Below are 48,063 nucleotides of genomic sequence, written 5' to 3'. Positions count from 1 at the left end.
AACACGATCGTCACGACCAGCGCCGCGCCCGTCAGTTTCAGCGTCGGCCACAGCTGGCCGAGCACGAGCGGCGCGACGTCGGTGTTCAGGATGTACGAGCGGCCGAACTCGCCGTGCAGCACGCGCCACAGGTAATGCACGTATTGCAGCGCGAGCGGTTCGTCGAGCCCCCATTCCTGGCGGATCGCGGCTTCGATCTCCGGCGTGCTCAACTGCTCGCCGATCAGGATGCTGACGATGTCGCCCGGCGCGAGATGCACGGCGGCGAACGACAGCGTGACCGCGGCCCACAGCACGAGCGCGCCGGTGGCGAGCCGCGTCGCGATCGGCGAACGCAGCCAGCGGCGCCATGCGGCCGGCGGCGCAGCGGCAGGCCGCGCGTCCGGGACGGAGACGAAAGCGGACGACGGACGGTTCATGGTCGATTCTCCTGTCGGGGCGGCGCGATGGGCGATGCGAGGCAGGCCGGCAAGCGTCGGCTTACTTCTTCACCCACACGTCGTACGGGTTCTCGGGCATCTGCGCGAACGAGCGGAAGCGCAAGCCCTGGACCGCCTTCGCGGCGGCGATCTGGTCTTCCGGCTCGTACAGCGGCAGCGCGTACGCCTGCTCGTTGATCGCGAAGTGCTGCAGCTCGCCGTACAGCTTCCTGCGCTCGGCGACGTTCTGCGTGCGCGCGGCCGCCTGCAGCCAGCGCGTCAGCTCGGGCGCCGCCGCACGGCTGTAGTTCAGCGCGCCGCCGCGATCGACGGGCAGGTAGTGGCCTTCGATGTCGATGCCGTCCGGCGGCGTGTTCGAGTTCGCGATCGAGCCGAACTTGCCGCTCTTGCGTGCCTCGACGTACGTGCCGTCGTCGACGTACTGGATCTTCAGGTCCACGCCGAGTCGTTGCCGCGCTTGCGCCTGCAGCGCCTGCAGCAGCACGTCGCGCTGGTCGCGCACGGTCGCCTGCGCCTGGACGACCGCGATCGTCAGCCGCTCACCGTTCTTCGTGCGGAAGCCGCCGCTGTCGCGCGCGCTCCAGCCGGCTTCGTCGAGCAGCTGGTTCGCGAGCTTCGGGTTGTTGCCGTAGGTCTTTTCGATCGACGCGTCGTAGAACGGATCGATCGGCGACGTGATGCCCCATGCGCGCGTGCGCTCGCCGCGGTAGATCGATTGCACGATGCCGGTCGTGTCGAGCCCTTCGAGCAGCGCGCGGCGCACCTTCACGTCCTGCGTCGGGCCGTAGCCGACGTTCAGGAACAGCGAGTACGGCGTGCCGGTGTTGAGCGCGCGGCGGTAGGTGAAATCGGCGTTCTTGCGGATCAGCGCGGCGTCGTTGCCCGACACGCCCTCGATCACGTCGACCTGGCCGGACAGCAGCGCGCCGGTACGGACCGACGATTCGGGCAGGAACCGGTAGACGACCCGGTCGAGATACGCGGGGCCCTGGTGGCCGGCGGTCGGCGGCGCCCAGCGATAGTCGGGATTCTTCGCGAACTCGATTTCCTGGCCCTTCACGTAGCGGCGCAGGATGAACGGGCCGGTGCCCGCGATGTCGGGGCCGCCCGATTTCAGGCCGGGGCGGTCGAATGCGTTCGGCGACAGCAGCGGCAGCCGGCCGGCGAACGTCAGGAACGGCGCATACGGCGCGTCGAGCGTGATGACGACCGTGTGCTCGTCCGGCGTCTTGACGTCGGCGACGTGCGAGATCAGCCGCGCGAGCTGGCTGCCGGCCGCATACGACAATTCGCGCGCATTCAGGAAATTGCGGGCGACGGCCTTCGCGTCGAACGGCGCGCCGTCGGTGAATTTCACGCCGTCGCGCAGCGTGAACGTATAGGTCTTGCCGTCGGCGGAGACCTTGTAGCCGGTCGCGAGCCACGGCACGTAGCTGCCGTCGGGCTTCTGCGCGAGCAGGCTTTCGTACGCGTTGCGCAGCAGCAGCTCGACCTTGTCCTGGCCGTTCAGTTGCGGGTTCAGCGTACGGGGCTCGGTTTCGACGCCCCAGGTCAGCGTGCCGCCCGCGACGGGCGCGCCCTGGGCGAACGCCGCATGCGGCAGCGCGAGCGCGAGCAGCAGCGCAACCGAGACGGTGCGGCGCGACGCGCGCAGCGCGGAATCCGGAAATGCGAATGTCATGCGAGAAAGCCTTTTACGAGGTGAATAGCGGTGGATGTGGTTCGCGTCGTTTATGTGGGCCGGCGCGGTACGTCACGTCACGCGTTTGCGTGGATGCGTTCGTGGTCCCGGGCGGTGTCGTCCGCGGCTGCGCCCGGGTAGAGATCCGGGATCAGGATTTTTCTCAACCAGACGAGCGGCGTGCCGAGCGCGTTCGTCGAGCGGTCGAACGGCTGGTAGCCGCTGCGCTCGTAATACGACTGCAACCACGGATGATTGGTCGCGGTCGCGAGATACGTCGCGGGGGCCTTGACCTGCGATGCCAGAAACTGCGTCTCGACGTGCGCGATCAGTGCGTGCCCGAATCCTTGTCGCTTGAACGCGGGGGCGACCGCGAACCAGTGCAGGAACGGATAGGGCGTGCGATGGCGTTCGCCGGGCACCCACGGAAACCGCACGGTTAACGTGGCCGCGAGGGCGGTACGGCCGTCGGGTGTCGCGTGTTCGAGCACGAACGTCGTTTCGCGCGCAACGGTCTGCGCGACGCGTTCGATCGGCGAGCGCGTGATCGTGAAGTGCACGCCCTGCGCGGCGAGCGGCGCGTAGGCGTCCTGCAGCAACGCGTAGACGGCCGGCACATCGTCCGCGCCGGCGATGCGGATCGTATCGGTCATGGCGCGGTGCCTTCGAAGTCCGGTTGATGCGTGGTCGTGCGCGCGTGCGGGGCTCGCGCGTTCGACCCGCCGAGCGTGCCGCGCGCCGCCGCGGTGTCGTGATCGTCGTCGGCAGGTACGCCGGCGAGCAACCGCAGCGACGCAATCCGCGGCGCGGCATCGGCGACCGGCGTGTCGACGACGAATTCGGCAATCCCGTGACGACGATGCAATGCGTCGAGCTCGCGCAGCACGTCGTCGCGCGTGCCGTGCACGATCCGTGTTTCGCGCGGTTCGATCCGGTGCGGGCCGCCGCCGGCCTGGCGGATGTATGCATGCGCCTGTTCGAGGCTGCCGACGTTGACGGCGGGCGTGTCGCCTACCTGCACGCGAAAACCCTGATGTCCGCTCGCGAGCTGCGCCGCCGCGTCGCGGGTGTCGGCGACGATCGCGGAGACGGCCAGCAGCGGCGTGCGGCCACCCGACGCTTCGCGATAGGTGTCGAACGTGCGTTCCAGATCCGTCGCGGAGGCATTCAGGTGCGACGCGTAGACGAACGCCCAGCCGAGCCGCGCGGCGAGCGTGGCGCTTTCCGCGCTCGCGCCGAGCAGGAACGGTTGCGCGGGCACCGGCGGGCGTGGCGTCGCATGCAGCGTGGCGCCGCCATCCTGGCCGGCTGCATCGGCTGTCGCATCGTCACCCTTGAGATGGCGATTCAGCTCGTCGGCCAGGTCGGCGAAAGACGCGCGCCGCGCCGGATCGTAGCCGGCCTGCAGCGCACGGGTCGACAGCGGCAGGCCGCCCGGCGCCTTACCGATGCCGAGGTCGACGCGGCCGGGTGCGAGCGACGCGAGCAGGTTGAAATTTTCCGCGATCTTGTACGGACTGTAGTGCTGCAGCATCACGCCGCCCGATCCGACCCGAATGCGCCGCGTATGCGCGAGCACGTGGGCGATCACGATTTCCGGCGACGGGCATGCGAGCGCGGCGGTGTTGTGATGTTCGGCGAGCCAGTAGCGGTGATAGCCGGCCGCATCGGCGAAGCGTGCGAGCGATACGCTGCGCGCCAGTGCGTCGGCGGCGGTTTCTCCGGGTGCGACGGGGCTCTTGTCGAGCACGCTCAAGCGGAACGGCAGCGCGGACAAAGCGGACAAATCGAAGTGGGAACGGAGGGCGTCGAACGTCATGATGATGCGATCGGCGCGGGTCGAAACGGCCTGATCAACGGATTTTGCATGCCGAATTATTTTGCGTCGACGTTCGCACGGTCAAACAATCAAGAAGAATATCGAAAGCCGAAAATATTCGTTCCGGCCGCCCGGGGGGCTTGCGCTATGGTCGTTGGCTGCGCGCCTCGCGGCGCGTGCGTGGAGCCTGCCCGACGATCCGGCGCGCGTACGCTCGCCGTCGCGCTGTTCGCGGGCACGCTCCGATTCTCCGATCGAACGGAATCAAGAGGAATGCGAATGAACCAGCAACGCGAACGACGTAAGGCCCTCACGGCGACCGGAGCCGCGTCATGAGTGGCGCACGCAGACGGCTGAAGACGCTCGTCGGCGCGGCGAGCGTGCTCTACGCGCCCGGCGATGCGGATGTCGCACAGGGCGTGCGGCGCGCGGCGTCGCTCGCGCGCAAGGCGGAAGCCGAGAAGATCACCGGCCTCTTTACCGCCGACCTGTTGCAGGCCGATGCGGCGGGCCTCGCCGGGACCACCGGCAGCCAGGAGCCGATCGTCGCGCTGGCGGCGCTGAGCCAGGCGACATCGGCCATCGGGCTCGTCGCGACGGTGTCGACCACGTATCACCATCCATACAACCTCGCACGGCTGATCGGCACGCTCGATCACGTGAGCGGCGGCCGCGCCGCGTGGAATGCGGTCACGTCGTCGGTCGGCGAGGAGAATTTCGGCGATGCCGCGTTGCCCGACCCGGAGCAGCGTTATGCGCGCGCGGCCGAATTCGTCGAAGTCGTCAACGCGCTGTTCGACGCGAACGATCCGCGCGCGACGCGGCGCGGGCCGGGCGGCGGCATCTCGGTCGATCCGTTGAAGCTCGGCGCGATCGACTATCGCGGCGCGCATTTCCAGGTGCAGGGGCCGCTGAACGTGCCGCCGTCGCCGCAACGGCGGCCGGTGCTGTTCCAGGCGGGGCAGTCGGCAAGCGGCGTGGCGCTCGGCGCGCGCTATGCGGAAGTCGTCTACACGTCGCAGCCGACGCTCGACGATGCGCGCCTGTTCGTCGCCGAGCTGCACCGGCAGGCGGCCGCATTCGGTCGCGGCGACCGGCCGCCGCTCGTGATGAACTCGTTTCATTCGGTGATCGGCGAATCCGATGCCGACGTCGCGCGGCGCTTGCGCGACAAGCATGAACGCATCGATTACGAACAAGGCAGGCTGAAGCTCGCCGACATGCTGGGCGGCGGCGTCGACCTGAGCGGCCTGCCGCTCGACCAGCCGTTGCCGTCATCGCTGCTGCCGGCGATCGACAGCGTGCACCGCCGGCGCGGACGCGTGGCGATCTTCGTCGGCTACGCGCGCCAGCGGCTGACGCTGCGCGAGCTGATCATCCGCGCGCAGGAGACCGGCCACTGGTTCGTCGCCGGCACGCCGGAGCAGCTCGCCGACGCGATCGAGACGCGTTATCGCGCGGGGCTCGTCGACGTGCTGTCGCTGCACGGGCTCGGCCAGCCGGACCAGGAGGACCTGCTGCTCAACGGCTTGCTGCCCGAATTGCGGCGGCGCGATTTGCTCGATACCGACTATGTGGGCGGCGATTTCCGCGCGAATCTGGAACTGCCGGCGTTGCGGCGCGAGGCCGTGGCGGCGTGAGCGGATGACCCGCGTACCGGGCGAGGACGTTGGCCGGTGCGCGGTGCGGCGCATATCGCGCGATCAGATATCCATCGCAAAAATAACCATTTGGTACACGCTTCGGCGCGCATTACAGTCACGCCTCCTGCCGGCTGCCACGCCGGTCGTTCCGACGTTATTTCAGAAATGCGCCACATGAATCGTTTGATGCGTTCCAGGGTCCGCCGCGTCGCGGCCGCGCTGTTCGTGCTCGGCCTCGCGCCGGTTTCCCATGCGGCCCAGCCGACGTTGCGCGTCGGCATCGACGCCGAGTCGTACCCGCCGTTCTTTTCGAAAGATGCCGGCGGCAAGTGGAAGGGCTGGGAAATCGACGTGCTCGATGCCGCATGCGGCAAGCTGAACGTACGGTGCGAACTCACCGACATTGCGTGGGACGGCCTGATTCCGGCGTTGCAGAACCGCAAGATCGACGTGATCTGGTCGTCGATGACGATCACCGGCGAGCGGCAGAAAGCCATCGATTTCAGCCGTGCGTATTACGAATCGCCGACGGTGTTCGTCGGCGCGAAAAGCGACCGGCGCCGCGTCGACTGCGCGGTGCCCACGACCTTCAAGGGCAGCGTGATCGGCGTCGAGGCCGGCACGAACTTCTCGGCGTTCCTCGATGCCCGCTTCAAGCAGGACGCGCAGATCAAGGCGTTCGACAAGTTCGACAATGCGCTCGCGGATCTGGTGTCCGGCCGCGTCGACTACGTGCAGGAAGGCAAGGGGCTGTTCACGGCGTTCCTCGCGTCGCGCGACGGCAAGGACTTCGAGGTCAAGGCCACGTGCGCGGACAATCCGGTGCTGGGCCTCGGCATCGGCGCGGGCGTGCGCCACGGCGATGCGCTGCGCGGCAAGCTGTCGACCGCGATCGCGCAATTGCAGCAGGACGGCACGTGGGATGCGATCACCGCCCGCTATCCGAACCTGAAGGGCACGATCGAGAAGGGTCGTTGAGCGCATGGCCGCGGACGATTCGCTGCTCGCGTTGCTCGCCTTCGGCGACGGCGGTTATGGCCGCGTGTTCGCGGGTGCGTTCGCGCTGACGTTCGGCGTCGCGGCCGCGTCGTTCTGCACCGGCGTGCTGCTCGGCATCGCCGGCGCGCTCGGCAAGCTGTCGCGATACGCGGCGTTCGTGTGGCTGGCGCGGCTCTACACGATGCTCGTGCGCGCGCTGCCGGAGTTGTTGTGCCTGCTGCTCGCGTTCTACGCGGTCGCACCGGCCATCGAGAACGCGCTGCACGGCAGCGGCATCGTTTCCGGCGACTTCGCGTTCGACCCGTTCGTCGTCGCCGCGCTATCGCTCGGTTTCATCCAGGGCGCGTATCTCACCGACATCTTCCGCGCGGCGCTCGCCAACGTGCCGGTCGGCCAGATCGAAGCCGCGCACGCGTACGGGATGACGCCCTGGCAGACGTTCACGCGCATCCGGCTCCCGGCCGCGGCGCGGCTCGCGCTGCCGGGCGTCGGCAACGTGTGGCTGAACGCGACCAAGGACGCGTCGTTCATCAGCGTGCTCGGATCGTTCACGGATCTGCTGAAGGCGAGCCAGCTCGCGGCCGGTGCGACGCGGCACTACGTATTCTTCTATCTGGTCACGGCCGCGCTGTTCCTGCTGCTGAGCATCACGTCGACCGGCATTTTCGCGGCGCTGGAGCGGCATGCGAATCGCGGCACGAGGCGCGCGACGACATGATCTTCTCGCTGCCGTTCCTGCTCGACACGGTGATGCCGAAGCTGCTCGCCGCGGTGCCGACCACGCTCGCGCTGACGCTCCTATCGGGTGCGGCCAGCGTGCTGCTGGGCGTGCCGCTCGCGCTCGCCGCCGGTGCGCGCCATACGCCGCTGCGCTGGTCCGCGCGCGGCTGGCTGATGCTGATCCGCGGCACGCCGCTGCTCGTTCAGCTTTATCTGCTGTACTACGGATTCGGGCAGATCGTGCCGCGCGAATGGATGCGCGACAGCTGGGCGTCGCCGCTGCTGCGCGACGCGTTCTGGTACGCGATCGTCGCGCTGAGCGTGAACGAGAGCGCGTACGTCGCGACGATCCTGCGCGGCGCGATCGCCGGCGTGCCGGCCGGCGAGATCGAGGCCGGCCACGCCTACGGGATGACGCGCACGCAGGTGCTGCGCCGCATCGTCGGCCCGCGTGCGTGGCGGCTTGCGCTGCCCGCGCTCACCGGCGAGGCCATCCTGCTGCTGAAATCGACCGTCCTCGCGTCGACCGTGACCGTATTCGACGTGATGGGCACGGCCAATACGCTGCGCTTCGAGACGTTGCGCGTGTACGAACCGCTGGCCGGTGCGGCGATCGTCTATGTCGTGCTGGTCGCGCTGCTGACCATTCCCGCCGCCCGTCTCGAGCAGCGCATCAATCGCTACCTGACGCGCCAGCCCGACGAACGCGTGCCTGCCCGGCGCCGCCGCGCGTCGTCGGGCGCGTGGGCGGCACCCAACTGATTCCTGCCTTGGTACCGATTTCGACGATGTCCGATCCTCGCCCCTTGCTGTTTTCCCTGTATGAACAAGCCAGCGTCGGCTGCGGCGGCGCGCCGAGCCTGTGGACCCATCCGGCCGACGAACGGCTGCGCGCGAATACCCTTGCGTTCTGGTCGAACCTCGCGCGCACGGCCGAGCAGGCCGAGCTCGACATGCTGTTCTTCGCGGACGTGCTCGGCCTGTACGACGTCTATGGCGGATCGGCCGACGCGGCGGTGCAGTGGGCGGTCGAGGCGCCCGCGAACGACCCGATGATGCTGATCCCGGCGCTCGTTGCGCAGACCGAACGGCTCGCGTTCGGCGTGACGGCGAGCACGACCTACGAGCACCCGTTCGCGCTTGCGCGTCGCTTCAGCACGCTCGATCACCTGAGCAACGGCCGGATCGGCTGGAACATCGTGACGTCCTACCTGACGAGCGCGGCGCGCAACTTCGGGCTCGACCAGATGATCGGCCATGACGAACGCTACGCACGCGCCGAGGAATTTCTCGACGTCGTGTACAAGCTGTGGGAGGGAAGCTGGGCGGACGACGCGGTCGTCGCCGACAAGCACGCGCCGCGCTATGCGCGAGGCGAGCGCGTGCGGCCGATCGCGCACGAAGGCGCGCACTATCGCGTGCAGGGGCCGCACGTGTGCGCGCCGTCGCCGCAGCGCTCGCCCGTGCTGATCCAGGCCGGCTGGTCGGGGCGTGGGCGCGCGTTCGCGGCGAAGCACGCGGAGGTGGTGTTCGTCGCGAAATCGAATCCGCACGAGATTCGCACGGGCCTCGACGAGATTCGGCGGCTCGCGGCCGAACGCGGCCGCGCGGCGGACGACGTGAAGTCGCTGACGGTGCTGCGGATCGTCACGGCGCGCTCGTCGAGCGACGCGAAGGAGAAGTATCACTCGCTGCAGCAGCACTATCACCAGCACGCGCAACTCGTCAGCTATGCGGGCGACACCGGCATCGACATCGACCGCTATGCGGACGACGAACCGCTGACGACGCAGACGGAAGGGCTGACGTCCTACGTGGTGCGGCCGGACGGCAGCGGCAAGCCGCTCACCGCCGGCGACGTGCGGCGCAAGTTCGCGAGCGTCACGCGCGGCACCGACCTGATCCTCGTCGGCGCGCCGGACGAAGTCGCGGATCAGCTCGCCGAGCATGCGCGGCAGTCGACGACGAGCGGCTACATGCTCAATCCGCTGATCAGCCCGGGCACGCTCGACGATTTCGCCGAACTGATCGTGCCTGAGCTGAAGAAGCGCGGCCTGTACCGGACGTCGCCGGCGGGCGGCACCTTCCGTTCACGGCTGGGCGGCGGCGACCGCCTGCCGGACACGGCCTATGGCGCATCGTTCCGGTTTCCCGTGCCGGAAGCGGTCTGACCAGCCGATCAATGCCGAACGACTTTCATCGGAGTGGCGTGACATGATCGATGACGTACTGTTCCTGCCGCAACTGCATCGTGCCGACCGGGATCGTCCGGCATGAATAGCGCGACGAACGAAACCATGGAGGCGACGCGGCGCGAAGCTCGACCCCATCGATCGGCATCGCCGCCCGTCCTGAGCGTCACGGGCATCGCGAAACGCTTCGACGCGACCGTCGCGCTGGCGGCGCTCGACCTGTCGATCGGCGCCGGCGAAGTCGTCGCGCTGATGGGCGCGAACGGCGCGGGCAAGTCGACTTTCGTCAAGATCCTGAGCGGCGCGCTGCAAGCGGACGGCGGCACGCTGACGCTGCGCGGCGAACCATATCGGCCGGCGTCGCCGCACGCGGCCAAGCGGCTCGGCGTCGCGACCGTGCACCAGTCGGTGGCTGACGCCGTCGTGCCGACGCTGTCGATCGCCGACAACCTGCTGCTCGACCGGCTGTGCGACCCGGCGTCGCCGTGGCGCGCGCCGCCGGCCGCGCGGCGTGCCGCGGCGCGTTCGCTTGCCGCACGGGTCGGGCTCGACGCCGATCTGGCGGCGCCGCTCGCATCGCTGTCGCTGGCCGACCAGCAGCGCGTGACTCTGGCCCGTGCGCTGGCCGGCCAGCCGTCGTTGCTGATCCTCGACGAGCCGACCGCCAGCCTGTCGGCGGCGGAGGCCGAGCGGCTGTTCGAGCTGGTGGACGCGTTGCGCCGCGATGGCGTCGCCATCCTGCTGGTGTCGCATCGGCTCGGCGACTTGCGTCGTATCGCGGATCGCGCGGCGATCGTCCGCGATGGCCGGATCGTCGCGGATCTGGCCGCGCCGATCGATTTCGACGCCGCGGTGGAAACGATGATCGGCCGGCCGTTGCCGCGTACGCGTGCCGTGGCGCCGGAGCGGGTCGCACCGGCCGAATCCGGGCCCGGATCAGGCTTCAGCGTGCGGCAGATCCGGCTGACGCCGACCAGCACGCCGTTCGACCTCGATGTCCGGCGCGGCGAGATCGTCGCGATCGCGGGCCCGGTCGGCGGCGGCAAGTCGCGCTTCGCGCGGACGATCTTCGGCGCGGTGCGGGCGGCCGGCGGCGAGATGACGCTCGACGGACGGCCATGGCGGCCACGAACGCCCGCCGATGCGATTCGCGCCGGCGTATTCCTGGCCGGCGAGGATCGCTGGCGCACGTCGCTGTTTCCCGACAGCGTCCCGTTCGCGTCGATCGCCGGCACCATCGGCTTTCCATTTCTGGCGCGCTGGTTCGTGAGCGGTGCGGTGCGCCGAACGCGCGAACGCACGGCGGCCGCCGCGGCGATCGCGCGGTTCGGGATTCGCTGCGAGGGGCCGGACGATCGCGTCGCGCACCTGTCCGGCGGCAACCAGCAGAAGGTCGTGCTCGCGCGCTGGCACGCCGAGCCGGCGCGGCTGTTGCTGCTCGACGAACCGTTCCAGGGCATCGATGCGGGCGCGCGCGCCGATATCGTCGATACGCTGCGGCGTCATGCGCATGAGCGCACGACGATCGTATTCGTCAGCGATCTCGAGGAAGCTGCCGAGATCGCCGATCGTATCGTGCGGTTCGATCGCGCGACGCTCGATGGCCTGTCTCCGACTTCCTCCATCGTGGGTGCCTGCTCATGAAACCCGTGACTTCTTCTTCCGCTGTGCGTCAAGCCGCATCCGTCGAACGGTCGTCGCGCCGCGGGCCGGCACGCATCCGCGATGCGCTCGAGCGGACGGGCATCCTGCTCGTGCTGGCCGTTCTCGTGGTCGTGTTCGCGCTCAGGGAGCCTGCGTTCCTGAACCTCGACAATCTGTTCAGCATCCTCCAGGCGGTGTCGATCGTCGCGTTGCTCGGCATCGGCGTGACGGTCACGCTCGCGGCCGGCGGCTTCGACCTGTCGGTCGGCAGCGTGGCCGCGACCGCGCAGATGGCCGCGAGCTACGTGCTGGTCGTCTGGCACGGAAGCGCGTGGGCGGCCGTGTTCGCCTGTGTCGTGCTCGGCGTGGCCGCCGGCTTGTTCAACGGCTTGCTGATCACGCGGCTGCGGGTGCCCGACCAGCTCGCGACGCTCGGCACGCTGTTCCTGCTGGCCGGCCTGCAGTTGATCCCGACCGGTGGCCGCTCGCTCGCGACCGGCTCCGTGCTGCCCGACGGCACGGACGCGACGGGCGTGTTCCCCGACGCGTTCCTCGCGCTCGGCCGGCTGCGCGTGTTCGACGTCGTACCGTTGCCGGTGCTGCTGCTCGCGGCGGTGACGGTGCTGGCCTGCGTCACGATGGAAGCGACGCGCTGGGGCCGCGTGATCTATGCGATCGGCGGCAACGAAACGGCTGCGCGATTGGCCGGTGCGCCGGCCGCGCGCTACCGTATCGCCGCGTATGTCGTGTCGGGCGCGATCGCGTCGCTGGGCGGCGTGCTGATCGCCGCGCGGGTCGGCCGCGGCGACGTCAGCGCGGGCCATTCGCTGCTGCTCGACGCGGTGGCCGCCGCGCTGATCGGTTACGCGGTGTGGGGCGCGAAGCGGCCCAACGTGTTCGGCACGGTCGTCGGCGCGGTGTTCGTCGGCGTGCTGCTCAACGGGCTGACGATGCTGAACGCTCCCTACTATATGCAGGACTTCATCAAGGGCGTGCTGCTCGTGTTGGCCCTCGCGTTTACGTTCGGCATCGGTCGTCGGGCGGATGCCCGGGCGTGACGGGTGAGGTCGCAAGCCTTGGTACAGGCACGGACTGGTTCGAATAACCCGAAGGCCTGACTGTTTGTTATCCAAAGTAATATCGATTGCCGAATCGGTCGGTTTGAGTTCGCGTGCCGTGCTGATAGATTGAGCCGATATCGTCCTGTACGGAGACAGACCCGCCATGCGCTCGTTGCTTCGCCGAAAGTCGCGCCTCGAACCGAAACTCGGTGCACTCGTATTGGGCGCCGCACTCGCGCTCGGTATGCCCGCGGCACACGCCGGCCCGCTCAAGGGGGCACCCGCGCCGTTCGACAAGGGCGGCGTGAAGATCGCGCTCGTCAACTACCTGTCGACCGGCGATTTCTTCCAGGCCTACGAAGCCGGCGCGCAGAAGCAGGCACGCGCGCTCGGCGTCGATCTGCGTATCTACGAAGGCCGGCAGGACGCGGCCGAGCAACGCGAGCAGATTCAGCAGGCGATCAGCATCGGCGTGTCAGCGATCATCGTCAATCACGGCTTGCCGGAATCGCTGAAGGACGTCGTTCAGCGTGCGCTCGACAAAGGCATCAAGGTCGTCGCGTTCGACGTCGATCTCGCCAATCCGAAGGTGCCGCAGATCGAGCAGAACGATCGCGACCTCGCGAACCTGCTGCTCGATCAGGCCGTGAAGGACAACGGCGACGCGTTCTCGGCCGGGTACGTGTACGTGGCCGGATTCGCGCCGCTCGACCGGCGCGACGCCGCGTGGCGCGATTTCAAGCGCGCGCACCCGAAGGTGCAGGAAAAGGCGCGCTGGGGCACCGTCGACAATCCGATCGCGCAGTCGGTCGCGAACCAGGCGGCCGCTGCGTACCGTGCGAATCCGGACATTCGCGTCGTGTTCGCGCCGTACGACGAGTTCGCGCGCGGCGCGAAGCTCGCGGCCGACGAGGCCAGGCTCTCGTCGAAAATTCGCATTTACAGCGCGGACGTGTCGACGGCCGACATCGCGGCCATCCGCGCGCCGAACAGCGCGTGGGTCGCGACGGCCGCGACCAATCCGGCGGTCGTCGGCGCGGTGTCGGTGCGGGCCGCGGCGTTGCTGGTCGCCGGGCAAAACCCGGGCGCGCGCATCGCGGTCAAGCCGACGCTGATCACGCGCGACGACCTCGTGAAGAACGACATTCATACCGTGGCCGAACTCGGCGCGAAGTTTCCGGCGTTTCGCGCGAGCGACGCGGCGACGGCCGCGTGGATTCCGGCGCTCGACTGATCGCGCTGGCACGCAGCGAACCGATCGGTCGCCTGCGTGCCGCCTACCCATGACTCGACCATGACGACCCTGAACGACTATCTCGCGCAAAAGCGCGATGCGTGGCATGCGAAGCAGCAGGCCGCCCGCAACGATCCCGATTTCAAGGCGACGCCGCTGAAGGCGACCGTGCGCGCGCTCGGTCGCAGCGGCGTGCGCGAGATCCGGATTCGCGATTTCCAGGTGATCAGCGACAGCCCGCCCGATTTCGCGGGCTACAACCTCGGGCCCGCATCGCCGGAACTGCAACTCGGCGTGCTCGGCAGTTGCCTCACGCACATCACGTTGATCCAGGCCGCGGAGCGGGGGCTGAAGATCGACGCGATCGAAGTCGAAGTCACCGGCGATCAGCATCCGCTCGCGCAGCAGCCGGGATTCGAGCATGTGCCGGTATTCCCGCACAACCTCCGCTATACGCTGGACATCGTGTCGCCGGAGCCGCCGGAGGCGATCCGTGCATTGCATCAGGCGGTGGAGGAGGTGTGCCCGATCTTCAACCTGCTGAGGCTGCCGCAGCACATCGACGGGGAATTGCGGCATACCAGCGCGTGATGCGCTGACGCGTTGTTGCACGGCCAAGTTTGGAAGTGCAATCGAGGTATTGTGATAAGAATACTTATCCTAATGGTCGTGAAGCGAATGCGTGGCGTTGACGGATTCGCACCATCGCGCGCCCGAGGAGGGCGGTCACGACGCTAGTTGCCGGGTTCCTTCGTCACGTCATGACGATAGGCGCGCGGCGAGCAGCCCACGATGCGTTTGAACGCATGGCCGAACGCACTATCCGAGTCGTAGCCGAGCCGCTGCGCGATCGCCGAGATCGACGCGTTCGAGCGGCGCAGTTCGCGCATCGCCAGCTGTATCCGCCACCGCAGCACGTATTCGAGCGGCCCGAACCCCAGTCGCCGCTTGAAATGCAGCGCGAACGTCGAACGCGACACGTGGCAGCAGGCCGCCAGTGCATCGACGGTCCAGCGCCGCTCGGGCGCCGCGTGAATCGCGGCCAGCGCCGCGCTGACCCGCGCATCCGCGAACCCCGCCAGCCACCCGACATCGCCGTTCGCGCCGGCGTCCACGTAGCGCCGCAGGATCTGCACCAGCATCATGTGTCCGAGATGTCGAACCATCAGCGACCCGCCCGGCGACGACGCGCCGAATTCCCGTGCGAGCTGCTGCAGCGACCAGCGCAGCACCGCCGCCGGTTCGGAATCGCCGCTCACGATCACCACGGGCGGCAGGCTGCCGAGCAGCAGCGGCATGCGTTCCTCGTACGCGAAGCGGCCGCCGATCAGAAAGCAGTCGGCTGGCTCGCCGTAGTGCGCGATACCGCGCTCGAGATGCCGGTACACGTCGGCGGCCGGCACCGGCGCGACCGACGGATCGCTCGCCAGCGAAAATGCCCGCGGCGCGGCGAGCAGGAAGCAGTCTCCCGTGCGCAGCCGGACGGGCGGCCCCGCACCGTCGACGGTCAGCCAGCAACTCCCTTCGACTACCGCGTTGAACTTGATTCCGTCGGGCGGGGGAAGGTCGACCGCCCACGGGCCGCCGGCGCGCAGGCCGGTGAAAAACGAGTCGCGCGTTTCCAGCAGCGACAGCACTTCCGAAAGCGGGTCCACGCGCATTCTCCGGACGACCTCGACGAAAAACCGGATTCTATTGCATTCACAGTCCGGATGCGCGGCCGGAGAATGTGCTCGTGCAGTGACGCGGCCGACGGGCGGCCGCGTGCTTCGCGTACCGTTCCTGGAGCCTTCGATGACGAGCAGGCAGCATCCCCTTCATTCCGGATTCGACGCCGCCTCGACGGCGAGCGACGTCCTGGCCGGCCTCGATCTGCACGGCAAGACCGCCATCGTCACGGGCGGCCATTCGGGTCTCGGCCTCGAAACCACGCGGGCACTGGCGCAGGCCGGTGCGCACGTCGTCGTCGGCGCACGGAGCGCCGCGGCCGCGCGCGAAGCGACGCGCGGCATCGCGGGCGTGGAGGTCGCGCCGCTCGAACTCGCGGACGCCGCGAGCGTGGCCGCATTCGCCGCGCGGTTCGTCGATGCGGGACGCCACGTGCATATCGTCATCAACAGCGCGGGCATCATGGCGTGCCCGGAGACTCGCTTGGGCGACGGTCGGGAAGCGCAGTTGGCCGTCAATCACCTCGGTCACTACGCGCTCGTCAACCGGCTGTGGCCCGTGCTCGCGCATGGCGACGGCGCCCGCGTGGTGGCGGTGTCGTCGCTCGGGCACCGGCTGTCGCCGATTCGCTGGGACGATATCGATTTCGCGCGCGGTTACGACAAATGGCTCGCGTACGGGCAGTCGAAAACCGCCAATGCGTTGTTCGCGGTGCAGCTCGACATGCTCGGCGCGCCGTTCGGCGTCCGCGCGTATTCGCTGCATCCGGGCAAGATCGCGACGCCGCTGCAGCGTCATTTGACGCGCGAGGAAATGATGGCGCAGGGCTGGGTCGACGAACACGGCGTGCCGATCGATCCGACGTTCAAGACGCCCGCGCAGGGAGCGGCAACGCAGGTATGGGCGGCGACGTCGCCGCGCCTGGCCGATCTCGGCGGTGTCTATTGCGAGGATTGCGATGTTGCGGCGGTGACCCGCGGCAACGAGGAATCGGGCGTGCGCCCGCACGCGATCGATCCGGAGGAGGCGGCGCGGCTGTGGGCGTGGTCCGCGGCAGCGACGGGCGTCGATGCCTTTGCGGCGCGGGGCTGACGCCCAGGCATTTGCCAGGCCGGGCGCCGCGCGGGTATCGGCGGCGGTTCGATACTCGCGCGCGGCAAGCTATCCGCGCGCTTGCCGCAGCGCGCGCCCCATCTCCGCGATCGGCATTGCGACGATCGAATTCAGCAACCGCATTTCCCCGGCGTCCGGATGCGCGATGTTTCGCACTTCATCGAGCGTCTGCTCGACGTGACGATCGAGCGGCTCGAGAAAGCGCTGCAGTTCGCTGGCGGCCGCCTTGTCCCTGAGCCCGAGCGCCTGACCGAACGCGACCAGTGCATTCGCGTCGATATCGACGAACCGCGTCGCATTCCCGAGCGGCATCGTCAGCTCGCAGTGCGGCCAGTGATCGCCGCGATGGTCGGGCCGGTGCGTCGGCGTGTGATACACGACCGTGCTGACGATGTCGTAGAACGGCGCGAGCCGGTAGCCGCGCGCGTCGACGAAGAACGACAGGTTCTTCAGGTGCGCGTCGGCATTGCCGACCACCACGTTGAACACGGTCCAGCGGAACACCGACAGGCGTGTCAGTGCGCGCGTGCTGGTGCGCTCGATCGCGCGGGCGAGCTCCTGCGCATTGGCGCGCTGGTACTTGAAGCCGCGGTCGTAGTTGAGCAGTTGCATCGCGTCGATCGTATGCACGCGCGCGGCCGGTTCGGACGCGACGTCGCGGTCGAACCGGTCGATCACGTAGCAGGCGGACGGCGCGCGCAGGAAATGCACGTCCGGCACGTCGAGCCCCATCTTCTTCGCGAGCTGCATGCAGAAGAACTCGTTGATCGCCGAATGCGGATAGCCGGCCGCGCGCATGTCGGGTTTGAGCAGGTGCATCGACGGTTCGCTGCCGACCGGCTCGAGCAGCGCGTAGTCGGGCGCATCGCCGCGCAACACCAGCAGCAGCTTCTGCTGCGCGCCGGCCGCCGACATGCGCTTGGGCGCGGTGGCGGTCAGCGCGCGCTCGGGCATCGCCTGGATCCGGCGCTCGAGTTCGTCGAGCGGCAGCGGCTGCAGGCCGCCGGGCGTTTCCTGCTCGCCATCGGCCAGCAGCGTCAGCGCGCCGGCCGATTCGCGGCCGAAGTATGCGAGCAGGCCCCACGCGTCGGCCGCATCGACCTTCGCCTCGCGCGCGAGCGACGTGCGCATGCCCTCCTCGGGCAGCAGGTTGTCGAAGAACCACTGGACCGGGCGATCGGTCGATGTGTCGGTGAACACGCCCGCGCGCAGCGGAAACGCCGGCGACAGCGGATATGCGACGGGTGACGCGAGCCATTGCGGGTCGTACGCGAACGACCAGATCCCCTTGTCGTCTGTCAGCGTGCCCATGCGCACGCCGTTCGCGGATGCGATCAGCGTTCTAGCCGCCATGGCTGCTCCTGCGGCGTTGCGCGGCCTTCAGCGCGGTGGCTTCGGAGATCTCGATCGACGACTCGGCATACAGCCGCACGCCCAGTTCGCCCAGCAGCAGCATGACCTTGCCGATTTGCGCGGTCGGCTTGCCGGCTTCCACCTGGCTGATGAATTTCGGCGACAGCCCGGTCGCGTTCGCGAGCTCGTCCCGCGTGAATCCCTGCTGGATCCGCGCCGCGCGAATGAAGTGGGCGAGCGCGCCGATCGTGTCGACGGATTGGGACTCCGACATAACGTTCTCCGTGCTTCGTATCTGATCGGGAACAGTATTGCATACCTCATCGGATTCGGCAGCATTTCGTATTCGTATGGGAACGAACGGCGGATCTCGCAAGCTGCATCTTTATTTCGTTCCCGATCGGGAACGGGTCGCCGAGAAAGGAGTGCCGTGACGATGTTCGTATCCGATCGGATGCGGAGAGGGTGGAGACCGTGGCACCTTTGCACGCGCCCACCGGCTACGCCGACGACGGCGCCCGCTGGATGTCCGCCTCGGCAGTCAGTCCGCGGCCGTTCCGCGCGCCGAGAGACGATTCTCGATCGTTCCGCGAACAGATTCGGCCCGAACCTTTCGCCACCGCGGGCACGCTGTCCGCAGAACGCCCCTTTCTACAATTTCCTCCGACACGCTACACGCGCCGTCGCACCCGGAAAACAGGCCCGATCCTTGCGACCGCAAGCGTCGTCGGCGGCGTTCGCGCCTCGACACATGACACATGACGATTTGCACGGGAGGCGCGTATGGAACCGATGCCGGTCGTACTGCAATGGCACGACGTTCTCGCCAGAATCGTGCTGGCGCTCGTCGCGGGCGGGCTGATCGGCGTCGACCGCAGCGAATCCGGCAAGACGGCCGGCCCTGCGCACGACGATCCTCGTCTGTCTCGCCGCATGCCTGTCGATGCTGCAGGTCAACGCGCTGCTGCTGCAGGCGGGCAAACCGGAGGGCGCGTTCTCGGTGCTCGACCTGATGCGGCTGCCGCTCGGCATCCTGACCGGGATGGGCTTCATCGGCGGCGGCGCGATCCTGCATCGCGACGGTCTCGTGTCGGGCGTCACCACGGCCGCGACGCTATGGTGCGTGACGGTCATCGGGCTGTGCATCGGCGGCGGCCAGTTGTCGCTCGGCGCGCTCGGGCTGGCGCTCGCGCTGCTGGTCGTCTGGCCGCTGCGGTTCGTCGAGCGGCGCTTGGCGGGTGTCAGGACCGCGCTGGTCACGGTCGAATATCCGCTGGGCTCGGCTGCGCGCGAACAACTGGCCGCGAAGCTGCGCGATGCGGGTTTCACCTGCCGGACGAAAAGCTTTTGCGAAACGGCCGCCCGGGCGGTGCGCGAGGAAGAACTGTTCGGCAGTGGCGCGAAGCGGCCGGCGCCGACGTGATGCTGAAGCAACTGATGCGGATCGTCGAATCGGCCGGCCTGACGTCGGTCCGTTGCTCGACCGAGAACTGACCGGCCCGACAGCCGGAACGCGCGATGCTCGTGCAGCAAGCCGCCGTGGGCGGTTGATCAAGGAGCGAAACATGACATGTGTATCGGAAGTGATGACACGCGACGCCGCGACCATCGGCCCGACGCAGAGCCTGCGCGAGGCGGCCCGGTTGATGAGCGACCTGAACGTCGGTGCGCTGCCCGTATGCGACGGCACGCGCCTGATCGGCATGCTGACGGACCGGGACATCGTCGTGCGCGCGGTGTCGATGGGCGTGCCGCCGGACGAGGCGGTGGAGGGCGTCGTCAGCGGGCCCGCGAACTGGTGTTACGAGGACGACGACATTTCGGCGGTACAAAAGAAGATGGAGAACGCGCAGATCCGCCGCGTGCCGGTGGTCGACCGGCAGAAGCGGCTGGTCGGCATCGTCGCGCTGGGTGATCTGGCGACCGCCGCGGACGGCGCGATGTCGTCGACGCTCGGCGCCGTGTCGGCGCCGTCGCGCCCGGACCGGTGATCGCCATGGCAGACACGGAGAACGACATGAACGAAGACAGGGAAACGCAGATCCGCGAGCGTGCATACCGGCTGTGGCAGGCGGACGGCGCGCCGGACGGCAGGGCCGACGAATACTGGCAACGGGCCGAGCAGCAGCTCGATGCCGAGGGCAGCATCGCAGTGGACGAGCGCGCCGGGCAGACAGAAGAAGTGCCGGCCGATCAGTCCGCGAAGCGCCGCATTCCGGGCGAGCCGCTGCAGGACACCGATGCCATACCGACCGACGAGGTCGCGCACGAAAGGCGGCGCACGCGGTGAAACGCGGTGCGCGGCGAGCCGGCAAGGAGGACGAAGATGACGGCGTACGCGGGAGAAAAGGCGGAAAAGACCGGTGACTTTCGATGCGAGAAATGCCATCGGTCGACGCACGTGCAGGCGGGACACCCGATCCCGAAGTGTCCGCATTGCGGTAACGGCACGTACGGCGAGCGTACGCGCGAGCCGGGCAACAAGCAGTAGGGGCGCGGCCGGCGCACGTCGCATCGTACGGGGCGCGACGTGCGCGATCGGGCCGCAGCGCGCACTGCGGCGACGCGATCGGCTAACCGTCCTCGCCCACTTCGGTCGGGTCCGGCAAGTCGGGCAGGTCGTCGTGGCGCCCGTCGTCGGGCTCGGGCGGCGGAATATCCGGCGTGTCGGTCATCTCGTCGTCGTTTGGTGTCGCGTTTGTCGTGTGCGTCGCGCTCATGATCGTCCTCCTCGGTGTCGACAGGGCACCGGCGCGCAGCCGGCATGTCGCTTTCGAGCATTGCGCGTGCCGGATTGCGTTTCGTATCGGCGCTGCCACTCGCGTTGCGCAGGCTGCGCCGTATGACGCGCCGCTTGTAATTTCTTTAGCAGATTCATTCGCTCGCGGTGAGGCGGGGCAGCCCGATGACGGCATGTCGTTTGCTGGAAGCGTTGCGGGCCGCGGCACTGCCCATTGAGGCGCGGTGCGGCGCAACGCGATCAGCATCCGGACAGGGAGAAATTCATGACCCAGGACAGTCAACGACAGGACCCCGCGTCGCCCGACGCGGCGCGCGAGACGGCCGACACGCCGGAGCGGCGTAACCCGACCCGTGGCGGCGAATCGACTGCGCGCCCTGGCCATGCGCCCGGCGGCGGCGAGCTCGATTCGATTCCCGACGATCAGGCGCGCAAGGTGGTGCCGGACGACTCGCGCCAGACCGAGGTCCACGATCCGGCCGGCAAGCCGTGGCCGGACGAGCACGATGCGCCCGACGATTCGGGCAACCGGCCGCGGCCGCTGTAGCGCACCGGAGCGGGGCGCCGGCCGAATCGTCACGCGTCGTTCCGTTCCGCCATCCACGCACCGGAGTCCATCATGTCATCCGACGAAGTTTCCGAATCGCGCCGCAAATGGGTGCAAGGCACGACGGCCGGACTGGTCGCCAGCGTCGCCCTGCCGACGCTCGCGCAGACGGGCGGCGGCGCGCCCGACGCCGGCGATACGGCGCCGCGCGATCCGCGCACGCTTTATCCGCATGCGCCGTTTCCGCAACAGCAGCAGCCCTGGCCGGGCCTCGCGGGCCGCATGACGCCGCGCCCCGATCACGGCGAGCGCAGTTATCGCGGCAGCGGCCGGCTCGACGGCCGCAAGGCGCTGATCACCGGCGGCGACTCGGGCATCGGCCGCGCGGTGGCGATTGCCTGTGCACGAGAAGGCGCGGACGTCGCGATCGTCTATCTGCCCGACGAGGAGCCCGATGCGCGCGAAGTCGTGGACCAGATCCGCGGCGCGGGACGCAAGGCGGTGCCGCTGCCGGTCGACATTCGCAGTGAAGGCGCGTGCAACGGCCTCGTCGAACGGGCGGTCGCCGCGCTCGGCGGGCTCGACATTCTGGTGAACAACGCGGGCCGCCAGCAGAGCCACGAATCGATCCTCGACATCAGCACCGAGCAGTTCGACTGGACGCTGCGCACCAACCTTTACGCGATGTTCTGGATCACGCGGGCCGCCATTCCACACATGCCGCCCGGTTCGGCGATCGTCAACACGACGTCGGTCAATGCGTACGACCCGTCGGCGAACCTGCTGGACTACGCGATGACGAAAGCGGCGATCGCGAATTTCACGAAGGGGCTCGCGAAGCAGATGATCAAGCGCGGCATCCGCGTCAACGGCGTCGCGCCGGGGCCGTTCTGGACGCCGTTGCAGGTCAGCGGCGGGCAGACGACGCACAACGTGGAGACGTTCGGCGAACAGGTGCCGATGGGGCGGCCGGGGCAACCGGCCGAGATCGCGTCGATCTACGTCGAGCTGCTTTCGTCGCGTTCGAGCTACGTGACCGGGCAGATCTATGGCGCGTCGGGTGGGGCGGGGCAGCCTTAGTCGGCTGCGCGGTGCAGGCCGACGCGGCTGTATGCGGCCGGCGCCACCGTTCATCGACACCGCTTGGGCGATTCCGCCCCCAAATCGGCGCCGTATGCGCGAGCAGCGATCTTTATCACCGCAGCAGATAAACGTATCCGAATCGCTTCGTTGACGCACGCCGGCACGGCCTCGTAGATTCGCGTTTTGACCGAATCAGGGGCCGTGCCGTGACGACTACCGCCATCCGCGACGCCGCAACGCTTTCCGCCGGGCATCCCGCCTTGCGGCCGGACGGCGCGGCGCAGCATTTCGACATCGTGCCGTTCGACGCGCCGCTCGGCGCCGAGGTGATCGGCCTGAACCTGTCGCAACCGCTTGGCGCCGACGATTTCGCGCGCATCCATCGCGCGCATCTCGATCACCACGTGCTGGTGTTTCGCGACCAGCGCATCACGCCGGACGAGCACATCGCGTTCAGCCGCCGCTTCGGCCCGCTGCAGATTCACGTGCTGCACCAGTTCGCGCTGGCCGGCCACCCGGAAGTGCTGACCGTGTCGAACATCGTCGAGAACGGCAAACCGGTCGGGCTCGGCGACGCCGGCCATTTCTGGCATTCCGACCTGTCGTACAAGGAAAAACCGAGCCTCGGCTCGCTGCTGCACGCGCAGGAGTTGCCGGCGGAAGGCGGCGACACGCTGTTCGCGAACATGCATCTCGCGTGGGACACGCTGCCGGCCCACCTGCGCCGCGCGGTCGAGGGGCTGCGCGCCGAGCATACGTATCTCGCGCGCTACGCGGAATTGCAAGCGCGCAGCCCGTGGCGGCCGAACCTGTCGCCCGAGCAGATCGCGCAGGTCGCGGCGGTCGTGCATCCGATCGTGCGCACCCATCCGGAAACCGGCCGCAAGGCGCTGTTCGTCAGCGAGCATTTCACGACGCGCATCGTCGGGCTGCCCGACGACGAAAGCCGCGCGCTGCTCGACGAACTGTTCGCGCACAGCGTGCGCGCCGAGCACCTGTACCGGCACGCATGGCGCGACCACGATCTGGTGTTCTGGGACAACCGTTCGCTGATGCATCTTGCCGCCGGCACGCCCGACCATCTGCGCCGCAAGCTGTACCGCACGACGATCGAAGGCGACGCGCCTTTCTGAGCCGCGCGCCGCGTCATTCATTTCCGCTTTTTCCTGACCGGAGTTCCGATGTCGTTTTCGTTCTTGCCGGCGCGTCGTGCGCTGGCGGCCACGCTCACCGCCGCACTCGCCTTCGCCGGCGCGGTCATCCCGCAAGCCGCGCACGCGGAAGGCCGCATCCGCATCGCCGAGCAGTTCGGCGTCGTCTACCTGATGCTGAACGTCGCGCGCGACCAGCAACTGATCGAGAAGGAAGGGCGCAAGGCCGGCCTCGACATCAAGGTCGACTGGGTGCGGCTGTCGGGCGGAGCGGCCGTGAACGACGCGCTGCTGTCCGGCGCGGTGGACATCGCGGGCGCGGGCGTCGGGCCGCTGTTGACCGTGTGGGACCGCACGCGCGGCCGGCAGAACGTGAAGGGCGTCGCGTCGCTCGGCAATTTTCCGTACTACCTCGTGAGCAGCAACCCGAACGTGAAGACGATCGCCGACCTGAGCGCGAAGGACCGCATCGCGGTGCCGGCGGTCGGCGTGTCGGTGCAGTCGCGCGTGCTGCAGTACGCGGCGGCGAAGCAGTGGGGCGACAAGCAGTTCGACAAGCTCGACCCGCTCACGCAGGCGATTCCGCATCCGGACGCGACGGCCGCGATTCTCGCGAACAGCAACGTGATCACCGGCCACTTCGGCAATCCGCCGTTCCAGGAGCAGGAACTCGCCGGCAATCCGAACGCGCACATCGTGCTGAATTCGTATGACGTGCTCGGCGGCCCGAGCTCCGCGACGGTGCTGTACGCGACTGAGAAGTTCCGCGACGACAACCCGAAGACCTACCGGGCGTTCGTCGCCGCGCTGGCCGACGCCGCCCGGCAGATCGCGGCCGATCCGGAACGCGCGGCCGATACCTATATTCGCGTGAACGGGTCGAAGATCGATCGCGCGCTGCTGCTGAAGATCCTGCGCAATCCGCAGGTGCAGTTCAAGACCGCGCCGCAGAACACGCTGCCGCTCGCGCAGTTCATGCATCGCACCGGCGCGATCCGCAACGAACCGAAGTCGTGGCGCGACTACTTCTTCGACGATCCGGCGACGGCCGGCGGCAGTTGAGCGGCGCCGATGCCGTGACGCCGTGACGCCGTGATCGACGCTTATGCGTCGGCGCGGTTTCGATATGTGCAATCGATGGTTGGTCCGCACGGCGCCCAGCCGTATGTTGATGCTTTTCCCGCAAGAGATTCGACCGTGAACGCCACTTCTCCCCGAACCTGGTTGCCGCCGTATACGGCACGCGGCAGCGCATCGCCGGCCGCGTCCGCCGCATCCGAGGCCGGTGCCGCCGGGCGGCCGGCGGCGCAGGCCGCGCAGGCCGGCGCGCACAGCGAACGCCTGCTCGCCATCGACGCGGTCAGCCTCGAATACCGCAGCGGCGCGCGGATCGTTCGCGCGACACATCAGGTGAGCTTCGACGTGTACGGCAGCGACCGCTTCGTGCTGCTCGGCCCGTCGGGGTGCGGGAAGTCGACGCTGCTGAAGGCGGTCGCCGGCTTCATCGAGCCCGTCTCGGGTTCGATCACGCTCGACGGTCAGCCCGTGCGCGGGCCGGGGCCCGACCGCATCGTCGTGTTCCAGGAGTTCGACCAGTTGCCGCCGTGGAAGACAGTCGTCGAGAACGTCGCGTTTCCGTTGCGCGCCGCCGCGAAGCTGTCGCGCGCCGAAGCACGCGAACGTGCGCTGCACTATCTCGACAAGGTCGGCCTGAGCACGTTTGCCGACGCCTATCCGCATACGCTGTCGGGCGGCATGAAGCAGCGTGTCGCGATTGCGCGGGCGCTGGCAATGCAGCCGCGCGTGCTGCTGATGGACGAACCGTTCGCGGCGCTCGACGCGCTCACGCGCCGCAAGATGCAGGAGGAACTGCTGCGGCTGTGGGACGAATTCCGCTTCACGCTGCTGTTCGTCACGCACTCGATCGAGGAGGCGCTGGTGGTCGGCAACCGGATTCTGCTGCTGTCGCCGCATCCGGGCCGCGTGCGCGCGGAGCTCAACAGTCACGAGCATTCGCTGGAGAACGTCGATACCGGCGACTTCCGCGACAACGTCGCGCGAATCCACCACCTGCTGTTCGACACCGACGCACCGCATGCACCGCACGCAGCGACGACGGAGGACGCCGCATCATGAGTACGATCGATCCGGCCGTGCCGCCGCTGCCGCCCGTGCGCGCCGAATACACGCGCACGCTCGACACGCTGCCCGACGCCGAGCGTGCGGCGCCCGCGCCGCTGCTGCGCCGCATCGCCGGCGCCGCCTGGTTTCGCCGCAGCGTCATCGCGCTCGTGCTGATCGCCGCATGGGAAATCGTCGCGCGCATCGTCGCGAACGATCTGCTCGTCCCGACCTTCGGCGCGACGCTGGCCGCGTTCGTGCAGGGCGTCGAGTCGGGCGAACTGCTGGTCAAGACCGGCATCTCGATGTCGGTGCTGCTGCGCGGCTATGCGCTGGGCGTGCTGCTGGCGTTCGCGCTGACGTCGCTGGCGGTATCCACGCGCATCGGCCGCGACCTGCTGACGATGCTCACGTCGATGTTCAATCCGCTGCCGTCGATCGCATTGCTGCCGATCGCGCTGTTGTGGTTCGGGCTCGGCACCGGCAGCCTGCTGTTCGTGCTCGTGCATGCGGTGCTGTGGCCGCTCGCGCTCAGCATCTATACCGGCTTCGTCGGCGTGCCCGCCACGCTGAAAATGGCCGGGCGCAACTACGGGCTCACGGGCCTGCGCCAGATCGCGCTGATCCTCGTGCCGGCCGCGCTGCCGTCGATCCTGTCGGGCCTGCGCGTGGGCTGGGCCTTCGCGTGGCGCACGCTGATCGCGGCCGAGCTCGTGTTCGGCGCGAGCGCGGGGCAGGGCGGCCTCGGCTGGTACATCTTCCAGAACCGCAACGAGCTGTATACCGACCGCGTGTTCGCGGGCCTCGCGGCGGTCATCGTGATCGGGCTGCTGGTCGAGAATCTGGTGTTCGATACGCTCGAACGCGCGACCGTGCGTCGCTGGGGCATTCAGCACTGACGGGGCGGTCCGCGATCAATCCCGGCGCTTGTATAACGTAAGCTGAAATCGGTTTTTCACGCGCGGCGGGGGCGTCCTTATACTCGGCGGATGCGTGTAACGGACGCCGTGTCGCGCGTTGCTTCGCCCCCCGATCTCCCCCAACAAGGACCTGCCGAATGACTGCCCGTGATGCCGTCGATCCGCGCGACGCATTGCGCGACGCGCTTGCCGCGCTGCCCGACCTCGCGACTTTGATCGGCGAGGATGCCGCACCACGCGAGGCGCGTCGCGAACTGCCGTTCGAAGGCTTCGCGCTCTTCCGGCGCTCGGCGCTGGGCGCGCTGCGGATTCCGGCCGAGCGCGGCGGCCTCGGCGGCACGCTGGTCGACCTGTTCGACACGATCGCGACGCTGGCGGCCGCCGATTCGAATCTCGCGCACGCGCTGCGCATCCACTACGACCAGACCGAGACGCTGCGGCTGTCGCCGCGCACCGCGTTCAACGACGTGCAGCTCGAGCGCGTGCTCGCCGGCGCGATCTTCGGCGGCGCGTCGACCGAGCGCGGCACGTCGCGCCCGGGCGAGAACACGACCGTGCTGCGCCGCGACGGCGACCACTACCGCGTGACGGGCCGCAAATACTATTCGACGGGCACCGCGTTCGCCGATTTCGCGCGCATCAACGTGGAGAACGAGCAGGGCGACACGCTCGCCGTGATCATTCCGGTGGCGCGCGATGGCCTGCAGGTGCTCGACGACTGGGACGGCATGGGCCAGCGCATGACCGCGAGCGGCAGCCTGTTGCTGAACGACGTGCAGGTGTTCGCGGACGAAGTGGTCCCGCGCGACGGGGCGACGCTCGTCGGCCGTCATTGCGGTGCGCTGCGGCAGCTTCATCTCGTCGCGACGGGCGCCGGCATCGTGCGCAACGTGGTGGCCGATGCGCGCCGCTACGTGCTCGCGCACGGCCGTCCCGCGCTGCACAGCCCGGCGCCGACCGCACGCGACGATCATTTCGTCCAGCAGATCGTCGGCGAGCTGTCCGCGCACAGCCATGCGATCGACGCGCTCGTGCGAGAAAACGCGCGCGCGCTCGACCGCTCCGCCGACGCGATCGAAGCGGGCGCCGCCGATGCGGATGCGCTCGTACTCGACAGCGCGCTCGCGACCGCGCGCACGCAACTGATCGTCAGCAAGCTCGCGCTGCATGCGGCCGAGCGGCTGTTCGAAGTGGGCGGCGCGTCGGCGACGGCGCGCGAGCACAACTTCGATCGCCACTGGCGCAACCTGCGCACGATCTTCAGCCACAACCCGTTGCTGCACAAGGCGCGCGTGGTCGGCGATTACGTGCTGAACGGCGTGACCACGCACCTCACCGAAGGGCGCGTGTTCTGACGACGGCCGCCAGCGGCGGCGGCTACGCCGTCGTGCCGGGTTTCAGCGCCGACCTTAACGCCGCAGGCCGGCTTTGCGCAGCAGCGGCAGCACGCGCTCGCCGAAGAAGTCCAGGTCGGGCTTGAAATCGTAGAAACTCAACTGGACGCCGTCGATGCCCGCGCGGTGCAGCCGCACGATGATATCGGCGACTTCTTCGGGCGAGCCGGTGATCGAGATATTGCCGCCGATCGCGCGCGCGGCGGCCTGCGCACGCTGCTCGAACCCGCCGCGCCACGCGTGCGCGTCGCTGTCGAAGCGGTGGAAGCTGCCTTCGTCCGCATGCGCGACGATCGCGTCACGGTAGGCGCGCGCTTCGGCCGCCGTCTCGCGGCAGATCACGAGCGGATTGAGTAAGGTGCGGATCGTGCGGCCGCGCGCGGCGGCCGCCGCCTTCACGCGGGCCGTATGCGCGGGCAGCGCGTCGATCGCGCGTTCGGCGTCCGGGCCAGCCGGACTCGTGACGAACACGATGTCCGAATAGCGCGCGGCGAACGCGATGCCCGCATCGGAACCCGTCGCGTTGATCAGCAGCGGGCGACCGTAGCGCGGCTTCGGCGTGACGAATGCGCCGCCCAGCCGCCAGCTCGACAGCTCGGGCGTGTAGCTGAAATTATCCGGTTGCGCCCACAACTGCTGGACCGCATCGAGGAATTCGGCGGCCATCTCGTAGCGCCGGTCGTGTTCGATCCGGTTCCAGCCGAACATCTCATGCTCGATCGCGCGGTGGCCGGTCACCACGTTGATGCCCCAGCGGCCGCGCGAAATGTGGTCGAGCGTCGCGGTGAACTTCGCGAAATGCAGTGGATGCCACGGCCCGTAGAGCACGTGGCTCGTCGCGACGAGGATGATCCGCTCGGTGCGCGCCGTCAGCGCGGCCAGCGTCATGAACGAGTCGAGCGCCTGGCCGTCGAACACGCCGCCGTAGCCGCCTTTCGGCAACCATTGCGACAGCGCGAACACGAGATCGAAGCCGAGCGCTTCGGCGCGGGCTACGAGATCGGCGTTGTAGTCGAACGTCCAGTCGGTCGAGCGCGGCAGCGTCGACGCGCTCCATCCGCCAGCCTGGATCGGCAGGAACAACCCGAGCATCAGCGGCTGCGCGAGTGTGCGCGAGACGGGGCTGCCGGGGAACTCGGCCGGCGAACGAACGTCGACGAACGGCGTCGGCGCGAGCGGGGCGGCGAGGGTGGAATCGCTCATCACAGGGTCCTTGCTGAAAGGTGCGGCGCGACTGCGCGGCCCGATGCGGCGGCAAGTGGAGCGAGACGCGTCATAACTTGCCCGGCCTCGGGTCGGGCACGAAGCCGTCGCGGTTCGGCATCCGCACGCGCGGCAGCGTGCGCGCGTCGAGCCGGGCGTCGGCGGGAACGATGCCGTTCAGGTGCAGGACGTACGCGGTGACCGCATAGACGTCGTCCGTGCTCAGCGATTGCGGCGCGTTGTACGGCATCGCGCGGCGAATGTAGTCGAACAGCGTCGTCGCGTAGGGCCAGTAGCTGCCGACCGTCTTTTTGGGTTTCGCGCTGGCGAGCGAGCCGACGCCGCCGACGAGCGGATCGCCGACACCGCCTTCGCCGCCCGCTCCGTGACACATCGCGCATTTGTCCGCGAACACGTGGCCGCCGCGGGCGACCGTACCCGCGCCGGGCGGCAGGCCGCTGCCGTCCGGTGCGACGTCGATGTCCCACGCGGCGAGCGCCGCGCGATCGACCGGCTGGCCGAGACCGAAGCCCGCGCCGAACGCGCTCGACGTCATCGCGCAGGCTGCAAGCAGGCAGGCGAGCGGCTTACGCATTGCGCACCTCGCCGTCCGTGCCGACGCGCCAGTTCTGGATGCCGTTGTAGTGATACTGCGAGTTCAGGCCCCGCGCGGCGACGAGCGCGTCGCGGGTCGGCTGCACGTAGCCGGTCTCGTCGGTCGCCCGGCTTTGCAGGTCGGCCGGCTCGCCGCGCCACACCCAGTCGGCTTCGAAGCGCGTCAGCGCACGATCGCGTACGTCGCCGGCGAGCCGCGCCGGTCGCCACGTGCGGCCGCCGTCGGTCGACACGTCGACGGCGCGAATCCGGCCACGGCCCGACCACGCGTAGCCGCTGATCGGGTAGTAGCCGTGCGCGGCGAGCCGATGGCCGGCCGACGGCCGCGTGATGACCGACTTTGCATCCATCTCGAACACGAACTGGCGCGCGCAGCCATCCGGCAGCAGATTCGTGTACTTCGACGTTTCCTCGCGCGTCATCTCCGGCGCACGCACCAGCTTCAGCCGCCGCAGCCACTTGATGTTCGTGTTGCCTTCGAAACCCGGCACGATCAGCCGCACCGGGTAGCCGTTCTCCGGGCGCAGCCGTTCGCCGTTCTGCGCATAGACGACCAGCGCGCGCTCGAGAATCCGGTCGAGCGGCAGGCTGCGCGTCATCGCCGCGCCGTCCGCGCCCTCGGCGAGCAGCCAGCGGGCGTCGGCGTCGACGCCTGTCTCGTCGAGCAGCGTCGACAGCCGGACGCCGGTCCATTCGCAGCACGATAGCAACCCGTGCGTGAACTGAACCGGCAGCCCGCTCGGGCCGTTCCATTCGCTGCCCGTGTTGCCCGAGCATTCGAGGAAGTGAATGCGCGATTCGGACGGAAAGCGCAGCAGGTCGTCGAGCGTGAAGACGCGCGGCTCGCGCACGAGGCCGTGCACGACGACGCGATGGCGTTGCGCATCGATGTCCGGCACCCCCGCGTGATGACGCTCGTAGACGAGCCCGTTCGGCGTGATGTCGCCGAACAGGTCGGCGAGCGGCGTCATCGACGAGCCGGAACCGGGCAGCGCAGGCGTTCGGGCGCTGCGGCGAATCACGTCGCGCTCGTGCTGACCTGGCACGCCGTAGGGCGGCGACAGCAGCGGCGCACCGGGCGTGCGCGTCCACGGCGGCACATCGAGCGGCTCGCTCGCGAGCGCACCGCTGGCGGGCAGCATCGCGGCCACCCAGCCGCCGGCGAGCTGGCGCAGCGCCGCGCGCCGGCCGTTTCGCGGCGCACGGGGAGGAAAACGGGAATCGGTCATGGTCGAACGCGTGTGGCGCGCGGGAGCCGCGCGGACAAACGATCATTCTCGGCAACCGGGCGCGGCACGGCAAACAACGATTCCCGCTTTGCTTATCGTGACGATTGCGCCGCGCCCGACGCGCGTGCCGTCAGAACTTCACGCGCAGCCCGCTGACGAACGCAAGCTGGCGGTTCGTCGACGACGCGCTGCCGATGTTCGAGATCGCCGCGATCTTGCGATAGCCGCCCGACGTCGCGGTGCTCGCGTCGCCGGCCGCGAGCTGGTAGATGCCCGACACATAGATATCGGTGCGCTTCGACAGCGCATAGTCGAACCCGAGCGTGAACTGGTGCCAGCGCGGCTTCAGCGTCTGGCCGCTCGTGCCCGGCAGGCCGCTCGCGCGTCCGTCGGTAAACGTATAGACGCCGATCAGCGTGGCCGCCGGCGTGATCTGGTAGCGCGCGTTCACGTCGTAGTTGTTGAACTTGCGCGACGAACCGTCGAGATAGTTGAGCTGCGTGTGGCTCCATGCGAAGCCGAGCGTCGCGGGGCCGAGCGCGTAGTTCGCGCCCACCGCGCCGATCTGCTGCTTCAGCACGCCGCCGTTCAGCCCGTAGAAGAACGCGCCGCTGTAGTCGTTGCCGGTGGTCGAGGTTGCGCCGCCCACCGCGCCGCTGGTATTCGACGCCGCATTCGGATGATTGAACCGCACATAGCCGCCGCCGATCGACAGCGGGCCGTTCACGTAGTTCGCCGATGCACCCCACGCGTTGTTGTTCGAGAATCCAGTGCCCGCGCCGCCATTGGCCTGGTTGCTGAACGCATAGAGCAGGTCGGCGGTGAAGCCGGCGATCGTGTCGCTGCGGAACTTCACCGCGTTGTTCAGCCGGAAGCTCTGGTTCAGGTTGTCGTTGTCGCCCACGTGCGTGGCCGGCGACCAGAAACCCGCTCCCGAATACTGCGCGACGAGATCGGTGATCGGCTCGTACTGACGGCCGAACGTCAGCGTGCCGAGGCCTTTCTGGCCGAGGCCCACGTACGCGGACCGGCCGAACAGGCGGCCGCCCTGGCCGAGCCCGCCGTCGCTCGGCCGGAACCCGCTTTCCAGCGTGAAGACCGCCTGCAGGCCGCCGCCGAGATCTTCCGCGCCTTTCAGGCCCCAGCGGCTGCCGCTCAGCTTGCCGCTCGTCTGCTGGATGTTGCTCGCGCCGCCCTGGTTGTTCGTGTACGCGATGCCGGCGTCGACCACGCCGTACAACGTCACCGAACTCTGCGCCTGCGCGCTGACCGAACCGATCGACACCAAACCCAGTACCACCGTTTTTTTGATCATGACCATCCTCTGTTTTTATCAGTACGTTTGCGAGGATCACGATGCTATTGACGACCGACGCGCCGATGAACGGCCGATCCGTGGTTTGTAAATCGCGGCGCGGCCGATTTGTAATGTGCGTTGCCGTCGGCCCGACGGGTGTGTCGCGATCGCATCCGGCGCGCCTGCTGCGGCGAACGCATCGCGCGGACCGCGAACGTCGCCCGCTGGAAACGATCATGCACGGTCATATCGATCGATGAAATCATTCGATGTCCGCAATATCCGTCGTTCGCATGACGATGCGTTTACGCAACGGACCGCTAGGCGACGATCGGCGGTTGCGCTATGCGCGTTCGCATATCGATTCCGCAAAACGTTGGTAGGGCCGAGCGAGGTGCGCCGGTACAGTCTGGCATCCGGCGCTGGCCGGGCATGCCTCGGGAACGGCAGGGCGCACAGGCGCGCGCGCTTCCCGACTGGATCGATCAACGAGAAAGGAGCCGTTCGACATGAGTCGCGATGTACTGTTTCTGCTGGAACCGGGCTTTGCCGATCCGAAGCATCCGGGCCAGCGCTTCGTCTGTCCGCATGGCTTGCCGATCGAGGGGTTGTTGGCGAGCGCGCCGGATCTCGCCGCGCGCCTCGACGTGAAGCGCGTCGGCTTCGAGCGGCCGCGGCCCGCGGTGATCGACGCGCTCGACGACGCCCATCAGGGCCTGCCGGTGCTCGTGCTGGGCCGCGACCAGCCCGCGCCGGACGACGCGCAGACGCTCGGCGACGTGCGCTTCGTCACCGACGCGCGCCGCATCCTCGAACTGCTGGCCGAGCGCCACGGTTTTCCGGCGCTGCATTGACGCGACGGTTTCACTTCCTTCTCATCCGATCGACAGGAGCATCCGATGTCGTCAATGTCGGCGGCACGTCGCCGCCTGCTGCTTGCCGGCGCCGCCATCGCGGCGCACCCATTGGCCGCGTTCGCCGCGCCGGCCGCCGACGCCGATCTGGCCGGCACGACGTTGCGCGTCGCGACCTACAAGGGCGGTTGGCGCGCGCTGTTGCAGGCGGCCGGGCTCGCCGACATGCCGTACCGGATCGACTGGCGCGAACTGAACAACGGCGTGCTGCATATCGAGGCACTCAACGCGGACGCGCTCGATATCGGTTCGGGTAGCGAAATTCCGGCCGTGTTCGCCGCGCGCCAGAAGGCCAACGTGCGATTCATCTCGCGCGTGCGCGAAGACCTGAACAACCAGGTCACGCTCGCGCGCAAGGACACGCCGATCCGCGGCATCGCGGATCTGAAGGGCAAGCGCGTCGGCTACGTGCGCGCGACGACGTCGCACTATTTCCTGTATCGACAGCTGGCGGAAGCCGGCCTGACCTTCGACGACATCCAGCCGATCAACCTGTCGCCGACCGACGGGCTGTCCGCGTACGATCGCGGCGACATCGATGCGTGGGCGATCTACGGCTACAACGGCCAGCTCGCGCGCAATCGCTACGACGCCCGTGTGCTGAAGACGGGGAAGGGGTATCTGTCGGGCAATTTTCCGGTGTACGCGAATCCGCGCACGCTCGACGATGCGCGTCGCCGCGCGGCGACGGGCGATCTGCTGCTGCGGTTTCGACGTGCGTATGCGTGGGCGAACGGGCATTTCCGCGACTATGCGCTCGCGCAGAATCGCGAGACGCGTGTGCCGGTTGCCGATCTCGTCGCGATGTTCGACCAGCGCAGCGAAGACTTCGCGCTGCTGCCGGTGACGCCCGACGTGGTCGCGCAGCACCAGCAGGTCGCGGACGTGTTTGCCCGCATCGGCGTGCTGGACGGGCCGGCCCATGTCGCGCCGTTCTGGGACACGTCGTTCAATCCGCTGGTTGCGGCGGGGTGATGCGGTGAAACGGGAGGTGCGGGCGGGGTCGCTCGATATGTGCCGGTTCGCGTTCGTCAAACGGCGAAAATCCGCCGCTGGTAGTCGAGGATCAGGCGATCGATGTCCTGATCGGCGCGTCGCGGCTGGCTTTTCGGCTCGAGCCAAAGCCACCGCATCATCCGGTAGCGCGCCTCCACGCACATCAGCCATGCGTCCCAGTCCGACCAGTGTCGCAGCAACGGGATGTTGCGAATGTCGCGCAGCCCGTCGCGGATCTCGTACACGTTGAAGTACTTGCCCGCACGCTGGCTCAATTCGTCGAATGCGCGTGCGGCCTGCTCCGGGTCGGAAAGCAGGAAGTCGTGGATTTCGATGATCACGTGGCTGCCGGAGAGCTGTTCCAGCAGCGCGTCGTCGAACAGGTCGAACTCCGCGCCTTCGATATCGCACAGGATGACCCGCCCGGCCGGCTCCCCGCCGTGCTCCGACAGAATCGCGGGCAAGTCGCGATCGGCCTTGCCGAAGACCGCGACGCGGTCCGCCAGCCCCATTTCCGCGGCGCGGTGCTGGATTGCGTGGCGGCGCTGCTCGTCCATCTCGAAGCACAGGCTGCGCGCAAAGACGTTGTTCCTGACCAGGCCGATGCCGAAAATCCCGTCGGCGGCGCCGAGGTCGACCAACACCTTCTCCGGCGATCCGAGCGCTTCGAGGATCGCGCAAACGGCGATCTCGTAGGTGCCGAGCAGATAGCCGCCAACCGCGACTTCCGCCCAGTGACTGAAGCCGATCGGAAAACCGCGCAGGATGCCGTACTGGACGATCGAGCCCGTCTGCTCGCGCAGCAACTGTGACAGATAGTGCAGGCGAAGATTCGCGGCCTGGATCGAGCTTTGGCTGAAATACTGCGCGTGGTCCATTTTTATCGTTCTCTCGGGTGAGGAAGCGCGTGGGGAAGGGCGGCGATGGCGGGAGACTTCCGTCGTCATTCCGCCTGGGACCAGAATATAGCGCGTTGTCGGCTCGCTCAGGAAGCCGGTTGCCTGGGCGGTGCCGTCGATACGATGGAAGGGAGCACGCGGAGCGTCCGGCCGGACGATTCGCGAATACGCCGGCCACGTTGGTGGCGGCACGCCTGGCAGCATATGGAATGCGTACCCGTCGGGCGCCCCTTCATCTGTCGGACCGCAAGGACGCACGATCCACCGACCAACCGCCTGCATACGCAGACGATCGGTCGGCACCTTCCCGTCATTCACCCGAACGCCGCATGACTACGGCCGAATCGCTTTTCTCCGAAGCGAAATCCCGCCACGCGGCTTCCAGGGTGCGACGCGTTCATACAAACACGGTCAATTCACCCCCACCGCACTCCACGCGCGCGCGACCGTCGCGCTTTCGGCCGAGTTCGCGCCATACAGGTCGTTTGCCGCCTGGATCGACGCACGCCGCGCGTTCGGATAGCTCGAGTTGGCGTTCAGGTACACGGTCAGCGTCCGGTACCAGATCTTGCCGGCCTTGTCGCGACCCAGCCCGCTGAAGGTCGTGTCGCCGTTGCAGACCAGTTGCGCTCTCGACAGGCCGGTGTCGGTCGACGGCACCGATGGGCCTTCCGACAGCAGATAGAAGAAGCGGTTGCCGACCCCCGACGAGAAATGCGGATCGTGGCGCGGATTCGACCACGAGAAGCCGCCGGACGGGTAGCAGCTGAACGACCGGCCGTCGAGGTCCTGCTTGTACATCTTGCGCAGGCCGCCGCTCACCACGCGTGCACCGATCACGTAGTTGCCGGGATCGTTCGGGTTGTTCGCGTAGAACTTCACGAGCGTGCCGAAGATGTCGGACGTCGATTCGTTCAGGCCGCCCGCGTCACCCGAATAGTTCAGGTTGGCGGTGGCTTCGGTCACGCCGTGGCTCATCTCGTGCCCGGCGACGTCGACCGATACCACGGGTTTCGGCAGGCGCGTGCCAGGTTCGCCGTCGCCGTATGCCATCACGCGCGACGACAGCCATGCCGCGTTCGCGCCCGTCGTGCCGCTGCCGGTATTGAACACCACGTGCGCGTAGCTCTTCACGCCGCGGCCGTCGTTGAAGATGCCGTTGCGGTTGTGCGTGGTCTTGTAGTAGTCCCAAGTCAATGCCAGCCCGTAGTCGATGTCTGCCGCGACGGTCTGCCGGTCGGTGGTCGTGTTGTTGCCCCACACGTTCGTGCTGCTCGTGAAGATCGGCAGGTCGGTCGCTTGCTCGACTTCGTCCGAGCTGAGACCACGACCATCGTAGACCGAGCCGCCGCCGCGGCCCGGGTCGAGCATCCGGTATGCGTTCGTGCCGGTCTGGTCCGTCGTGAGCGTCAGGTTGCCGTAGTACAGCGAGCGGCCGGTGCCGGTCGCGGCGGCGGTCTTGATCAGGTCCTGTGCGTCGAGCACGGTGCCGGTGCGTGCGTCAACGTAGTACAGCACGGCGTCGCCATGCGTGTCGGTTGCCTTGCCGTAGACGCGTACCGCGTAGGCCAGCGTCGGCGTGACGTCGCGTGCGAACACGACCAGCTCGGCGTCGTCGACGCGGCGCACGTCCGAGTTGAAGCGCGCGGCCGCGATGTGTCTCGCGCGCGTCGCGCCCACGTCGGGTGCGTTGCGTACCACGGCGCGGTTCCCGACCTTGCCGATCGTGCCGGCGAGGTTGATCGGCGCGAGCTGGGTCACGCTGGCCTGCTTCAGTTGCCCCTTGCTCGAATGGACGACCACGTCGCCGCCTATCACGGGCAGGCCCGCATGGAACCGGTCGAAACGCACGTGCTCGGTGCCGTCGGGATCGACGATCACGTCACGTACCTGGAACTGATCGCCGTCGGTCGGTGCGGCTGCTTGCGGCCCCGCGAACTTCAACGTGCGTGCCGTGCCGCTGACGGCCACGCTGAAGGCGGCCGGGTTCTGCTGGATCAGTTGCAGTGCCTTGTCGACCGCGGCCGGCTGGTCGCCGGCCTGGGCAAAAGCGCTGAAACTCGCGACGGTAATCGCGGTGATAGGCAGCAGCCGAGACAGTTTCTTCATGTAATTCCCCAGGTTATGAATGGGTTTGTTCGAGGAATGCATCAAACAAGACATGTCGCGAACAGCAGGGGGATGCTAGGAGGTCGTTTTTATAATTACAAGATATTTTCTGTGATATTGATTTTTCATGTCGTCGTCGTTAATCAAGTCAGGATTTGATGAGGGATTTGAAATGATCGTTGCTGATGGGGTGGCGGGAACGGGAGAGCGACGCATCGACAGCGTGCGGCTGCGCGGCCTCTGGCCGAGACGGGGTGTGTGCGGGGCGTGTAAGAAGGCCGCGGGGATGTGAAGCCAGGTTAAAGAGATACCTGGATTTCCGTTTATTGAATATTGGTTTTGATTGTTTCCGCCTCATGCGCCATAAAATTAATCTCCAATGCTTTTGATATTTTATATTTATGCCGCGACTTCATTAAATTTGCAATGGATGTCGGGCGAGCGACGGTCACCTGACAATAGCCAGGTGGTGGTTAGTGAGGTATTTTGCGAATGGGTTGTATCGCTTCGATAAGAGCACACCGGGTTTTACAGATACGAATCTGGACGAATACGATGGTGTGCTGATCCCTCACGGCAATGTTTGAGTCTTCGGGTGACCGCAAGAGGTCTGGCCGGGATTCGTAAAAAATCCGCCACATCTCGATCTAAGCAGCTGATCTAAATAAAAAAAGTCGATGGTCGGATCGAGCGGTGGACCGGGGCGTTGAAGATCCAGCAGATAGTCCACGAGCCGGTTAATGCGCCCCCGCCCGTACGGGGTGTGCTCAAGATTCGGATTTTTCGCACGCCAAGCGATGTCGCTTGCCGGCCGATACTGTTGAAAAACTCTTCTATCGCGGGCTCCGCCTGGTTTTCAGGGGTCCTCTTACCCGTAACCGATGCTCATGAGTGGCGTATAGGTCGATCTGAACGGTCGATTTTTAGCTAAGCGGTCCCATCACGGCGAGAAGCGAGTTTTTCAACAGAATCGGCCACGAAGCAGTCAGTCCAAGGAGCGTTCGGCAAAATTCCGGATGTCCAAGCCCCAATACCGAGCGGCCGCTCGGACCTATGTCGAAGTGCCGACTTCGTGGCTTCTGCGCCAGCGCGCATAGGACGCCATCATCCGGCAGCACCGTGCGGCATCATTTCTATTCGCGTGGCAAAGCTACCGATCGGCGATGGCAGGTGCGAACAAATGTCCGGGCTGAATGCTCCGGCCGCCGGACAGCGAAATTAATGTGGCTCAATTTCATGAGCCAAATAGATTGTGCTGGATCTGCCCCAGGTGTTCTGTCAGAACCTTGGCAGCCGCCTCTGCGTCACGGTCTCGTAACGCCTCAACAATCGCGCGATGCTGAGCCTGATACTCTTCGCGACGACCTGGTGTCAACGAGAGGCGCTTGAGCCGCCCCCATTCGCCTTGCTCGCGGACACGATTCATCAGCTCAAGAATCTGCATGAAGAATGAGTTGTGCGTCGCAATACTGAACGCACGGTGCAGTTCGCCGTCCCAGTGTTCGAACTCTTCGACCGTTTCCGCCGCCTCCGAGCGCTCAATGCACTCCGCCATCTTCGCAAAGTCTGCGCTGGTGGCATTCCGCGCGATCAATTTCGGCATCAAGGGCTCGATAAGCAGACGAGCCTCCATGAGTTCAGCTGGGCTGGTTTGATGCACCGAGACGCCTTGTTCATCAGCTTGCGCTTGCGTCCGGACCGATTTTGGAAGTGCAAGGGCGGCTCCTGCCTTGACGTAGGTTCCGCTACCCACGGACTGAGTGATCAGCCCGCGATCCTTTAGATCTTGAAGGACGCGCCTCACTGCACCGCGGGAGGCGCCGAATTGCTCACTGAGGTGCCGCTCTGCGGGCAATTTCATGCCATCGCCCATACGACCGGTCGCAATCTCCTCGACCAGGTAAGCAGCTAATGCCCTTGCACCCGCTGCTCGTACAGAGCTGGTTGCTTCTACCTCGCTCATTACCTTCCTCCGGGATTTCGTGGTTGCCATTCTAGCTCATGTAGTACCAATTGGACAGGATTTTGGTTTACCCGTACTTGCGTTCGGTCCACTTTGGTTCTACAGTGCGAGCACTTTCAACCAATTGGACTCGCGAACAGGAGTGATCTCATGAAGCTGGCTAACCTTAATGTGGCGGGAAAGAAGACAATTTCGATTGTGGATATCGTTCATTCTCGATTCTGGCCGGTCCAATCGTTGGTCCCCCAATTTGACGGCGATATGGTCCAATTGGTCCAACAATTTGAAGAAGTCAAACCGCATCTGAAGCCAACGGGGAACGGTTTGTCGCTCGCGGAGGCCACCATCTTGGCCCCGATCGATCAGCCGCGTCGCAACATCTTCTGTGTCGGCAAGAACTATCACGAGCATGCGGCCGAGTTCCAGAACTCGGGATTCGACAGCAGCGCAAAGAACGGCGAGCACGCGCCGGAGGCGCCGGTCATTTTCACCAAGCCGGCGTCGACGGTGATCGGGCCGTCGGCAAAGATCCCACGACATGTCGGCGTGACCGCTCAGCTCGACTACGAGGCCGAGCTGGGTGTCGTGATCGGCAAGGGCGGCCGGGGTATCAAGAAGGCGGACGCAATGAATTACGTCTTCGGCTACACCGTGATCAACGACTTCACCGCTCGGGATCTTCAGAAGCTTCACCGCCAGTGGTTCCTCGGAAAGTCGCTCGACGGCTTCTGTCCGATGGGGCCGTTCGTGATCACGTCGGACGAAGTCAACGGCCAGAACATCGACATCAAGTGTTGGGTGAACGGCGAATTGCGTCAGAACTCCAACACGTCCAAGCTGATCTTTGATATCCCGACGCTGATCGAAACCCTGTCGGCCGGCATCGAACTTCAGCCGGGTGATGTGATTGCGACCGGTACCCCGGCCGGCGTCGGTATCGGCTTCAATCCACCCAAATTCCTGCAGAAGGGTGATGTGATCCGAATCGAGATCCAGAACGTCGGTGTACTCGAGAATGAGGTGGGCGAATGACGACGACCCTCATCAGAGATATTGCCGTCGAGATAACCGGGGAAGGTCAGCCCGTCGTGTGCATCCACGGACTCGGTGGCTCCTCGAACAACTGGACCCCGGTTCTGGAAGCCTTTGGGGGCATGCGTGTCGTCCGACTCGACTTGCCCGGTAGCGCGCGTTCAGCGCTAGCCAACGAGCCGTTGTCCATCGAACTGTACGTGTCCCGGGTGGCCGATGTGCTGAGCGAACTCGGTATCGAGCAGGCCCACATCGTTGCACACTCGATGGGTACCATCGTGGCTCAGCATCTCGCAGTCCAACATCCTCATCTCGTCCGCAGCCTCGCGCTCTTTGGGCCGTTGCTGGCGCCACCAGACCAAGGCCGGCCCGCGATACGGGCGCGCGCAGCGCTGTGCCGCGATCGAGGCATTGCCGGCCTCCAAGAGATCGCGGATGCGATCGTCAAAGGCGCTACCAGCGTCGAGACCAAGTCCGTGCGGCCGGTGACGGTCGCGCTTGTTCGCGAAAGCGTCATGCGTCAGTCCCCGGAGGGGTATGCACAAAGTTGCTTGGCCCTGTCCGAAGCGAGCGAGGCAGCAATTGATCAAATCTCGGTCCCGACGCTGCTCGTGACGGGGGACGAAGATGCGGTTGGTCAGCCCGCGCTGGTCAAAAATATGAGCGAGCGAATTGACGGGAGTACGTTGACGGTTCTTCGCGGCTGCGGCCATTGGACCACGTTCGAGAAGCCCGCCGAGTGCATCGCCGAACTCAAGGCGTTCTACGACAACGACAAGTAATTCGCTGAGGCTTTGGAGGAGACATGAGCAAGATCGTATTTACGAACGTCAACATTTTCGACGGGAGCGGAGCAGATCCCTATAAAGGCGAAGTCCTCATCGAAAATGATCGAATCAAGTCTGTGTCGAAAGGCGGCGACGTCATGCGCCCCGCAGACGCGCAGATCGTCGATGGTCGAGGCAAGTTCGTCATGCCCGGCATGACGGAAGCACACACCCACTTCTCGTGGAACGACCAGCCGACGCTTGCGGCTATCCAGTTCATGCCGCCGGAGGAGCATATTCTCTGGTGTGTACGGGTCGCAAAGCGCTATCTGGACATGGGCTTTACGTCGGCGCTCGGAGCCGCGGCGGCCAAGCCGCGCCTCGACGTCGTGTTGCGCAACGCTATCAACGCGGGCGAATTTCCCGGCCCGCGTTATCTCGCGGGCAGTCAGGAAATCACGACGTTGGGCGGCTTGGGCGACAACACGCTTCCGCACCTCCCGTATCGTGAGCTCAACTTCGGGGAGGTTGTCAGCGGTCCGGAAGAGGTCCGCCGCGCGACTCGCATGTTTGTGAAGTACGGCGTTGATCACCTGAAAATCAACCTTTCCGGCGAGTATATCGCCGGCATTCCGGCCGAAGCATCGCCGTTCTCGGAAGAAGAAATCGCGATGTTGAGCGCCGAAGCGAAACGTGCCGGCAAACGTGTAGCAGCCCATGCCCGTTCGAGCGAGTCAGTGAAGCAGTGTGTCCGACACGGCTTTGAACTGGTCTTTCACGCAAGCTTCGCGGACGAGGAAGCCCTGGACATGCTGGAAGCGAACAAGGACAGGCATATCGTCGCCCCGGGGATCGGCTGGCTCGTAAGTACGCTTTACCACGCGGAGCAGTGGGGTATCACCGAAGCGATCGCAACGAAGATGGGCTATGCACGTGAACTGGAGATAGCTTCCGAGACGCTCACCAAAATGCACAAGCGTGGAATTCGCATCGCGCCGGGAGGCGATTACGGGTTCGCGTGGATGCCGCATGGCACCAACTCCCGCGACCTCGAACATTTCGTCAAGTACATCGGCATGACGCCGAAAGAGGCCTTGCTAGCCGCGACCCGCCTGGGAAGCGACGTCATGATGCACTCCGAAATCGGGCAAATCCGCGACGGATACGTGGCCGACATCGTGTTCGTCGACGGAAATCCACTGGACGATCTGAAGGTTCTGCAAGATCCGGCCAAGATCGTCGCGGTGCTGCAAGCAGGCGAGTTTCGTAAGGGCGGGTCCGGGCTTCAGCATCAGCTCGAGCAACTGTAATCAAGACTGGAAGCACGATGCAGCACGAGCGCGTCAGGCACGCTCGTGCTCGCGCACGGTTCTCAGAAGCTGACTAATCAAGCGGCGGAATCCCGCATGTAGGTAAGACAAAGATCTCACCGTGGGCGTGATACAGCGCGGCGCGTTTAATACATTAGTTATACTAATAAATTAAGGAGACGATATGGACAAGAATTTTGGATCATGGATGAGGGTGCTCATCACGATGCTGGTTGGCTTCCTCAGTACGTCCGCGATGGCCCAGAATTTCGCCGTCAACAACTTCAACTTCCTGTACACGAATCGTTCTAGCCCGGATCCTATCTATGGCTATGGAACAGGCAACGGGAACCTGCAGACGTATCAATTTGAACACTTCAGCGGCAATCAGTTTGGCGATATCTATTTCGACGCCGAGCTTTACCATGGCAACAACGTTGGCGCTCCGTTCAGTAACGCGAACTTCCAGAACCTTCTGGTGTTTAACCCGCGACTTAGCTTCGGAAAAACGCTCGGGAAAGACTTGTCCGTCGGTCCGATTTCCGACGTATCGCTCATCGCCCGATGGGAGCGGGGAAGCTATCCCGATACGGACCATTTCGAGTCTCAGAACTACGGCTTGTCGCTCAATTTCAAGGTCCCGGGTTTCGCATGGTTCGAGTCAGGTATGCTTTACCGAAACACGAACTTCGATAAGCATACGTGGCTGTGGCGATCGGTGCTGCTCTCGAACCCTATCGAAGTAGGTGGTCAGAAATTCCACTTCAACCTTCTGTCGCTCATCAATGGTTCTAACCATAACGGGACCGAGGTATTCGAGCGAGCGGAGCTTCTGTGGGAGATCTTCGGCAAGCCGCAGTACCAACTCGGTGCTCGCTTCGAGTTCATGCATTACAACAACAATCCCGTCGGCGGTGGGACCTACAACAAGTACATGCCGGAAATAATGTTTAAGTATACGCTTTGATTTAACTAGTTGACCGGCGAACATGCCGGCCGATGAGGTGATCAACGCTATTCCACCGAGGTGGGTCGAATTCTGGCTTTCACAGTTGGTCTACCCTATCAATGACGCTGTACACGTACTCGGCATCCAATATCATTCCACCCCATGTCCATGACGAGGCGTTGAATTTCCAGCGCGAATGTCGGCTACGCATTTTGGAACGGTATTTAGAGCGTCGTCAAATTGATTGTCTCCTTCGGGGCACTCAGAGTCATTTGAGACATCCGCGCTGGACGCTTGGCGTACGAAAAAAAATCCGGGTCCTGAGGGCACCCCAAGACGCACGCGCGAGATTGAAAATCCGACGAGCATCAAGATGTATCGCTATCGCTAACCTATATTATCGATAGGGTCACATTTTTAGATGAAACTGCCATTTCGCAAAACGCGTCACACCTGAGCGGCACGCCGTTGTCATCCCACCGCCTATAATTTTTGGATGCCGAATAATCTGTCACCACCATCGTTTCCCGAAGCCGCGTCCCTGTCCGCAGTGCGTGCGTGGTATGCGGGCGTTGGCTCGCGTGAGGCGATTGAGCGTTATTGTCCGCACGCGCTTGGAGGGGGGCAGTCGACGCGCGGTGTGATCGGCCGGATGCGCCGGCAGATCGCCGATTTCGCCCTGAGCCGTCATCGCGCCGATTTGGCCCGGCCGTTCCTGTGTGCGGCCGGCGAACGGAGCCGTCACCGCAAGGCGGCGATCCAGGCGCTGGACACACTGCCGTCGCTGCCGGTCCCGCACCCGCAGGTGAGCGATCCAGTCGATGCCTGGCTGTCGCCTCGTGTTGTCGCAGTGCTGCACCGGCACGGCATCCGGACGCTGGCCGATCTGACCGTGCGCATTCCCCGTCGCCGGCGGTGGTGGCTTGTGATTCCCGGACTCGGTGAACGAAGCGCGCGCTGGATCGAAGGCTTCTTTGCCGCTCATCCGGCGCTCACTGAGCGGGCTCGCGCACTGGTCGCGGTGGCGACGCCAGAACCCGTGGTGCCGTGGGAACGCATCCACGTACCTCATGAAGTCGATGGGTCGCGCGGCACTTTCCGCGCGCCGAAGCGAATGTGCGCGCTCGAGGCCGATAATGACTATCAGGCGATCAACGCGTGGCTCGAACGATACGAAGCTGCTGAAACACGACGCGCCTATCGCCGGGAAGCCGAACGCCTGATGCTCTGGGCTATCGTCGAGCGCGGCAAGGCGTTGTCCTCACTCACGAGCGAGGATGCGACCGCCTATCGCGCCTTCCTACGCCATCCAACGCCGCGTGCCCGCTGGGTCGCGCCGGCGCGGCCGCGACCTTCGCCCGAGTGGCGTCCGTTCACGGGCGCGCTGTCGCCGGATTCGATCGCCTACACCCTGTCGGTGCTCAGTGCGATGTTCCGCTGGCTGATCGAGCAGCGCTACGTACTGGCGAATTCGTTCGCGGGTCTCAGGGTGCGCGGGGCGCAGCGCAACGGGGAACTCGACATCTCGAGGGCCTTTACGGCCGGCGAGTGGGAACTGGTCCGAACCATCGCCGACGGGCTCGAACGGTCGCACGGCTGGACGGTACCGGCCGCACAGCGTCTGCGCTTCGTGCTCGACTTTGGTTACGCGACCGGCCTGCGCGCGAGCGAGCTGGTCGGCGTCACGCTCGGCGGCATCGAAACCGGCGCGCGCGGCGAGCGTTGGCTGCATCTCACCGGCAAGGGCGCGAAGGCCGGCAAGGTGGTGTTGCCGCCGCTGGCAACGCACGCGCTGGACCAATATCTCGTTCAGCGTGGACTACCGGTAACCTCAGCCCGCTGGCAGCCGGACACGCCGCTGCTCGGCCATCTCGATGCGCCCGGCGGCATCACCACGCCGCGCCTAAGGGAGGTGCTGCGCCGGTTCTTCCATGCCGCCGCCGACGCCATCGAGGCGGACCACCCGGCGCTCGCCGGCAAGCTGCGGCGCGCGACCCCGCACTGGATGCGCCATACGCACGCGACACACGCACTTGCCAACGGCGCGACGCTTACCACCGTGCGCGATAACCTGCGTCACGCGTCAATCACGACCACCTCGATCTACCTGGACGACGACGAAGTCCAGCGGACCCGGCAGATCGAGCGGATTTTTGCGCGACGGCCGCCGGCATGAGCACCGTCCACGAGACCATCTATCCGGTGCTGCCTGCCGAGCCGGGCGCGGCGGAGCTGAAAGCTGCGTTCACGCCGAGCACCGCGGAAATCCGATTCGTACGCCGGCAATCCCGTCAAGAAGCGACCGCCGTCTTGATCATGGTGCAACTGAAGTTGCTGCAGCGTCTCGGGTACTTTCCAATGCTCGCGGATGTGCAGTCCGTCATTATCGATCACATCCGGATCGCGATGCGGGTCCGCACCTTGTCCCGGGCAACGATTGCGCGGTACGACGTGTCCGGCAGCCGCATCCGTCACCAGAAACTGCTGCGCGTCTGGCTCGACATCCGAGCGTTTGATGCGGGTGAGACGGCGTGGCTGACTGAACTCGCGTCAGCGGAGGCCCGGACAAAGATCGAACTGCCCGACATCATCAATGTGCTGATCGAGGACCTGGTCCGCCGCCGGTACGAGCTGCCGCCGCTGGCGACGCTGCAGCGCATCGCCACGCAGGCGCGCAACGATCTGAACGCGGCGATCTATGAAGCCATCACCGGCGCACTCGATGCAACCCTCATCGAACGGATCGAGGCGCTGCTCGTCGTCAAGGCCGGCAAGTCTGGTTGGGACGATCTGAAACAGGAGCCGAAGCGACCCGCCGCGCGGGCGATCGCCAGCTTCCTCAAACATATCAACGGGATCAGGAAACTGGCGGAAGGCTTGCCGGCGCCGCCCGCGATCGTCTCTGTCAGCAAGCGGGCCCAACTGGTCACCGAAGCGCGGGCGCTCGACGTCGCGGAACTGCGTTCGCTCAAGGCCGCGAAGCGTCATGCGCTCGCAGTGCTGTTCATCCAGGCGCAGTTGCAGAAGGCGCACGATGACGTCGCCGAGATCTTCATCAAGGTGGTGCGCAAGCTCGAGTCCTACGCCAAGGTCCGGCTGCAGAAATACCAGCTTGAACACGCCGATGTGCTGGAGGGGCTGGTCGGGCAGTTCCGGGATGTCCTGCAGATTCTCCAGGACGAGGGCGTATCGGAGCGCAACCGGTTGCCGAAAATCCGCGAGGCGCTCGGCGACCCGGCCGAAGCGCTCGCGCAATGCAACGAGCACATCGCTTATGCCGGGCAGTTCGATCTGCCGTTCATGCTCGTGCCGTACCGCACCCAGCGCTCGCTGCTGTTCCAGTGCCTGGACGTGCTGCCGCTGCAATCGAGCTCGCAGGACCGCGCGGTGCTGGTCGCGCTCGCGTGGCTGCAAGGTTTCCGCAACGCGCACCGCGAATACCTGCTGCTGACCGACAACGACCTCGCGAACCTGCCGCTGGACTGGTTGCCGGAGAAGTGGGAGCGCGCGGTGTTCCCGCACAGACGGGACAGCCGGATGCTGCACCGCCGGTTCTTCGAGCTGGGTGTCTTCAGCCAGATCATGCGGGAACTCCATTCCGGCGACCTCTATGTGGAGGGCAGTGACCGCTTCGACGATTATCGGGTGCATCAGGTCACCGACGAGGAATTTCGGCGTGAACTGCCGCGCTACTGCGAGATCGTGGGCTTGCCCGCGGACGGCAAGAGCGTAGCGAAGGATCTGCGAGACAGGCTGAACGCGGCGCTCGACGAGGCCGATGCGAACTTCCCCGCAAACGACAGCATCGAGTTCGTCAATGAGGAACTCGTCATTCACAAGCCGGGCAAGGAGCCCGAACCGCCGAACCGGTCGCTGATCGATCAGGCCATCACGGCGTCGATGCCGCAGGTCAGCATCCTGGATCTCCTCACCGAAACCGAGCAGTGGTTCGACCTGCATAAACTGTTCGGCCCGCTGTCCGGGTTCGACGCGAAGGTCGACGATCCGCGCAAGCGTTTCATCACGACGCTGTTCTGCTACGGCTGCAACCTCGGTCCCAGTCAAACCGCACGCTCGGTGAAGGGACTAAGCCGCAAGCAGGTCGCCTGGCTGAATCTGAAGCACGTCACCGAGGAGCGGCTCGACAAGGCGATCGTGAAGGTGATCAACGCGTACAACCAGTTCGCGTTGCCGAAATACTGGGGCAGCGGCAAGCGCGCGTCGGCGGACGGCACCAAGTGGAGCCTGTACGAGCAGAACCTGCTGTCCGAATACCACGTTCGTTATGGCGGATACGGCGGGATCGGCTACTACCACGTGTCCGACATGTACATCGCGCTGTTCAGCCACTTCATCCCGTGCGGCGTTCATGAAGCCGTCTACATCCTCGACGGCCTGATCCAGAACGGTGCAGACATCAAGCCGGATACGATCCACGGCGATACGCAGGCGCAGAGCGGTCCCGTGTTCGGCCTGTCTTACGTGACGGGCATCAACCTGATGCCGCGCATGCGCAACATCAAGGATCTGGTCTTGTACAAGGCCGACCGGCGTCGCAAGTACGCGCACATCGACAGCCTGTGCCGCCGGGCGATTGACTGGGATCTGATCGAGCGGCACTATCCCGACATGATGCGCGTCGCGGTGTCGATCAAGGCGGGCAAGATGACGCCGTCGACGATCCTGCGCCGGCTAGGCTCGGAAAGCACGAAGAACAAGCTCTATTTCGCGTTCCGGGAGCTGGGGCGCGTGATCCGTACGCTGTTCTTGCTGAAGTATCTGAATGACCCCGACCTGCGTCGTACGATTCACGCGGCCACCAACAAGAGCGAGCAGTTCAACGATTTCGCGCAGTGGCTGATGTTCGGCGGCGAAGGCATTATCGCGGAAAACGTCCGGCACGAGCAGCGCAAGGTCATCAAGTACAACCACCTCGTCGCGAACATGGTGATCCTGTACAACGTGCAGTGGATGTCGCGCAAACTGAAAGAGCTGCAGCAGAAGGGGCATCCGGTCGACGCCGAGGTGCTCAAAGTGCTGTCACCGTATCGGCGGGAACATATCAATCGACTTGGGGACTATCTGCTGGATCTGCAACGCCCCGTTCCACCACTCGATCCGACCATCGATTTCGCTTTCAAATCAGCAGCTTAATTCGAGATGTGGCGGATTATTTGCTTTTCCCGGCCAACCCTCCGCAACCCGCTGCGCACGATGACCATGGGAACATCAATTGACATAATGCTGATTATCGACA

42 protein-coding genes and 2 pseudogenes are annotated in these 48,063 nt (G+C 66.1%); 29 read left to right on the top strand and 15 right to left on the bottom strand.

The features are described 5' to 3' along the window. The 4 genes and pseudogenes from AP428_RS33065 to AP428_RS33050 all read right to left on the bottom strand — a co-directional run. A pseudogene (locus tag AP428_RS33065) lies at positions 1-419 on the bottom strand (ABC transporter permease); the annotation flags it as partial. A 61-nt stretch (positions 420-480) separates the two neighbouring features. Then, positions 481-2,121: an ABC transporter substrate-binding protein gene (locus AP428_RS33060; protein ID WP_011545475.1), complete on the bottom strand. Its 1,641-nt coding sequence runs from the start codon at positions 2,119-2,121 to the stop codon at positions 481-483. Between the two features lie 77 nt (positions 2,122-2,198). Then, entirely contained in the window at positions 2,199-2,774 is a 576-nt protein-coding gene (locus tag AP428_RS33055) for a GNAT family N-acetyltransferase (RefSeq protein WP_011545474.1), read from the bottom strand. Beyond that, positions 2,771-3,940 carry an MsnO8 family LLM class oxidoreductase gene (locus AP428_RS33050; protein WP_011545473.1) on the bottom strand — a complete coding sequence of 390 codons (1,170 nt, stop codon included), beginning with the start codon at positions 3,938-3,940 and terminating at the stop codon, positions 2,771-2,773. The genes AP428_RS33055 and AP428_RS33050 overlap by 4 nt, the downstream gene beginning before the upstream one ends. Positions 3,941-4,272: 332 nt before the next feature. On the opposite strand from AP428_RS33050, the gene AP428_RS33045 reads away from it, so the two are divergent. From AP428_RS33045 to AP428_RS33005, 9 genes are all read left to right on the top strand, one after another. Further along, positions 4,273-5,580: an NtaA/DmoA family FMN-dependent monooxygenase gene (locus tag AP428_RS33045; RefSeq protein WP_011545472.1), complete on the top strand. Its 1,308-nt coding sequence runs from the start codon at positions 4,273-4,275 to the stop codon at positions 5,578-5,580. Between the two features lie 177 nt (positions 5,581-5,757). Then, positions 5,758-6,561 carry a transporter substrate-binding domain-containing protein gene (locus AP428_RS33040; protein ID WP_050768797.1) on the top strand — a complete coding sequence of 268 codons (804 nt, stop codon included), beginning with the start codon at positions 5,758-5,760 and terminating at the stop codon, positions 6,559-6,561. 4 nt (positions 6,562-6,565) lie between these two features. Then, complete coding sequence (locus AP428_RS33035) at positions 6,566-7,300, top strand: ABC transporter permease (RefSeq protein WP_011545470.1); 735 nt, start codon at positions 6,566-6,568, stop codon at positions 7,298-7,300. Next, on the top strand, positions 7,297-8,064 hold the full coding sequence (locus AP428_RS33030) for an ABC transporter permease (protein ID WP_011545469.1): 768 nt from the start codon (positions 7,297-7,299) through the stop codon (positions 8,062-8,064). The genes AP428_RS33035 and AP428_RS33030 overlap by 4 nt, the downstream gene beginning before the upstream one ends. Positions 8,065-8,090: 26 nt before the next feature. Beyond that, positions 8,091-9,473: an LLM class flavin-dependent oxidoreductase gene (locus AP428_RS33025; RefSeq protein WP_011545468.1), complete on the top strand. Its 1,383-nt coding sequence runs from the start codon at positions 8,091-8,093 to the stop codon at positions 9,471-9,473. Between the two features lie 102 nt (positions 9,474-9,575). Beyond that, positions 9,576-11,138: a sugar ABC transporter ATP-binding protein gene (locus AP428_RS33020; RefSeq protein WP_011545467.1), complete on the top strand. Its 1,563-nt coding sequence runs from the start codon at positions 9,576-9,578 to the stop codon at positions 11,136-11,138. Further along, positions 11,135-12,196, top strand: coding sequence for an ABC transporter permease (locus AP428_RS33015; RefSeq protein WP_011545466.1), 1,062 nt, complete (start codon positions 11,135-11,137; stop codon positions 12,194-12,196). Before AP428_RS33020 ends, AP428_RS33015 begins: the two co-directional genes overlap by 4 nt. A 166-nt stretch (positions 12,197-12,362) precedes the next feature. Beyond that, entirely contained in the window at positions 12,363-13,433 is a 1,071-nt protein-coding gene (locus tag AP428_RS33010; protein ID WP_011545465.1) for a substrate-binding domain-containing protein, read from the top strand. A gap of 60 nt (positions 13,434-13,493) precedes the next feature. Then, positions 13,494-14,024: an OsmC family protein gene (locus tag AP428_RS33005; protein ID WP_011545464.1), complete on the top strand. Its 531-nt coding sequence runs from the start codon at positions 13,494-13,496 to the stop codon at positions 14,022-14,024. A gap of 143 nt (positions 14,025-14,167) precedes the next feature. Here AP428_RS33005 and AP428_RS33000 read toward each other — a convergent pair whose 3' ends face one another. Next, on the bottom strand, positions 14,168-15,088 hold the full coding sequence (locus tag AP428_RS33000) for an AraC family transcriptional regulator (protein ID WP_054928671.1): 921 nt from the start codon (positions 15,086-15,088) through the stop codon (positions 14,168-14,170). Positions 15,089-15,227: 139 nt separating this feature from the next. Here AP428_RS33000 and AP428_RS32995 point away from each other — a divergent pair, with 139 nt between their 5' ends. After that, the gene (locus AP428_RS32995; protein WP_011545462.1) at positions 15,228-16,193 is read left to right on the top strand and encodes an SDR family NAD(P)-dependent oxidoreductase; all 966 of its coding nucleotides are present in this window, start codon (positions 15,228-15,230) and stop codon (positions 16,191-16,193) included. A gap of 69 nt (positions 16,194-16,262) precedes the next feature. Here the strand turns inward: AP428_RS32995 and AP428_RS32990 are convergent, their stop codons facing one another. After that, positions 16,263-17,567 (bottom strand): HipA domain-containing protein, encoded by a 1,305-nt coding sequence (locus AP428_RS32990; RefSeq protein WP_011545461.1) that lies wholly within the window; start codon positions 17,565-17,567, stop codon positions 16,263-16,265. Further along, positions 17,557-17,841, bottom strand: coding sequence for a helix-turn-helix transcriptional regulator (locus tag AP428_RS32985; RefSeq protein WP_011545460.1), 285 nt, complete (start codon positions 17,839-17,841; stop codon positions 17,557-17,559). The genes AP428_RS32990 and AP428_RS32985 overlap by 11 nt, the downstream gene beginning before the upstream one ends. Positions 17,842-18,350: 509 nt before the next feature. On the opposite strand from AP428_RS32985, the pseudogene AP428_RS32980 reads away from it, so the two are divergent. The 4 genes and pseudogenes from AP428_RS32980 (at position 18,351) to AP428_RS36455 (ending at position 20,058) form a co-directional block, all read left to right on the top strand. Further along, positions 18,351-19,061, top strand: a pseudogene (locus AP428_RS32980) (MgtC/SapB family protein). 71 nt (positions 19,062-19,132) lie between these two features. After that, positions 19,133-19,558 carry a CBS domain-containing protein gene (locus AP428_RS32975; protein WP_011545459.1) on the top strand — a complete coding sequence of 142 codons (426 nt, stop codon included), beginning with the start codon at positions 19,133-19,135 and terminating at the stop codon, positions 19,556-19,558. A gap of 5 nt (positions 19,559-19,563) precedes the next feature. Continuing rightward, positions 19,564-19,857: a DUF2934 domain-containing protein gene (locus AP428_RS32970; protein ID WP_011545458.1), complete on the top strand. Its 294-nt coding sequence runs from the start codon at positions 19,564-19,566 to the stop codon at positions 19,855-19,857. A 36-nt stretch (positions 19,858-19,893) separates the two neighbouring features. Beyond that, positions 19,894-20,058 carry an alpha helical protein gene (locus AP428_RS36455; protein WP_041489200.1) on the top strand — a complete coding sequence of 55 codons (165 nt, stop codon included), beginning with the start codon at positions 19,894-19,896 and terminating at the stop codon, positions 20,056-20,058. Between the two features lie 82 nt (positions 20,059-20,140). Here the strand turns inward: AP428_RS36455 and AP428_RS37325 are convergent, their stop codons facing one another. After that, the gene (locus AP428_RS37325) at positions 20,141-20,287 is read right to left on the bottom strand and encodes a hypothetical protein (RefSeq protein ID WP_023476607.1); all 147 of its coding nucleotides are present in this window, start codon (positions 20,285-20,287) and stop codon (positions 20,141-20,143) included. Positions 20,288-20,572: 285 nt separating this feature from the next. Here AP428_RS37325 and AP428_RS32965 point away from each other — a divergent pair, with 285 nt between their 5' ends. The 7 genes from AP428_RS32965 to AP428_RS32935 all read left to right on the top strand — a co-directional run bounded on the left by AP428_RS32965 (position 20,573) and on the right by AP428_RS32935 (position 27,484). Continuing rightward, on the top strand, positions 20,573-20,854 hold the full coding sequence (locus AP428_RS32965) for a hypothetical protein (RefSeq protein WP_011545457.1): 282 nt from the start codon (positions 20,573-20,575) through the stop codon (positions 20,852-20,854). A gap of 72 nt (positions 20,855-20,926) precedes the next feature. Further along, the gene (locus AP428_RS32960; RefSeq protein ID WP_011545456.1) at positions 20,927-21,934 is read left to right on the top strand and encodes an SDR family oxidoreductase; all 1,008 of its coding nucleotides are present in this window, start codon (positions 20,927-20,929) and stop codon (positions 21,932-21,934) included. 209 nt (positions 21,935-22,143) lie between these two features. Then, on the top strand, positions 22,144-23,070 hold the full coding sequence (locus AP428_RS32955; protein WP_011545455.1) for a TauD/TfdA family dioxygenase: 927 nt from the start codon (positions 22,144-22,146) through the stop codon (positions 23,068-23,070). Between the two features lie 48 nt (positions 23,071-23,118). Continuing rightward, on the top strand, positions 23,119-24,150 hold the full coding sequence (locus tag AP428_RS32950) for an ABC transporter substrate-binding protein (RefSeq protein ID WP_011545454.1): 1,032 nt from the start codon (positions 23,119-23,121) through the stop codon (positions 24,148-24,150). A 75-nt stretch (positions 24,151-24,225) separates the two neighbouring features. After that, a complete protein-coding gene (locus AP428_RS32945; RefSeq protein WP_011545453.1) occupies positions 24,226-25,224 on the top strand; it encodes an ABC transporter ATP-binding protein in 999 nt (332 codons plus the stop codon). Then, complete coding sequence (locus AP428_RS32940; protein ID WP_011545452.1) at positions 25,221-26,108, top strand: ABC transporter permease; 888 nt, start codon at positions 25,221-25,223, stop codon at positions 26,106-26,108. The genes AP428_RS32945 and AP428_RS32940 overlap by 4 nt, the downstream gene beginning before the upstream one ends. Positions 26,109-26,266: 158 nt before the next feature. Continuing rightward, positions 26,267-27,484, top strand: a complete 1,218-nt coding sequence (locus AP428_RS32935) for an acyl-CoA dehydrogenase family protein (RefSeq protein WP_011545451.1) — start codon at positions 26,267-26,269, stop codon at positions 27,482-27,484. A gap of 54 nt (positions 27,485-27,538) precedes the next feature. Here the strand turns inward: AP428_RS32935 and AP428_RS32930 are convergent, their stop codons facing one another. The 4 genes from AP428_RS32930 to AP428_RS32915 all read right to left on the bottom strand — a co-directional run bounded on the left by AP428_RS32930 (position 27,539) and on the right by AP428_RS32915 (position 31,885). After that, positions 27,539-28,726 carry an LLM class flavin-dependent oxidoreductase gene (locus tag AP428_RS32930; protein ID WP_011545450.1) on the bottom strand — a complete coding sequence of 396 codons (1,188 nt, stop codon included), beginning with the start codon at positions 28,724-28,726 and terminating at the stop codon, positions 27,539-27,541. Positions 28,727-28,796: 70 nt separating this feature from the next. Further along, positions 28,797-29,321: a c-type cytochrome gene (locus tag AP428_RS32925; protein WP_011545449.1), complete on the bottom strand. Its 525-nt coding sequence runs from the start codon at positions 29,319-29,321 to the stop codon at positions 28,797-28,799. After that, positions 29,314-30,570 (bottom strand): sulfite dehydrogenase, encoded by a 1,257-nt coding sequence (gene soxC / locus AP428_RS32920; RefSeq protein ID WP_011545448.1) that lies wholly within the window; start codon positions 30,568-30,570, stop codon positions 29,314-29,316. Before soxC ends, AP428_RS32925 begins: the two co-directional genes overlap by 8 nt. 130 nt (positions 30,571-30,700) lie before the next feature. Then, the gene (locus AP428_RS32915; protein WP_011545447.1) at positions 30,701-31,885 is read right to left on the bottom strand and encodes a porin; all 1,185 of its coding nucleotides are present in this window, start codon (positions 31,883-31,885) and stop codon (positions 30,701-30,703) included. 491 nt (positions 31,886-32,376) lie between these two features. Between AP428_RS32915 and AP428_RS32910 the strand changes: the two genes are divergently transcribed. Further along, complete coding sequence (locus AP428_RS32910) at positions 32,377-32,721, top strand: DUF3088 domain-containing protein (protein ID WP_011545446.1); 345 nt, start codon at positions 32,377-32,379, stop codon at positions 32,719-32,721. A gap of 45 nt (positions 32,722-32,766) precedes the next feature. Then, positions 32,767-33,756: an ABC transporter substrate-binding protein gene (locus tag AP428_RS32905; protein ID WP_011545445.1), complete on the top strand. Its 990-nt coding sequence runs from the start codon at positions 32,767-32,769 to the stop codon at positions 33,754-33,756. A gap of 56 nt (positions 33,757-33,812) precedes the next feature. Here AP428_RS32905 and AP428_RS32900 read toward each other — a convergent pair whose 3' ends face one another. From AP428_RS32900 to AP428_RS32890, 3 genes are all read right to left on the bottom strand, one after another. Beyond that, positions 33,813-34,880, bottom strand: a complete 1,068-nt coding sequence (locus AP428_RS32900; RefSeq protein WP_226292099.1) for a hypothetical protein — start codon at positions 34,878-34,880, stop codon at positions 33,813-33,815. 207 nt (positions 34,881-35,087) lie between these two features. Then, positions 35,088-36,785 (bottom strand): M4 family metallopeptidase, encoded by a 1,698-nt coding sequence (locus AP428_RS32895; protein ID WP_011545443.1) that lies wholly within the window; start codon positions 36,783-36,785, stop codon positions 35,088-35,090. 1,234 nt (positions 36,786-38,019) lie between these two features. After that, complete coding sequence (locus tag AP428_RS32890; RefSeq protein ID WP_011545442.1) at positions 38,020-38,778, bottom strand: FadR/GntR family transcriptional regulator; 759 nt, start codon at positions 38,776-38,778, stop codon at positions 38,020-38,022. 120 nt (positions 38,779-38,898) lie between these two features. Between AP428_RS32890 and AP428_RS32885 the strand changes: the two genes are divergently transcribed. The 6 genes from AP428_RS32885 to AP428_RS32860 all read left to right on the top strand — a co-directional run bounded on the left by AP428_RS32885 (position 38,899) and on the right by AP428_RS32860 (position 47,960). Further along, complete coding sequence (locus tag AP428_RS32885; RefSeq protein WP_011545441.1) at positions 38,899-39,780, top strand: fumarylacetoacetate hydrolase family protein; 882 nt, start codon at positions 38,899-38,901, stop codon at positions 39,778-39,780. Continuing rightward, the gene (locus AP428_RS32880; RefSeq protein WP_011545440.1) at positions 39,777-40,562 is read left to right on the top strand and encodes an alpha/beta fold hydrolase; all 786 of its coding nucleotides are present in this window, start codon (positions 39,777-39,779) and stop codon (positions 40,560-40,562) included. Before AP428_RS32885 ends, AP428_RS32880 begins: the two co-directional genes overlap by 4 nt. Positions 40,563-40,585: 23 nt before the next feature. Further along, entirely contained in the window at positions 40,586-41,857 is a 1,272-nt protein-coding gene (locus AP428_RS32875) for an amidohydrolase family protein (protein WP_011695028.1), read from the top strand. A 184-nt stretch (positions 41,858-42,041) separates the two neighbouring features. Then, positions 42,042-42,824, top strand: a complete 783-nt coding sequence (locus AP428_RS32870; RefSeq protein ID WP_011545438.1) for a hypothetical protein — start codon at positions 42,042-42,044, stop codon at positions 42,822-42,824. Positions 42,825-43,302: 478 nt separating this feature from the next. Beyond that, positions 43,303-44,982, top strand: a complete 1,680-nt coding sequence (locus AP428_RS32865; protein ID WP_011695029.1) for a site-specific integrase — start codon at positions 43,303-43,305, stop codon at positions 44,980-44,982. Further along, on the top strand, positions 44,979-47,960 hold the full coding sequence (locus AP428_RS32860; RefSeq protein ID WP_011545436.1) for a Tn3 family transposase: 2,982 nt from the start codon (positions 44,979-44,981) through the stop codon (positions 47,958-47,960). Before AP428_RS32865 ends, AP428_RS32860 begins: the two co-directional genes overlap by 4 nt. The last annotated feature ends 103 nt before the right edge of the window (positions 47,961-48,063 follow it).

This window comes from Burkholderia sp. E168m22, from assembly GCF_001319805.1.
Taxonomy (GTDB): domain Bacteria; phylum Pseudomonadota; class Gammaproteobacteria; order Burkholderiales; family Burkholderiaceae; genus Burkholderia; species Burkholderia orbicola.
The sequence above is the reverse complement of the archived record's forward strand: the minus strand, read 5'-3'. Positions and strand labels throughout refer to the sequence as shown.

Excerpts from the sequence above, each read along its gene's own strand:
- AP428_RS33060 (WP_011545475.1), bottom strand. The coding sequence starts at position 2,121 with ATGACATTCGCATTTCCGGATTCCGCGCTGCGCGCGTCGCGCCGCACC.
- AP428_RS33055 (WP_011545474.1), bottom strand. The coding sequence starts at position 2,774 with ATGACCGATACGATCCGCATCGCCGGCGCGGACGATGTGCCGGCCGTC.
- AP428_RS33050 (WP_011545473.1), bottom strand. The coding sequence starts at position 3,940 with ATGACGTTCGACGCCCTCCGTTCCCACTTCGATTTGTCCGCTTTGTCC.
- AP428_RS33045 (WP_011545472.1), top strand. The coding sequence starts at position 4,273 with ATGAGTGGCGCACGCAGACGGCTGAAGACGCTCGTCGGCGCGGCGAGC.
- AP428_RS33040 (WP_050768797.1), top strand. The coding sequence starts at position 5,758 with ATGAATCGTTTGATGCGTTCCAGGGTCCGCCGCGTCGCGGCCGCGCTG.
- AP428_RS33035 (WP_011545470.1), top strand. The coding sequence starts at position 6,566 with ATGGCCGCGGACGATTCGCTGCTCGCGTTGCTCGCCTTCGGCGACGGC.
- AP428_RS33030 (WP_011545469.1), top strand. The coding sequence starts at position 7,297 with ATGATCTTCTCGCTGCCGTTCCTGCTCGACACGGTGATGCCGAAGCTG.
- AP428_RS33025 (WP_011545468.1), top strand. The coding sequence starts at position 8,091 with ATGTCCGATCCTCGCCCCTTGCTGTTTTCCCTGTATGAACAAGCCAGC.
- AP428_RS33020 (WP_011545467.1), top strand. The coding sequence starts at position 9,576 with ATGAATAGCGCGACGAACGAAACCATGGAGGCGACGCGGCGCGAAGCT.
- AP428_RS33015 (WP_011545466.1), top strand. The coding sequence starts at position 11,135 with ATGAAACCCGTGACTTCTTCTTCCGCTGTGCGTCAAGCCGCATCCGTC.
- AP428_RS33010 (WP_011545465.1), top strand. The coding sequence starts at position 12,363 with ATGCGCTCGTTGCTTCGCCGAAAGTCGCGCCTCGAACCGAAACTCGGT.
- AP428_RS33005 (WP_011545464.1), top strand. The coding sequence starts at position 13,494 with ATGACGACCCTGAACGACTATCTCGCGCAAAAGCGCGATGCGTGGCAT.
- AP428_RS32995 (WP_011545462.1), top strand. The coding sequence starts at position 15,228 with ATGACGAGCAGGCAGCATCCCCTTCATTCCGGATTCGACGCCGCCTCG.
- AP428_RS32990 (WP_011545461.1), bottom strand. The coding sequence starts at position 17,567 with ATGGCGGCTAGAACGCTGATCGCATCCGCGAACGGCGTGCGCATGGGC.
- AP428_RS32985 (WP_011545460.1), bottom strand. The coding sequence starts at position 17,841 with ATGTCGGAGTCCCAATCCGTCGACACGATCGGCGCGCTCGCCCACTTC.
- AP428_RS32975 (WP_011545459.1), top strand. The coding sequence starts at position 19,133 with ATGACATGTGTATCGGAAGTGATGACACGCGACGCCGCGACCATCGGC.
- AP428_RS32970 (WP_011545458.1), top strand. The coding sequence starts at position 19,564 with ATGGCAGACACGGAGAACGACATGAACGAAGACAGGGAAACGCAGATC.
- AP428_RS36455 (WP_041489200.1), top strand. The coding sequence starts at position 19,894 with ATGACGGCGTACGCGGGAGAAAAGGCGGAAAAGACCGGTGACTTTCGA.
- AP428_RS37325 (WP_023476607.1), bottom strand. The coding sequence starts at position 20,287 with ATGAGCGCGACGCACACGACAAACGCGACACCAAACGACGACGAGATG.
- AP428_RS32965 (WP_011545457.1), top strand. The coding sequence starts at position 20,573 with ATGACCCAGGACAGTCAACGACAGGACCCCGCGTCGCCCGACGCGGCG.
- AP428_RS32960 (WP_011545456.1), top strand. The coding sequence starts at position 20,927 with ATGTCATCCGACGAAGTTTCCGAATCGCGCCGCAAATGGGTGCAAGGC.
- AP428_RS32950 (WP_011545454.1), top strand. The coding sequence starts at position 23,119 with ATGTCGTTTTCGTTCTTGCCGGCGCGTCGTGCGCTGGCGGCCACGCTC.
- AP428_RS32945 (WP_011545453.1), top strand. The coding sequence starts at position 24,226 with ATGGTTGGTCCGCACGGCGCCCAGCCGTATGTTGATGCTTTTCCCGCA.
- AP428_RS32940 (WP_011545452.1), top strand. The coding sequence starts at position 25,221 with ATGAGTACGATCGATCCGGCCGTGCCGCCGCTGCCGCCCGTGCGCGCC.
- AP428_RS32935 (WP_011545451.1), top strand. The coding sequence starts at position 26,267 with ATGACTGCCCGTGATGCCGTCGATCCGCGCGACGCATTGCGCGACGCG.
- AP428_RS32930 (WP_011545450.1), bottom strand. The coding sequence starts at position 28,726 with ATGAGCGATTCCACCCTCGCCGCCCCGCTCGCGCCGACGCCGTTCGTC.
- AP428_RS32925 (WP_011545449.1), bottom strand. The coding sequence starts at position 29,321 with ATGCGTAAGCCGCTCGCCTGCCTGCTTGCAGCCTGCGCGATGACGTCG.
- soxC (WP_011545448.1), bottom strand. The coding sequence starts at position 30,570 with ATGACCGATTCCCGTTTTCCTCCCCGTGCGCCGCGAAACGGCCGGCGC.
- AP428_RS32915 (WP_011545447.1), bottom strand. The coding sequence starts at position 31,885 with ATGATCAAAAAAACGGTGGTACTGGGTTTGGTGTCGATCGGTTCGGTC.
- AP428_RS32910 (WP_011545446.1), top strand. The coding sequence starts at position 32,377 with ATGAGTCGCGATGTACTGTTTCTGCTGGAACCGGGCTTTGCCGATCCG.
- AP428_RS32905 (WP_011545445.1), top strand. The coding sequence starts at position 32,767 with ATGTCGTCAATGTCGGCGGCACGTCGCCGCCTGCTGCTTGCCGGCGCC.
- AP428_RS32900 (WP_226292099.1), bottom strand. The coding sequence starts at position 34,880 with ATGCTGCCAGGCGTGCCGCCACCAACGTGGCCGGCGTATTCGCGAATC.
- AP428_RS32895 (WP_011545443.1), bottom strand. The coding sequence starts at position 36,785 with ATGAAGAAACTGTCTCGGCTGCTGCCTATCACCGCGATTACCGTCGCG.
- AP428_RS32890 (WP_011545442.1), bottom strand. The coding sequence starts at position 38,778 with ATGGCAACCACGAAATCCCGGAGGAAGGTAATGAGCGAGGTAGAAGCA.
- AP428_RS32885 (WP_011545441.1), top strand. The coding sequence starts at position 38,899 with ATGAAGCTGGCTAACCTTAATGTGGCGGGAAAGAAGACAATTTCGATT.
- AP428_RS32880 (WP_011545440.1), top strand. The coding sequence starts at position 39,777 with ATGACGACGACCCTCATCAGAGATATTGCCGTCGAGATAACCGGGGAA.
- AP428_RS32875 (WP_011695028.1), top strand. The coding sequence starts at position 40,586 with ATGAGCAAGATCGTATTTACGAACGTCAACATTTTCGACGGGAGCGGA.
- AP428_RS32870 (WP_011545438.1), top strand. The coding sequence starts at position 42,042 with ATGGACAAGAATTTTGGATCATGGATGAGGGTGCTCATCACGATGCTG.
- AP428_RS32865 (WP_011695029.1), top strand. The coding sequence starts at position 43,303 with ATGCCGAATAATCTGTCACCACCATCGTTTCCCGAAGCCGCGTCCCTG.
- AP428_RS32860 (WP_011545436.1), top strand. The coding sequence starts at position 44,979 with ATGAGCACCGTCCACGAGACCATCTATCCGGTGCTGCCTGCCGAGCCG.